Annotated in this window: 56 protein-coding genes and 1 pseudogene (2 of these 57 only partly in view); 38 read left to right on the top strand and 19 right to left on the bottom strand. The window is 32.3% G+C overall.

Features of this window, described 5'->3' with window-relative positions; all coding sequences use genetic code 11:
- The 26 genes from V7719_RS05485 to V7719_RS05360 form a co-directional block, all read left to right on the top strand.
- Window positions 1-319: the 3' end of a glycosyltransferase gene (locus tag V7719_RS05485; protein WP_335728870.1), read on the top strand. The gene continues 662 nt to the left of window position 1, outside the view; the window shows 319 of its 981 coding nt (coding positions 663-981); the start codon falls outside the window, past its left edge; it ends in the stop codon at window positions 317-319.
- 88 nt (window positions 320-407) lie between these two features.
- Window positions 408-1,274: an ABC transporter permease gene (locus V7719_RS05480; RefSeq protein WP_335728869.1), complete on the top strand. Its 867-nt coding sequence runs from the start codon at window positions 408-410 to the stop codon at window positions 1,272-1,274.
- A gap of 1 nt (window position 1,275) precedes the next feature.
- Window positions 1,276-2,544 carry an ABC transporter ATP-binding protein gene (locus V7719_RS05475; RefSeq protein WP_335728868.1) on the top strand — a complete coding sequence of 423 codons (1,269 nt, stop codon included), beginning with the start codon at window positions 1,276-1,278 and terminating at the stop codon, window positions 2,542-2,544.
- Window positions 2,537-3,610, top strand: a complete 1,074-nt coding sequence (locus V7719_RS05470; RefSeq protein ID WP_335728867.1) for a DegT/DnrJ/EryC1/StrS family aminotransferase — start codon at window positions 2,537-2,539, stop codon at window positions 3,608-3,610. Before V7719_RS05475 ends, V7719_RS05470 begins: the two co-directional genes overlap by 8 nt.
- On the top strand, window positions 3,607-4,479 hold the full coding sequence (locus V7719_RS05465) for a sulfotransferase family protein (RefSeq protein WP_335728866.1): 873 nt from the start codon (window positions 3,607-3,609) through the stop codon (window positions 4,477-4,479). Before V7719_RS05470 ends, V7719_RS05465 begins: the two co-directional genes overlap by 4 nt.
- Window positions 4,469-6,037, top strand: a complete 1,569-nt coding sequence (locus V7719_RS05460) for a glycosyltransferase (RefSeq protein ID WP_335728865.1) — start codon at window positions 4,469-4,471, stop codon at window positions 6,035-6,037. Before V7719_RS05465 ends, V7719_RS05460 begins: the two co-directional genes overlap by 11 nt.
- Window positions 6,038-6,073: 36 nt before the next feature.
- Window positions 6,074-7,315 (top strand): glycosyltransferase family 4 protein, encoded by a 1,242-nt coding sequence (locus V7719_RS05455; RefSeq protein ID WP_335728864.1) that lies wholly within the window; start codon window positions 6,074-6,076, stop codon window positions 7,313-7,315.
- Window positions 7,316-7,410: 95 nt separating this feature from the next.
- Window positions 7,411-8,379 (top strand): glycosyltransferase family 2 protein, encoded by a 969-nt coding sequence (locus V7719_RS05450; RefSeq protein WP_335728863.1) that lies wholly within the window; start codon window positions 7,411-7,413, stop codon window positions 8,377-8,379.
- Window positions 8,380-8,394: 15 nt separating this feature from the next.
- A complete protein-coding gene (locus tag V7719_RS05445) occupies window positions 8,395-9,180 on the top strand; it encodes a class I SAM-dependent methyltransferase (protein ID WP_335728862.1) in 786 nt (261 codons plus the stop codon).
- Window positions 9,181-9,198: 18 nt separating this feature from the next.
- Entirely contained in the window at window positions 9,199-10,158 is a 960-nt protein-coding gene (locus tag V7719_RS05440; RefSeq protein WP_335728861.1) for a class I SAM-dependent methyltransferase, read from the top strand.
- 17 nt (window positions 10,159-10,175) lie between these two features.
- A complete protein-coding gene (locus V7719_RS05435; protein ID WP_335728860.1) occupies window positions 10,176-11,369 on the top strand; it encodes a glycosyltransferase family 4 protein in 1,194 nt (397 codons plus the stop codon).
- A gap of 49 nt (window positions 11,370-11,418) precedes the next feature.
- Complete coding sequence (locus V7719_RS05430) at window positions 11,419-12,363, top strand: glycosyltransferase family 2 protein (RefSeq protein ID WP_335728859.1); 945 nt, start codon at window positions 11,419-11,421, stop codon at window positions 12,361-12,363.
- A gap of 85 nt (window positions 12,364-12,448) precedes the next feature.
- Window positions 12,449-13,834 (top strand): asparagine synthase-related protein, encoded by a 1,386-nt coding sequence (locus tag V7719_RS05425; protein WP_335728858.1) that lies wholly within the window; start codon window positions 12,449-12,451, stop codon window positions 13,832-13,834.
- Window positions 13,827-14,933: a glycosyltransferase gene (locus V7719_RS05420; RefSeq protein ID WP_335728857.1), complete on the top strand. Its 1,107-nt coding sequence runs from the start codon at window positions 13,827-13,829 to the stop codon at window positions 14,931-14,933. The genes V7719_RS05425 and V7719_RS05420 overlap by 8 nt, the downstream gene beginning before the upstream one ends.
- A 4-nt stretch (window positions 14,934-14,937) precedes the next feature.
- A complete protein-coding gene (locus V7719_RS05415) occupies window positions 14,938-15,927 on the top strand; it encodes a hypothetical protein (RefSeq protein ID WP_335728856.1) in 990 nt (329 codons plus the stop codon).
- 31 nt (window positions 15,928-15,958) lie between these two features.
- Window positions 15,959-17,395, top strand: coding sequence for an MBOAT family O-acyltransferase (locus tag V7719_RS05410; protein ID WP_335728855.1), 1,437 nt, complete (start codon window positions 15,959-15,961; stop codon window positions 17,393-17,395).
- Window positions 17,396-18,322, top strand: coding sequence for a hypothetical protein (locus V7719_RS05405; RefSeq protein WP_335728854.1), 927 nt, complete (start codon window positions 17,396-17,398; stop codon window positions 18,320-18,322).
- The gene (locus V7719_RS05400) at window positions 18,319-19,494 is read left to right on the top strand and encodes a glycosyltransferase family 4 protein (RefSeq protein WP_335728853.1); all 1,176 of its coding nucleotides are present in this window, start codon (window positions 18,319-18,321) and stop codon (window positions 19,492-19,494) included. Before V7719_RS05405 ends, V7719_RS05400 begins: the two co-directional genes overlap by 4 nt.
- Before the next feature lie 179 nt (window positions 19,495-19,673).
- The gene (locus V7719_RS05395) at window positions 19,674-20,237 is read left to right on the top strand and encodes a class I SAM-dependent methyltransferase (protein ID WP_335728852.1); all 564 of its coding nucleotides are present in this window, start codon (window positions 19,674-19,676) and stop codon (window positions 20,235-20,237) included.
- Window positions 20,238-20,339: 102 nt separating this feature from the next.
- On the top strand, window positions 20,340-21,059 hold the full coding sequence (locus tag V7719_RS05390) for a methyltransferase domain-containing protein (protein ID WP_335728851.1): 720 nt from the start codon (window positions 20,340-20,342) through the stop codon (window positions 21,057-21,059).
- Between the two features lie 4 nt (window positions 21,060-21,063).
- A complete protein-coding gene (locus V7719_RS05385; protein ID WP_335728850.1) occupies window positions 21,064-22,404 on the top strand; it encodes a glycosyltransferase family 2 protein in 1,341 nt (446 codons plus the stop codon).
- Between the two features lie 5 nt (window positions 22,405-22,409).
- Window positions 22,410-23,510 (top strand): glycosyltransferase family 4 protein, encoded by a 1,101-nt coding sequence (locus V7719_RS05380; RefSeq protein WP_335728849.1) that lies wholly within the window; start codon window positions 22,410-22,412, stop codon window positions 23,508-23,510.
- Window positions 23,507-24,634: a glycosyltransferase gene (locus V7719_RS05375; protein ID WP_335728848.1), complete on the top strand. Its 1,128-nt coding sequence runs from the start codon at window positions 23,507-23,509 to the stop codon at window positions 24,632-24,634. The genes V7719_RS05380 and V7719_RS05375 overlap by 4 nt, the downstream gene beginning before the upstream one ends.
- Before the next feature lie 10 nt (window positions 24,635-24,644).
- Window positions 24,645-26,018, top strand: coding sequence for an O-antigen ligase family protein (locus V7719_RS05370; protein ID WP_335728847.1), 1,374 nt, complete (start codon window positions 24,645-24,647; stop codon window positions 26,016-26,018).
- The gene (locus V7719_RS05365) at window positions 25,978-27,000 is read left to right on the top strand and encodes a glycosyltransferase family 4 protein (protein WP_335728846.1); all 1,023 of its coding nucleotides are present in this window, start codon (window positions 25,978-25,980) and stop codon (window positions 26,998-27,000) included. Before V7719_RS05370 ends, V7719_RS05365 begins: the two co-directional genes overlap by 41 nt.
- 46 nt (window positions 27,001-27,046) lie before the next feature.
- Window positions 27,047-28,441 carry a sugar transferase gene (locus tag V7719_RS05360; RefSeq protein ID WP_335728845.1) on the top strand — a complete coding sequence of 465 codons (1,395 nt, stop codon included), beginning with the start codon at window positions 27,047-27,049 and terminating at the stop codon, window positions 28,439-28,441.
- 61 nt (window positions 28,442-28,502) lie between these two features.
- On the opposite strand, the gene lnt is transcribed toward V7719_RS05360, so the two are convergent.
- Both lnt and V7719_RS05350 read right to left on the bottom strand, forming a co-directional pair.
- Window positions 28,503-30,116, bottom strand: a complete 1,614-nt coding sequence (gene lnt / locus V7719_RS05355) for an apolipoprotein N-acyltransferase (RefSeq protein WP_335728844.1) — start codon at window positions 30,114-30,116, stop codon at window positions 28,503-28,505.
- 148 nt (window positions 30,117-30,264) lie between these two features.
- Window positions 30,265-31,329, bottom strand: a complete 1,065-nt coding sequence (locus tag V7719_RS05350) for a PorV/PorQ family protein (protein ID WP_335728843.1) — start codon at window positions 31,327-31,329, stop codon at window positions 30,265-30,267.
- 200 nt (window positions 31,330-31,529) lie between these two features.
- On the opposite strand from V7719_RS05350, the gene V7719_RS05345 reads away from it, so the two are divergent.
- Genes V7719_RS05345 through V7719_RS05335 form a run of 3 tightly spaced genes read left to right on the top strand, consistent with a single transcriptional unit; the run spans window position 31,530 to window position 33,722 of the window.
- Window positions 31,530-32,273, top strand: coding sequence for a CDP-alcohol phosphatidyltransferase family protein (locus V7719_RS05345; protein WP_335728842.1), 744 nt, complete (start codon window positions 31,530-31,532; stop codon window positions 32,271-32,273).
- A 9-nt stretch (window positions 32,274-32,282) separates the two neighbouring features.
- The gene (locus V7719_RS05340) at window positions 32,283-33,116 is read left to right on the top strand and encodes a TerC family protein (protein ID WP_335728841.1); all 834 of its coding nucleotides are present in this window, start codon (window positions 32,283-32,285) and stop codon (window positions 33,114-33,116) included.
- A 9-nt stretch (window positions 33,117-33,125) separates the two neighbouring features.
- Complete coding sequence (locus tag V7719_RS05335) at window positions 33,126-33,722, top strand: hypothetical protein (RefSeq protein ID WP_335728840.1); 597 nt, start codon at window positions 33,126-33,128, stop codon at window positions 33,720-33,722.
- A 13-nt stretch (window positions 33,723-33,735) separates the two neighbouring features.
- Here the strand turns inward: V7719_RS05335 and lptB are convergent, their stop codons facing one another.
- From lptB to V7719_RS05315, 4 genes are all read right to left on the bottom strand, one after another.
- Complete coding sequence (gene lptB, locus V7719_RS05330) at window positions 33,736-34,479, bottom strand: LPS export ABC transporter ATP-binding protein (protein WP_335728839.1); 744 nt, start codon at window positions 34,477-34,479, stop codon at window positions 33,736-33,738.
- A 79-nt stretch (window positions 34,480-34,558) separates the two neighbouring features.
- Window positions 34,559-34,909 (bottom strand): carboxymuconolactone decarboxylase family protein, encoded by a 351-nt coding sequence (locus V7719_RS05325; protein WP_335728838.1) that lies wholly within the window; start codon window positions 34,907-34,909, stop codon window positions 34,559-34,561.
- A complete protein-coding gene (gene tatC, locus V7719_RS05320) occupies window positions 34,902-35,729 on the bottom strand; it encodes a twin-arginine translocase subunit TatC (RefSeq protein WP_335728837.1) in 828 nt (275 codons plus the stop codon). The genes V7719_RS05325 and tatC overlap by 8 nt, the downstream gene beginning before the upstream one ends.
- Window positions 35,729-36,694, bottom strand: coding sequence for a KpsF/GutQ family sugar-phosphate isomerase (locus V7719_RS05315; protein WP_335728836.1), 966 nt, complete (start codon window positions 36,692-36,694; stop codon window positions 35,729-35,731). The genes tatC and V7719_RS05315 overlap by 1 nt, the downstream gene beginning before the upstream one ends.
- Window positions 36,695-36,780: 86 nt before the next feature.
- Here V7719_RS05315 and V7719_RS05310 point away from each other — a divergent pair, with 86 nt between their 5' ends.
- Window positions 36,781-38,982: a RecQ family ATP-dependent DNA helicase gene (locus tag V7719_RS05310; RefSeq protein WP_335728835.1), complete on the top strand. Its 2,202-nt coding sequence runs from the start codon at window positions 36,781-36,783 to the stop codon at window positions 38,980-38,982.
- A 123-nt stretch (window positions 38,983-39,105) separates the two neighbouring features.
- Here V7719_RS05310 and V7719_RS05305 read toward each other — a convergent pair whose 3' ends face one another.
- The gene (locus V7719_RS05305; RefSeq protein ID WP_335728834.1) at window positions 39,106-39,567 is read right to left on the bottom strand and encodes a hypothetical protein; all 462 of its coding nucleotides are present in this window, start codon (window positions 39,565-39,567) and stop codon (window positions 39,106-39,108) included.
- A 147-nt stretch (window positions 39,568-39,714) separates the two neighbouring features.
- Between V7719_RS05305 and V7719_RS05300 the strand changes: the two genes are divergently transcribed.
- Window positions 39,715-40,647 carry a peptidylprolyl isomerase gene (locus V7719_RS05300; protein WP_335728833.1) on the top strand — a complete coding sequence of 311 codons (933 nt, stop codon included), beginning with the start codon at window positions 39,715-39,717 and terminating at the stop codon, window positions 40,645-40,647.
- A 131-nt stretch (window positions 40,648-40,778) separates the two neighbouring features.
- On the opposite strand, the gene V7719_RS05295 is transcribed toward V7719_RS05300, so the two are convergent.
- Both V7719_RS05295 and V7719_RS05290 read right to left on the bottom strand, forming a co-directional pair.
- Window positions 40,779-41,159, bottom strand: coding sequence for a hypothetical protein (locus tag V7719_RS05295; protein ID WP_335728832.1), 381 nt, complete (start codon window positions 41,157-41,159; stop codon window positions 40,779-40,781).
- 63 nt (window positions 41,160-41,222) lie between these two features.
- Window positions 41,223-43,016 (bottom strand): serine hydrolase, encoded by a 1,794-nt coding sequence (locus tag V7719_RS05290; RefSeq protein WP_335728831.1) that lies wholly within the window; start codon window positions 43,014-43,016, stop codon window positions 41,223-41,225.
- 320 nt (window positions 43,017-43,336) lie between these two features.
- On the opposite strand from V7719_RS05290, the gene V7719_RS05285 reads away from it, so the two are divergent.
- From V7719_RS05285 to V7719_RS05265, 5 genes are read left to right on the top strand one after another with little or no spacing between them, the layout of a single operon-like run.
- A complete protein-coding gene (locus tag V7719_RS05285; RefSeq protein WP_335728830.1) occupies window positions 43,337-43,960 on the top strand; it encodes a tetratricopeptide repeat protein in 624 nt (207 codons plus the stop codon).
- 6 nt (window positions 43,961-43,966) lie between these two features.
- On the top strand, window positions 43,967-45,319 hold the full coding sequence (locus V7719_RS05280; protein ID WP_335728829.1) for a histidine kinase: 1,353 nt from the start codon (window positions 43,967-43,969) through the stop codon (window positions 45,317-45,319).
- A gap of 11 nt (window positions 45,320-45,330) precedes the next feature.
- Window positions 45,331-45,675: a 2TM domain-containing protein gene (locus V7719_RS05275; protein ID WP_335728828.1), complete on the top strand. Its 345-nt coding sequence runs from the start codon at window positions 45,331-45,333 to the stop codon at window positions 45,673-45,675.
- Between the two features lie 21 nt (window positions 45,676-45,696).
- Window positions 45,697-46,020, top strand: coding sequence for a 2TM domain-containing protein (locus tag V7719_RS05270; protein ID WP_335728827.1), 324 nt, complete (start codon window positions 45,697-45,699; stop codon window positions 46,018-46,020).
- 49 nt (window positions 46,021-46,069) lie between these two features.
- A complete protein-coding gene (locus V7719_RS05265) occupies window positions 46,070-46,825 on the top strand; it encodes a LytR/AlgR family response regulator transcription factor (protein ID WP_335728826.1) in 756 nt (251 codons plus the stop codon).
- Between the two features lie 40 nt (window positions 46,826-46,865).
- Here V7719_RS05265 and V7719_RS05260 read toward each other — a convergent pair whose 3' ends face one another.
- Both V7719_RS05260 and V7719_RS05255 read right to left on the bottom strand, forming a co-directional pair.
- Window positions 46,866-47,048, bottom strand: coding sequence for a hypothetical protein (locus tag V7719_RS05260; protein ID WP_335728825.1), 183 nt, complete (start codon window positions 47,046-47,048; stop codon window positions 46,866-46,868).
- Between the two features lie 6 nt (window positions 47,049-47,054).
- Complete coding sequence (locus V7719_RS05255; protein ID WP_335728824.1) at window positions 47,055-47,276, bottom strand: hypothetical protein; 222 nt, start codon at window positions 47,274-47,276, stop codon at window positions 47,055-47,057.
- A gap of 172 nt (window positions 47,277-47,448) precedes the next feature.
- On the opposite strand from V7719_RS05255, the gene V7719_RS05250 reads away from it, so the two are divergent.
- Entirely contained in the window at window positions 47,449-49,053 is a 1,605-nt protein-coding gene (locus V7719_RS05250; protein ID WP_335728823.1) for a lipocalin-like domain-containing protein, read from the top strand.
- A gap of 1 nt (window position 49,054) precedes the next feature.
- Here V7719_RS05250 and V7719_RS05245 read toward each other — a convergent pair whose 3' ends face one another.
- The 8 genes and pseudogenes from V7719_RS05245 to V7719_RS05210 all read right to left on the bottom strand — a co-directional run bounded on the left by V7719_RS05245 (window position 49,055) and on the right by V7719_RS05210 (window position 57,451).
- Window positions 49,055-50,242 carry an LETM1-related biofilm-associated protein gene (locus V7719_RS05245; RefSeq protein WP_335728822.1) on the bottom strand — a complete coding sequence of 396 codons (1,188 nt, stop codon included), beginning with the start codon at window positions 50,240-50,242 and terminating at the stop codon, window positions 49,055-49,057.
- A gap of 53 nt (window positions 50,243-50,295) precedes the next feature.
- Window positions 50,296-50,736 carry a nucleoside deaminase gene (locus V7719_RS05240; protein WP_335728821.1) on the bottom strand — a complete coding sequence of 147 codons (441 nt, stop codon included), beginning with the start codon at window positions 50,734-50,736 and terminating at the stop codon, window positions 50,296-50,298.
- Window positions 50,737-50,886: 150 nt separating this feature from the next.
- Window positions 50,887-51,241: pseudogene (locus V7719_RS05235) on the bottom strand (DUF2200 domain-containing protein).
- 182 nt (window positions 51,242-51,423) lie between these two features.
- Window positions 51,424-51,966: a DinB family protein gene (locus V7719_RS05230; protein ID WP_335728819.1), complete on the bottom strand. Its 543-nt coding sequence runs from the start codon at window positions 51,964-51,966 to the stop codon at window positions 51,424-51,426.
- Window positions 51,967-52,698: 732 nt separating this feature from the next.
- Complete coding sequence (locus V7719_RS05225) at window positions 52,699-54,081, bottom strand: amidohydrolase family protein (protein ID WP_335728818.1); 1,383 nt, start codon at window positions 54,079-54,081, stop codon at window positions 52,699-52,701.
- A 228-nt stretch (window positions 54,082-54,309) separates the two neighbouring features.
- Complete coding sequence (locus V7719_RS05220) at window positions 54,310-54,813, bottom strand: hypothetical protein (protein WP_335728817.1); 504 nt, start codon at window positions 54,811-54,813, stop codon at window positions 54,310-54,312.
- A gap of 152 nt (window positions 54,814-54,965) precedes the next feature.
- On the bottom strand, window positions 54,966-56,576 hold the full coding sequence (locus tag V7719_RS05215; protein WP_335728816.1) for an alkaline phosphatase family protein: 1,611 nt from the start codon (window positions 56,574-56,576) through the stop codon (window positions 54,966-54,968).
- 245 nt (window positions 56,577-56,821) lie between these two features.
- Window positions 56,822-57,451: a superoxide dismutase family protein gene (locus V7719_RS05210; RefSeq protein WP_335728815.1), complete on the bottom strand. Its 630-nt coding sequence runs from the start codon at window positions 57,449-57,451 to the stop codon at window positions 56,822-56,824.
- A 144-nt stretch (window positions 57,452-57,595) separates the two neighbouring features.
- Here V7719_RS05210 and hemN point away from each other — a divergent pair, with 144 nt between their 5' ends.
- A protein-coding gene (hemN, locus tag V7719_RS05205) for an oxygen-independent coproporphyrinogen III oxidase (protein ID WP_335728814.1) crosses the window boundary here: on the top strand, window positions 57,596-57,671 show its 5' portion. It continues 1,289 nt past the right edge of the window; the window shows 76 of its 1,365 coding nt (coding positions 1-76); it begins with the start codon at window positions 57,596-57,598; its stop codon lies beyond the right edge, outside the window.

Below are 57,671 nucleotides of genomic sequence, written 5' to 3'. Positions count from 1 at the left end.
TTTAGATAAAATTGGTAATTCTGCAATTGTATTTAATACGCCTGCTGTAAAAGAATGTCACGGTTGGAAACTTGCGGAATATTTGTGCTTGGGGAAAGCGATAATATCTACACCTCTATCTCGTCAATTACCCGAAAAATTAATGAATAAAGAACACGTACTTTACTCAAATGGTAGTCAGGAAGATATTTCATTAAAACTGGATGAAATTATAAGTAATATAGATTTAAGAAAACGGTTGGAGTCTAATGCTAAAAACTACTTTGATACGTATTTGTCTCCAGAACAAGTTATAAAAAGGGTTTTAAATTTAAGTTAGCTATATTTTAATTATTATTCTTAAGTGTTAATACGCATTTATTTCTTATCGAATTCTTATATTAGCTCCAATCATAAATAAGTATACTTTGAATACCTTAAGGGAAGATAAATGGTTATATACAATATCTTCAAAACAAAAATTAATTAATTTAAATTTTAAGGAAATATGGCGTTATCGAGACCTGATAGTGCTATTCGTAAAGCGAGATGTTGTTACTGTTTATAAGCAGACTATATTAGGACCATTATGGTATTTTATTCAACCCTTATTTACATCTATAATATTTACAGTAATTTTTAATGATTTAGCTTCAATTCCAACAGGTCTAGCACCGGCATTTCTATTTAATTTAGCAGGTATTACTTCTTGGAATTATTTTAAAGAATGCTTGACTAAAACATCTACAACGTTTACTTCTAATCAAAATATTTTTGGAAAAGTTTATTTTCCGAGAGTTATTATTCCAATTGCAACGATATTGTCTAACCTGATAAAATTTGGCATTCAACTCATAGTTTTCATACTATTTTATTTGTATTATTTTTATTTTCTAGATGCCCAGATTTATCCAAATTCATCATTATTTCTGTTTCCTGTTTTAGTAGTAATAATGGCGCTATTAGGCCTTGGTTTTGGAATGATTATTTCATCGTTAACCACGAAGTACAGAGACATGACTTTTTTGGTCCAGTTTGGCGTGCAATTACTAATGTATGCCTCGGCAGTAATGTATCCGATTTCATTTTTTAAGGCTAAGCTTCCTAGGATGTCTTGGTTAGTTGAATATAATCCATTAACAACAGTAATAGAAGCATTCAGATATATGACATTAGGCGTTGGAGATTATTCAATTGACAAACTTTTATATACGTTTGTTTTTGGAATAGTTATTTTTCTTTTAGGACTAATAGTATTTAACAGAACAGAACGAAGTTTTATTGACACGGTTTAGGATGGATGTAATATTAAAAATAGAAAACCTTTCTAAGCAATATCGCTTGGGTCTTGTTGGAACTGGCACATTGAGTGATGATTTAAAACGTTGGTGGTATAAAATTAGAGGTAAGGAAGATCCATTTCTGAAAATCGGTGATATTAATGATAGAAGTCTTAGCCAAGATTCTGATTATGTATGGGCCTTGCAAGATATAAATTTTGATGTAAGAGAAGGAGAAGTAATCGGAATTATAGGAAAAAATGGTGCGGGAAAATCAACACTTTTAAAAATTTTGTCGCGTGTAACTTCACCAACAACAGGTGAAATAAAAACAAAAGGACGTATAGCTTCATTACTAGAGGTCGGAACGGGTTTTCATCCTGAGCTTACTGGGAAAGAAAACATCTACTTAAATGGTGCTATTCTTGGGATGACTAAAGCAGAAATCAAATCTAAAGAAAGTGAAATCATTCATTTTAGTGGTTGTAATCGTTATATCGATACGCCTGTGAAGCGTTATTCTTCAGGTATGCGTGTTCGGTTGGCTTTTGCAGTTGCTGCCTTTTTGGAGCCAGATATTTTGGTTATAGATGAAGTTTTAGCTGTTGGAGATGCAGATTTTCAGAAGAAGGCCATTGGAAAAATGCAAGACATATCTAAGGGAGAAGGACGAACAGTTTTATTTGTAAGTCATAATATGGCTGCTGTGAAGAGTTTATGTACGCGAGCAGTCGTCTTAGAGCACGGAAAAATTGTATTTTCCGGGAATACTGATGAGGCCGTGAGTTACTACTTAAAAGGCGACTCAAAAACAAATAATATTAAGACATTTAATCGTAATGAAATTGAAACCCCTCTCTTTAGTCTAAACAAATTGGTTATCAAAAATAAAGGACGAGGGTTAGAAGAGACAATTTCTGAAAATCTGAATATTGATTTGATGACGTGTATTGATATAAAAAGTGATACACCTGAAAGATATCATGTCACATATCATTTGTATAATGAAATAGGAGATGCTTTGTTTTCTTTCTCCAGTGCTCGTGGAGGGCTAAAATTGAGACAAGGCGAGAATAATATCTGTTGTACATTTCCAAAGGACTTTTTCCAATCAGGAGAATATTATCTTACTTTTTTTCTAATTGAAGATAGAAAACGAGCGCATTATATTGAAAAAGATATTATGAATTTCACTGTCATTGATGCCGAAAGAGAACTTGGCGTTTATTTTGGGAGAGAGCCAGGATATATAAGACCTAATTTTAAATGGGAATTGCATGATTAATGTTACCAAGACATTTTTGCCACCACAGGAAGAATACCAAGACATCTTGAAAAAAGCTTGGGACAAAGCTTGGATGACCAATCGAGGAATTCTAGTTCAGGAACTTGAATTTGAGTTAATGACCTATTTAGATGTCCCAAATATTATTGCCATGACCAATGGAACGTTACCATTGCAAATTGCTATAAAAGCATTACAGTTAACCGGTGAGATAATAACAACTCCTTTTAGCTATGTCGCTACAACATCTAGTATTGTTTGGGAAGGTTGTGAGCCTGTTTTTGTGGACATTCATCCCGAGTATTTGACTATTGATGAGTCTAAAATAGAGTCTGCGATAACCGCGAAAACTTCAGCCATATTAGCAACACATGTATACGGCAACTCTTGTCATGTGGAAGCCATTGAAACTATTGCCAAAAAACATCATTTAAAAGTAATTTATGATGCTGCGCATTGCTTTGGTGTCACTTATAAAGGGCAATCAATTTTTAATTATGGCGATGTAAGTACCTGTAGTTTTCATGCAACTAAGCTTTTTCATACTGGTGAAGGAGGTGCGTTATTTTGCAAACCTCAACTTTTCCCATCGTTATATTCTCATCATAATTTTGGACATAATGGGCCTGAAGCTTTTCACGGACTTGGAGCTAATGCTAAAATGAGCGAATTACAAGCGGCTATGGGATTGGCGGTTTTACCTTACTTAAAATCAATTGTTGAACAAAGAAAAGAAATTGTAGAAATGTATAATTCTGCTTTTGAATCTACATGTTTACAATTATTAAAGCTACGAAAGAATACCATATGGAATTATAGTTATTATCCAGTTATTTTCGAAACAGAAAATCAAATGCTTAAGGTAAAACAAGTTTTAGAGGACAATGCTGTTTTTCCAAGACGCTATTTTTATCCATCTTTAAATCATTTACCCTATATCGCAAATACAACAGAGGTTCCAGTTTCAGATAAAATTGCGCCGTGTGTTCTATGTATGCCTTTATATGTAGGACTTAAAGAGGAAGAAGTTAAGTTTATTATTCAACTTGTTTTAGATAATTTATGAATATAGGTCAATTCTTTATTTTAGGAAATCCTAGATCAGGGACAAGTCTATTGCGCTTAATACTCAATTGCCATTCTAAATTAACGGTTCCACCAGAATGCGGATTTTTACTTTGGCTCGAATCAAAATATAGAGATTGGTCAGAAAAGGACCTGACCTCAAACAGGCTCAATACATTTATACAAGATCTTCAGTTATCAAAAAAATTTGAAACTTGGCATTTAGATAATAACGCAATACTAAAAGAGATTAAAAAACAAAACCCAAAAACGTATCAAAAACTTGCTCAATGTGTGTATTTAAGTTACGCTGTTCAAAATGAAAAGCAACCAGCGTTTTTAGGTGATAAAAACAACTATTACGTAAACCATTTGGATGAATTAGATCAGTTATTTAGCGAAAAATTTATAATACATATCGTCAGAGATGGAAGAGATGTTGCTGTATCTTATAAAAAGTTAAAAAATATTGCCGACACTATTAAGTACAAGCCAAAGCTGCCAACTTCTATCGAAGATATTGCTGAAGAATGGCAAAGAAATACATTGAAAATACACGAGCATTATAAAAATTCTCAATTTTATACGTTGATACGATATGAGGATTTATTGTTACGACCAATCGAAGTCCTTTCTAATGTGCTTTTGAAGTTTAACTTACAGTTTGAACCAGAAATGTTAGAGTATTATGCGCAAAACAGTGATTATATGAAAGAGCCTGCGGAAACTTTAGCCTGGAAGAAAAAAACGATGGAACCCTTAGACATAAATTTAATAGGAAGCTTTAAATCACAATTAACTAACGCTGAGATTTCTAGTTTTAATACGAGAGCAGAAGTTGCTTTAAAAACATTTGAATATGCTTCTTAGTATACGTTTAATGTCTTATAATCATGGTGAGTTTATTGATGAAGCTTTAGAAGGTGTCAATAATCAAAATACCAATTTTAAATTTGAAGTTGTTATCGGTGATGATTTTTCAACAGATGATACTTTACGAAAAATTCAAGCATTTCAGTTTACAAATCCAAACTTGACTGTCCATATTTTGGAGAGAAAAAAGGGAGATGACTATGATCTAATGCGGCAAAAAACAGGGCGCCTGTACAATTTTTATGATATTATAAATCATTGCCAGGGAAAATACATTGCACTATTAGATGGGGATGATTATTGGACAGATCCATTAAAGCTTCAAAAGCAGGTTGATTTTTTAGAATTGAACTTAGAATATACCTTCTCCTTTACACGATTTGAGGTTAAAGATGATAATAAATTAACTTTAATTGACGATAAAAATGGTCATTATTTTAATGATGAAGCAAATATAGAATTTACTTTTGAAAAGTTTGCTGCCGGCTGGTATGGTGGTGTTCCTACTTTAGTTTTTAAGGCCGCAGTATTTGATACAAATCTTATTTTAAAATATACATATTTTCGAGACATTTATCTTTTTACCGAGCTGCTTAAATCTGGGAAAGGTGTTTGTCTTAATGTGTTTAGTGCAGTTTATAGAATTCATGAAGGAGGCGTTTACTCATCAGCAACCATATTAGAGAGAGCCCAAACAGGAAGTTTGTGTTATAAAGAACTTTACGAGGCCAATAAAGATATTTTACATTTGAAACTTAAATATTATAATTTTCATAGGTATTATATTCACGAATTAATAAAGCATAAAAAATATGCTAAAACAATATATCAAGTTTTAGTGTTTGGTTTTAAAATGAAAGACTTAGGTTTTATGAATAAGGAATTTAAAAAGTTTGTCAGAGTGTTATTGTCAAAAGTTCGAATTAAAGCAAAAACAAGCAATGGAGATGTTGCTTTTCCTGGATCTCAAGCGTATTGGGAGCAACGCTATTCTAATGATATGAATTCAGGTTCAGGAAGCTATGGTCGTTTGGCTCAATTTAAGGCAGAAGTTTTAAATGATTTTGTCTTGAATAACGTTGTACAGACTGTGATTGAATTTGGTTGTGGAGATGGAAATCAGCTAAGTCTTGCAAGCTATCCTTCTTATAAAGGCCTTGATGTGTCTTTAAAAGCAATAGAAATATGTAAATCAAGATTTAAGAATGATCTCACAAAAGATTTTTATCACTTAGGTAATGAGTTTTTAAAAACTGCTAAAGCTGACCTCGTTCTATCTTTGGATGTTTTATACCATTTAGTCGAGGATGAAGTATTTGAGAACTATATGGATCAGTTATTTAAATCGTCAAATAAATATGTCATTATTTATTCAAGTAATTATGATGAAGTTTTGACTGATCATGTAAAATGTCGAAAGTTTACGGATTGGATAAATAAGAATGTTTCAAAACATTGGAGCTTAATTGATCGTTTAAATAACAAATATGCTTTTCATGAAAAAGATCCTGAAAACACGTCAATGTCAGATTTTTATATCTATAAAAAAGTATGATTATATTTGGTGTTCTTGTAAAGGAAATCATTGCATATGAAACCTAAGAAAATAGCGATTGTTGTTGAAATTTTCCCTACGATTTCACAAACATTTATTGTGAATCAGGTTAATTCATTAATTGATGCTGGTTTTCAGGTGGAGTTGTTTTCGTATAACAAAACAAAGGAATCGGTATTCCATCCAAATCTAGATAAACACGATTTATTAGAAAAAGTAACCTATCTTAGAGTGTTTCCTTTTCCAAAAGTGAAACGCGTTGTAACTTTTTTAGCTTGGGTGTTTTCACATTATAATCGCATTAATTGGAACTCTTTTTTTGATGCTATAAACGGTTTTAAATATGGAGAAGTAGCCTATACATTAAAGATGTTTTTTGAGGCCCAATGGTTTTTGTTAGGCGACGAATTTGATGTTATTCATGCGCATTTTGGTCATAATGCAAAACGGATTGCTTTTCTAAAAGAAACTGGACTTTTATCAAAGTCTAAGTTGATTACAACGTTTCATGGGTATGATCTCGTTCCTAATCATGTTGACTTTTACCAGAAAGAGTATCATGATCTTCTAAAGTATAGTGATGCATTTACAGTAAATTCAATCTATTTAAAAGGATTGTTGGAAGAATTAAAACCAGACAAACCTGTTCATATTCTTCCAGTTGGCTTAGATACTTCATATTTTGAAAGAACGGAGCCAAAATCAGAATCTAATTATTTTGATATACTATTTTGTGGACGGTTTATAGCACTAAAAGGTCCTGATGTTGCTATTAAAATCATAAAAGAATTGCATAATAGAGGGTATGATGAAGTCCGTTTACATCTTATTGGCGATGGTGAGTTAAAGCATCACTTACAGGAGCTAATAAGTGATTTTAATTTTAATAATGTTATTAAAATGTACGGTGTGTTAACTCAAGATATTGTAAAAGAAAAGATGCAAAATTCTGATATTTTTTTACTGCCCGGTATTTATGATCCAAATAACGGAACAGCCGAAACGCAGGGCTTGGTGATTCAAGAAGCACAAGCCATGGGTCTCCCTGTAGTTGTTTCAGATGTTGGAGGAATGAAATATGGATTAATTGATGGAGAGACCGGATTTGTGTTGGAAGCTAATAATATTAGTGCCTTTGCTGATTCAATTGAAAGATTAATTCTAGATGACGATTTAAAAACTAAGATGAGTGCTAATGCGGTTAAATATGTTCAAAAACACTTTGATACAGGTGTTTTGGTTCGTGAATTGGAAAATATTTATAAAGGAGCTATGTAGAATTAGTAATTGATGATTAGGGATTTAATAATTAAAAATCCAATATTAAGTCTTTTCGATTTGTTTATATTAGCGCGAACTTTAAAGTGAATCTAATGATGCCTCTGGTTTCAATTATTATCCCAACGTATAATCGTGATGGTGTCGTACAAAAGGCTATAGAATCTATAATTACACAAAGTTATAGTAATTGGGAATGTATAGTGATTGATGATGGTTCAGATGATCAAACCGATATTTCATTGGACGCCTATTGTAAAAAGGATAAACGTATTCTATTTTTTAATCGTAATCGATTACCAAAAGGAGCGCCAACATGCAGGAATATAGGTTTGAAGCATGTCAAAGGAGACTATGTTATTTTTTTAGATTCTGATGACTATTTATTGCCATTTTGTTTAGAGCAACGTGTTAAAAATATCAACAAGTATCACGAGTTTGATTTTCTTGTATTCCCCATGGGAATAAAAAAAAATAACACTATTTGGAAACAAGAGATTCCTCAATATGAGGACTACTTAATTCCGTTTCTGTCGGCGAATTTACTTTGGCAAACAATGTGTCCCATATGGAAAGTAGAATTTATAAAGCAATTGGAAGGTTTTACAGAAGGATATCCCAGGTTTAATGATCCTGAATTAATGATAAGAGCTTTTCTTAATGTGAAGTCTGGGAATTATCTGGTGTGTGGTGAAATGGATTATGATTCTGTTCATATTCGTGAAGAAAAGCATGAAAAAATTTTCAAAAATAAAGTTTTTGAAAGTTTAAAATTGTTTATTCCGGATATATCTAAAGCATTGAATGAGAACAATAAAATTGAACATAAAAAGCATTTGTCTAATTATTTACATTTATGGTTTAAGTATTTTTATATACCTCTGAGTGATAGAAGGAACCTAAGTCAATCACTATATTTAATTATGTTATTTTTTAAGCATGGTATCCTTTCTTTAAAAAAAACAACTAGTTTAGCTGTACGATTTTTATTGTATGTGTTTAGTTATTATTGTTTTAAAAAACCTATTGATAAACTAACATCGAAAGCATTTTATATTTATTAAGCGGTACAAAAAACTATGAAATATATAAAAGCACTAATCCCTAGTTCTTTAAAAAGAGCTTATGCAAATTATAAGAAAAGACAATATGTAAATAGCATAATTGGGAAAGACGTGCATTGTCCAATTTGTAAGTCAGAATTCAAATTTTTCGCAGATTATGGGATTCAAATAAGAGCCAATGCATTGTGTCACAACTGTAATTCTGTGGAAAGACATAGATTGTTATATCTTTTTATTGAATCAAAATTTAATTTTTTTAAAGCAGATACCGAACGCCATATATTACATTTTGCGCCAGAACGCTTTTTTTATAATATTTTTAAGGACATTGATAATGTTAAGTATTCTCCTTGCGATTTGCATCCTGAATTGTACAATTTTGATAAAAATGTTTTAGTGGAGAAAGCTGACCTGACTAAAATACCCTTTGAAGATTGTACATTTGATTTCATTATATGTAATCATGTTTTGGAGCATGTTCCTGATGATAAATTGGCAATGAACGAATTATTTAGAGTTATGAAAAAAGGAGGAGCAGGAATATTTCAGGTTCCAATTGATTATAGTAGGGAACGGACATATGAAGACTCTACTATAACTGCTCCCGAAGAACGTTTGGAGGCATTTGGACAACATGATCATGTACGTTGGTATGGTCAAGATTATAAGAGTAGGTTAGAACAAGCTGGATTTAACGTTATTGAAAATGATTTTGTGAATAGTTTCACTCCTTCTGACCAATACAAGTATGGATTAATGAATTCGGAATTGATTTATTATTGTGAGAAAACTGATAAATAGAATTTAAAACACTTAGGATTGGAGTATATTAAATGTATTTTCTGTCATTCAGAAGCAAATGATGTTGTAATTGAAGAAAACGGCTACACTGGAGTACAATGCCGTACTTGTAATTTAATATATATAAATCCAAGGCCAAAGTTTGATGATATTGTCGATCTGTATGGTCATGATAATGCACATGCTTCTGCTGAATCACATATTGATTTTTTATATGCTAAAACATTATACACCAAACACACACTTCAAATAATTAAGAAATATGCTGAAGGTGCTTTACTAGAAATTGGAGCTGGCGCAGGTTATTTTTTGAAAGAAGCACAACGACAAAAATTTGAGGTATATGCTATTGAATTTAATAAAATTCAAGCTGATTTTATTCTAGAAAAACATAGGATTCCGTGTGAATTAACTGCATTGAATGAAAATACCTTTGGAACGAAAAAATTTGATGTCATCTATCATTGTGATGTTTTAAGTCATTTTTATAGTCCAATAATGGAATTTGGAAGGATGTATAACAAATTAAATCCAGAGGGCTATGTAGTTTTTGAAACTGGAAATTTAGGTGATGTGAACAAGTCCTATTTTAAATATTATCCAAAATTTCAATATCCTGATCATTTATTCTTTTTTAATGAATCAAATATCAAAGCATTGCTAAATGAATCAGGTTTTGAACTAATTAAGATGTATAGATATTCCATTCTTCCTCAGTTATTCTTGAAAAAAGTATTACTTAAGTTAACTAATATAATAAAGCCCAGGAAAATTAAAAGTATAGATATTAAAAAGAAAGATTTAGTTCAATACATAATTTATTTTTATTCAAAACTATTTTTTGCTATTCGAAATAAATTGAAAAACGTCTATGCCTATTTGTTTTACTTAATTAGATATAAGTTAGGTTCTATAATGCTTAAAAAGGGGGTGCCACAAACAATGATAATTGTGGCAAGAAAAAAGAGCGAACGTTAATGAATTCTTTTAATCAAATGAAACCCATCAAGATTTGTTTTGTTACAAGAGAGTATGCTCATGAACTAATGGGTAAAACCGGAGGTATTGGTGTGTTTTTAAAACAGTTTACAGAACAATTAAAACAGCACCAATTTGAAATTGTTGTGTTTTCTTTTGGAGCTGCCCCAACTCGATTTGATGATGATGGTATTAGAATAGTAAAAATTAAGGATTTAAGCCATACCATTGAGAGAATTAGAGCGCCTTTTAGACGCTATAAAATACCTGGGTATTTGCATATAAAAATGGGGTTAGAGTATGTAAATAGATTTTATATTTCTATGTATTTGTCTTTATTTGTCTTGAAAAATAAATTTGACCTTATTGAGTTTCATGATTACGGAGGTGACGCGTGTTATTTTCTTGGATCGCTTCCAAAAATTGTTCGTTGTCATGGATCTGCTGTTACGTTACATGAATTTATGGGCTATTATAAAAGAACAACAGATACTGTTTTTGAATATAAATTTTTTAGACGCTTTTATAAACATATAATTGCTGTTTCAAAATTTTCTAGAGAAATGACTGAGGAAGCATTTCATCTTAAAACGCCTCCTCAAATTATATACAATGGTGTGTGTATTAAAAAAAATGAGCTTGCTAAAGCGTATCTAGATGCGCCCACAGAAGCTTTTTCAATTTTTTATTTTGGCTCTATAAGAGAGCGTAAGGGAATAAATATAGCCTGTGAGACTTTTAATAAGGTAGTATTGAAGTTTCCCGATGCAACATTCCATGTTATGGGCAATAATAATAATGATCATTGGAATAAAGTAGCTGTCAATTTATTGTCAGAAGTTGCTTTAAAACAAACACTATATTATGGGATGGTACCTAATACCGACATTGAAAACTATTTAAATCGTGCACATGTTGTACTATTTCCGTCTTTCGGAGAGAATTTTTCAGTTGCATTGTTGGAAGTTATGGCTTTAGGCAAGCTAGTTGTTACTTCAAATATACCTTCTTTTCAGGAAGTAATTAAGCATAAGGAGAATGGTTTTATAGCTGAAGAATTTGCAGATTATTATAATTGGATTGAAACTATATTTGAGCAAAGAATCAATTTGGAAAAAATTTCGAATAAAGCTGTTGAAACTATAAAGAATAACTTTGAAATACAAAACATGATACAGCAGAATATAAACTATTATAAATCACTATTATAAATTGGCTTCTCAGAATATACAACATAAAGATCCTTTAGTTTCTGTAATTATGGCAACCTACAACGGTGAGCGATATATTAGGGAAGCCATAGATAGTATATTAAATCAAACATTTTCGGATTTTGAATTCATTATAGTTGATGATGGTTCTACTGATGATACGGTTCAAATAATTCAATCATATAGTGATGAAAGAATCATTTATATAAAAAAGGAGCTAAACTCTGGAATTGCGGATAGTTTAAATTTAGGAATCAAAGCCTCAAATGGTGCATATATTGCACGTATGGATGATGATGATGTTTCAATAACAACTCGGTTTATTGAACAGCTTAAAGTATTTCAACAGAATGAAGAAGTAATTTTTTGTGGTAGCAATGTGTCTGATAATAATTCTAAACCTCTAAGAACACCGGAGGGTCATGATGATATTTTTCTAGAATTACTTTTTAGAAACCCTATTTTTCATCCTACAGTGATGATAAAAAAGAAGATTTTAATAGACAATCCTTATAAAATTGATACTGTGCCATCCGAAGATTATGATCTTTGGAGTCGACTGATTTTCAAGGGTAAATTTTATCAAATTCAAAAACCATTATTATATTGTCGAGTTCATCAAGCAAGTGTCACTGTCAATCGAAGACATGAACAATTGCAGCAAAATATTCGTATTGCTAAATTTATGTTTAAAAAACTAGGCTTTAACAATTTAAAAAATCACGAGGAGAATCTCAGTATATTCGCTTCTAAAGATTATAGTATATCTGGCATAAAATTAAAAAATCTAATAGCCTGGTTTAAGGAACTAAAGGCAATAAACCATTCTAAATTAGTGTTCCCAATTGAAGGTTTCAATATGGAATGTGATGAGCATTTAAAACAGTATTTAATTTCTTTTTTCACGAATCGGAAAGTTTCAAAAAAAATCAAACCTTTTTTATGGTTAGAATTCCCATATAAAAAACTAATTCTGCAGTATTATTTGAAATAATAATTTCTATACATAGAATTAGAGGAATTTTAAATTTCTTAATTACAACGTCAAAGGAATTACTATATTAGTCCTATTCTAACTAATGGACATTAAAACTGATATTATCCCAATAAGGCAGACCTTTGCCAAGACAAAGGCTTCTCATCAATTAAATTTGGAAGCCATATGTGTGTTTGCTGCCATAGGTTTTTTTTTAGATAAGGATACCTATTGGAAAGATAAGGTTGTATTACCTCCAGCATCCATTAATACACTTAATGATTTTGGTGAACTTATTGAATCAAAACCATGGTTTCATTGGTACTATTCTCCTAGACCTATTTCATTTAATGATGCTTTAAACGAGTTTACCGACCTTTTTGAAACCATTATTATGGAACAAAATCAAGATAAAAAGGTCATCTTACCACTATCTGGGGGGCTCGATAGTCGAACTCAAGCAACTGCTTTGAAGCATATTAATGCTAAAGTGTTTTCTTATAGTTATGATTTTAAAAATGGATTTAAAGAGACGGATATCGCAAGACACATTGCTGAAACTTGTAAGTTTGAATTTAATTCTTCAACAATTAAGGAAGGGTATTTATGGGATGTTTTAGATGAGTTATCTGAATTGAACATGTGTTATTCAGATTTTACAAGTCCACGTCAAATGAGCGTTTTTAATAAGTACAAGTCCAATGGAGATATATTGTCTCTTGGGCATTGGGGAGATGTGTTATTTGACTCTATGAATTTGCCCCAATTAACTAAGGCAAAACAAATAGAAATTATATCTAAGAAAATTATAAAAAAAGGAGGACTGGATTTTGCAAATAATTTGTGGCTTTCTTGGAATTTGGAAGGTGATTTTGAAAATTATTTCAACACAAGAATAGCACTACTACTGGATACAATTAGCATAGATGACACCAATGCTAAACTCCGTGCTTTTAAATCAAAATATTGGGCACCACGATGGACATCTATAAATTTATCAATCTTTGAAGCTCAGAACCCCATTAGTTTACCATATTATGATAATCGTATGTGTGAATTTATTTGTAGTATTCCAGAGGAATTTTTAAAAAACCGCAAACTACAAATAGCATATATTAAGAAGAGAACGCCAGAATTAGCATCAATTGTCTGGCAAGATCAACGCCCTTTTAATTTAAACAATTTCAACTATAATAAAATACCATTTAATCTCCCTTATAGACTATTTCAAAAAGGTAAGAGATTACTTTCTAATGCTGCTGGCCAAACTACTATTCAGCGAAATTGGGAGTTGCAATTTCTCGGAACAGTTAACGAACAAAAATTAAAAGAACAATTAATTGATAGTAATTTAGAACAGTGGATTCCTAAACACCTAATAAATCATTATGTTGATGCATTTTATAATGAAGATGCATTGCAAAATGCTCATACGATTAATATGTTATTGACATTTTCAAAATTTCATCAAAATTCGAAGCATGAGTAAGCGCATCAAGATTTTATTTACGATTCCAAATTTTGATACTGCTGGTAGTGGAAAGGTGGTTTATGATTTAGTAAAAGGCTTAGATAAAACACGTTTTGAACCTGAAATTTGTTGTCATCATGATAGGGGAGCTTATTTCGAGACTATAAAAACTTTAGGCGTTAAAATCCATATATTCCAATTTACCGCTGCCTATAGACCGTTACTAAGCTTACCTTTTAGAGTTATTAAAATTGCTAGGTTTTTGAAAAGGGGAAAATTTGATTTAATACATTCATGGCATTGGAGTTCAGATTTTACTGAGCCCTTAGCGGCAAAACTTGTAGGTATTCCATTTGTATATACTAAAAAAGCAATGGGCTGGGGAAATAAGGCATGGAAATGGCGGTCTCAGTTAAGCACTAAAATTATCGTCATAAATCGAGATATGCTTGATTATTATCACGGAATGGAACACAAAGTAGAGAGTATGCCCTTGGGAGTGGATACTAATTATTATCATCCATTACCAAAATCGTATGACCTACCTAATGCTATTAAGTTTGACGTTGATGATTTTATTATCGTCTCTATTGCGAATTTGGTTGCAGTTAAAGGTATTGAAGTCTTATTAGAAGCTGTTGAACGGTTAAATGATGACAACATTAAGGTACTCATTGTAGGAAGTGATCACAGTCATTATGCGATAACTTTAAAACAAAAATATAAAAGTAAAAAACATATTCAATTTTTAGGAAAACAACTTGATATTAAACCATATCTTGCTGTTGCTAATGTTTTTGTGATTCCTACAAAAAATGAAGGTCGCAAAGAAGGTATGCCTATTGCGCCATTAGAAGCGATGGCTTCAAGTAGAATTGTGATAGGCTCTAATATTTCAGGAATTAAAGATATTTTAGAATCGAAAAAAGAATTCTTGTTTGAACCAAGTAATATTGATGATTTGGCCGAGAAAATCAAATTTGTAATGAATTTAACTCCAGCTGACATGAGTGCTAAACAACAAGAGTTTAGAAATTTAGCTGTCAAGATATTTTCAATACAAAGTTTTATTACCAATCATCAATTTTTTTATAAACAATTGCTTAATGTACAGTAACTAAATGCGATTATTCTTTAAAAAAATACTTATATTCCTTCTTGCAGTTTTATTGGTGTCCTTTGTGACAGATTATTTAATATCTGAAGGACTAAGAACATCAGATCGTTATGCTCAGGGTGAAACATACATTTGGAATCAGATTTTAGAAGGAGATATCTCAGAAGATATCTATATTTATGGGTCTTCGCGAGCGTGGGTGCATTTCGATCCTGCTTTAATTGAAGATAGTTTAGGAATGACAGCTTATAATTTTGGCATTGATGGGCATTTTTTTTGGTTTCAACATTTAAGACATAAATTGCTTTTAAAAAATAACCCAAAACCTAAATTTATACTTTTATCCCTTGATGTATTTACGCTAACTAAATATGAAGATATTTACGCGTTGAATATTAATGATGATTTTTATAATTCTAAACAATTCTCCCCATTTATTCTAAATGCAGAAATCCGTCAATATACTTCCAAATATAAAGGTTTTAGTTGGTTAGATTATAATTTACCTTTGTATAGGTATTATGGAAAAACTGAAGATTTACGGGAAGCGATAAGAGATAAAAGTCGTCCGTTTGGGGATTCTAATTTTAGACGAAAAGGGTATCGAGCCGTAGGAAGGACTTGGACAGTAGATTTTGAAAAGGCTAAGTCTAAAATGGTGCACTATGAAGTAATTAAACATCAACCTTATGTAGATTTAATGAATCAATTTCTAAAGGAGTGCAGAGAACTAGATATCAAAGTAATCATGATTTATAGTCCTGAATATATAGAAGGGCAAGAATTTGTTAAAAATAGAGTTGAGTTAATGAATACCTATACCAAGATCTCGAAGACACATCAAATTCCATTTTTAGATTACTCTCGGGATTCATTGTGTTATGATCAAAGTTTGTTTTATAATAGTCAGCATTTAAATGCTAAAGGGTCGAAATTGTTTAGTGAAAAACTAGGCAATGATTTAAAAGAATATATTTTTGATAAATCCAACTAGTGGGTATATCGTATAATTTAATCAATAACGTATGTTATTTAACTCCTTAGATTTTGCCGTTTTTTTACCAATAGTATTCGTATTGTATTGGTTTGTGACGCAAAGAAACCTGAAAATTCAGAATATATTAATTCTAGTTTCGAGTTACGTTTTCTATGGTTGGTGGGATTATCGATTTCTTGCGTTGATTACATTTAGCACAGTTATTGATTATTTAATTGGTTTGCAATTGGCGAAATCTGAAGATCAGTCTAAGCGAAAACTGTTGCTGTGGACTAGTATACTTGTGAATATTGGATTCTTAGGGTTTTTTAAATATTACAACTTTTTCGTTGATAATTTTGTCGAAGCGTTTTCGTTTTTCGGAAATGAAATTCAACCCAATACATTATATATAATATTACCCGTTGGGATTAGTTTTTATACGTTTCAGACCTTAAGTTATACTATTGATATTTATAAGCGAAAATTAAAACCTACTAGCGATTTTGTTGCTTTTGGTGCTTTTGTGAGCTTCTTTCCACAATTGGTTGCAGGACCAATAGAGCGTGCTACGAATTTATTACCTCAGTTTTATAAAAAACGTGAGTTTAAATATAACAATGCTGTTGACGGCCTAAGACAAATTTTGTGGGGTTTGTTTAAAAAAATAGTAATAGCAGATAATTGTGCCTACTTCGTGAACACCATATTTGACAACTATACGGATTATGGGGCGAGTACTTTGTTTTTAGGAGCTGTCTTTTTTGCCTTTCAAATTTATGGAGACTTTTCTGGCTATAGTGATATCGCAATAGGTACGTCACGGTTATTCGGTTTTAATTTGAAGCAAAATTTTGCGTTCCCGTATTTTTCAAGAGATATAGCTGAGTTTTGGAGGCGTTGGCATATATCCTTATCTACTTGGTTTAGAGATTATGTTTATATACCCTTAGGAGGCTCACGAGGGTCAATCTGGAATCAAATTAGAAATGTATTCATCATCTTTTTAGTAAGCGGATTTTGGCATGGTGCTAATTGGACATTTATAGTTTGGGGAGGATTAAATGCCTTATATTTTTTACCCTTATTAATTATTAAAAGGAATAGAGTGCATACCAATGTTGTTGCTGAGTTTAAGGTTTTTCCGAATTTAAAAGAGTGTTTTGGAATGTTATTTACATTTATAATAACTGTAATCGCTTGGGTTTTCTTTAGAGCAGACTCCGTAAGTCATGCTACCCAATACCTATCGCGTATAGTAGATGTTTCTTTTTTCAATATTCCAGAAATTAGACCAACATTTCTATTTGTATTAATTTTCATATTTATTTTGATTGAATGGGCTGGTAGACGACAATTGTATGCGATCCAGACTTTATGGTTTAGATTTCCCCGTATTATTAGATTGTTTATTTATTATTTAATTGCGATGACTATATTTTTATATGGAGGAAAAGAACAAGAATTTATTTATTTTCAATTTTAAATGAAACGTTTCTTATTACATATTGTTTTGTTTTTAATCATATTAATAGTTAGTGGATTCATTATTCTCTGCCAAGCAGATGGTCATACGGATGCTTTTTATACTAAGTTTACAACAAAAAAACAAAATGCTCTTATTATAGGGTCATCAAGAGCTGCTCAAGGTATTCAGCCCAAAGTAATTAATAATTTGATTTCTAATTTGTCCATTTATAATTATGCGTTTTCACGAGTTCATACGCCCTATGGAAAACCATACCTAAGTAGTATTCAAAAAAAATTAGATCCCAATACTTCAAATAGTATATTTCTCGTAGAAGTTAATCCATGGAGCATTAGCAAACAGAAAGGAGAGGAGTTGGATTCAACATATTTTGAGGAGCAGGATTCTTTTTTAGGCAAAGTTAAAAACCCGAACTCTAATCCTAATCTAACGTATTTGTTAAATTATTACAATGGTAGGAATGTTGAAATCTTGACTAAAAAAGGAAAAAATTATCACGGCGAAACATTATTTGTACATAGCGATGGCTGGTTTGAAGTGAAATTAAAAGATAGTCTAGAAAGAACAACTAGCAGAATTAAAAGTACTGTTAAAAGTTATAAGAATATCAGGAATGAATATGAAGGAAAATCAAATGTAAGAATGGCTTTTTTAATAAAAACTATTCAATTCTTGCATGAGCATGGATCAGTATATTTGATAAGATTGCCTGTAAATGATGACATGTTGCAGATAGAGAATAGTTTGATGCCCAGATTTGATTCAGATATAATGGAATTAAGTCGAATGTTAAATACGCCTTATATTAACCTAATGCCATCACGTAATAATTATGAATATACTGATGGACATCACCTCAATTATGAGTCTGGTCAAGAGGTTTCAAAAATTATTGCCGAACTCATTAAAAAGGAAAAGCTTTGAAAGTAGGAATTGTTCTTTCTGTGGCACCGAGTTATTCAGAAACTTTTTTCATATCGAAGATAAAAGGTTTAATGAATAGTGGTTTTGAAGTAATATTGTTTGTTCAAAAAAATGAATCTAAGTTTTCTGTTTGCCAGGTTGTTGAGGCGCCCAAAGTATCAGCAAATAATTTTGTTTGGCAGTTTTTAAAAGTATGCTATATTTTGATTGTTTTTTTAATCCGTTTCCCAAAACGGTTTTTGAAATTCGTAAAACTTGAACGTGAGATAAACAGACCTTGGGTCCAAATAGTGAAAAACCTTTATAATAATCATCATCTATTAAAGTCACACTTAGATTGGGTGCATTTTGGATTCACAACATTAGCCATTCAAACCGAACATGTTCCTAAGACTATTGGTGCTAAAATGGCAGTAAGTTTTAGAGGATATGATTTAGTACTAAGTCCGAGAGAAGACGAAGATTATTATTTGAATGTATGGAAAAATGTTGATCAGGTACATTCAATATCTAACTATTTATTGCAATTAGCTTATAAGTTAAAGCTACCTCAAAATACTCCACACAAAATAATTAGACCGGCTATTGATCACTTCAGGTTTAAAAATGAAACTGTAAAATCATTTGAAAAGATTCAATTTTTAACGGTTGCAAGACTTCATTGGATAAAAGGGCTTAAGGATACTCTCGAAGCTTTACACATAATAAAAAACAATGGAATTAAATTTAAATATACTATTATTGGAGATGGACCAGAACGAAATGAATTAGAAGCTTTAATTAAAAAATTAGAATTATCTAAATATATTAAACTAGTAGGTAAAAAATCCCATTCTGATGTTATTAAATATTTTAATGACTCCAATTATTATTTGCAATATAGCGAGTCTGAGGGATTCTGTAATGCTGTTCTAGAGGCACAAGCTATGGGGTTATTATGTATTGTGTCTAATGGCGGTGCACTACCAGAAAATGTATTGAATGAAAGCACTGGATGGATAGTGCCACGAAAACAACCTGAGACATTAGCAAAGACTATTTCAAAAGTTTTAAATTTACCAAAAGAGACAAAAGAGGTTGTAAGTTTAAATGCTCAATTAAGAGTTTGTAATGAATTCAATTTATTGGCTCAGCAAGAACAATTTAAATTTTTTTATAATCAAAATTTCTAAAATTATATATGAATTTCAGAAAACTTATAAGGCACCCAAAGAGATTTTTTTTAAAAGGAAAAAACAAGATTATTGGGCAGTATAATTCAATTAAATATAAAGGAATTAATGTTTTGTGTGAAATTTGTGGTTGGAAAGGGCAATTATTCTTAAATCAAAAATGTCCAAAATGTAATTCAGTGTCGAGAATTCGTTTACTCTTATTTTCATTAAATTATTTTGATTTGGAAAGTCAAGATCGTAAAATACTTCATATTGCTCCTAATATTAATGAGTTTAACTATTTTAGAAAACATGTTACTAAAATGTCAAATTATGATCGATTAAATATTAAAAAATTCGATCACATCAATTTAAATCAAGATTTAACAAAAACAAATATTAAAAGCGACACTTATGATTTGGTTATTGCTTGGCATGTTTTTGAGCATATACCAAATGATACCAAAGCAATTAATGAAGTCTATAGGTTGTTAAAGCCTAATGGTAATGCTTTGGTGAGTGTACCAATCTTCCCTGAAAATAATATTAAGACCTTGGAAGATGAATCGATAGACTACAAAGATTATGAAAAGATACATGGACATTATGATCATTGTCGAAGTTGTGGGTTTGATTATTATGAGCGCTTTGAGAGCTCTGGTTTCTCGACGAAAACTCTTTTAGCAAATAAATTAAAAACAACTGACCTTGATAAATTTGGACTTAAGAAGGATCATGTAGTTTGGAATTTTACTAAATAATGTAAATGAATTCTATTTTTTTTTAGTTACTTATGATTCAAATTTTATTATATTTCAATCCAAACTTATAATTCGAAAAGAGTAATGACAAAATACGAGTTTATGCGCTGGTTTACTTTACCTATTATGCCAGTATTATTGGTTACTGCTCAAAAAGATATTGTAAGATTAGTAAAAAAAACCAAGCAAAATAATAATGATTTTTCTATTCTAGATGTGGGAGGTCGAAAGTCGCCATATACGGTAAATGTCCCTGCAGAGATTACACTCCTTGATGTACCGCAAGAAAACAATGTACAAGAGAAACTAAATCTTGGTTTCACAACTGATTTACTTGACAAGGTTAAAAAAGTGCGTAGCAATATAAATAATATAATTATTGAGGATATGACTAAATCTACACTATCAGATGCTTCATTTAATGCTGTAGTGTGCGTAGAAGTTATAGAACATGTTGAAGAAGATGATATCTTTATTAAGAATGTTTCAAATGTTATTAATAAAAACGGGTGGGCTTATTTTACAACTCCTAATGGAGACTATATTAAGAATGTACCACCAAATTATAATCCCGATCATAAAAGACACTATACAAGACAACAACTTCAGGAGTTACTAGAAAGACATTTCGATAGGGTTTCAGTTAAATATGCGGTTAAGACTGGCAAGCATAGAGTTTGGGGATTAAAAAGTTTTAAAATAAAGAAACCATGGAGGTTGGTAAAGTCAATATTTGGAAATATTGTAAATAGATTTGAATCAAAAGGTATCGAGGAAACAGCAAATGGGACTGCACATTTAATAGCTATTGCTTATAAATAAACATATGGTTTTTAAATTTTTAAAGTATATTAGACCAATATGGTACTTTAATCTTGAGCCTAAAAAAGATTTCTACTACTTTCCTACATTTGAGGATATTTGTTATAAAGGATTTAAACTTGAAGAAGATTCTAATTACTTATCTCAAGAATCAAAAACCTACGATTTAGCATGGCGCGCATTTCAAATGGGATATATTAATTCTAATAATGGAACTGGTGTATTTGTATGGAAGAATACGAATTTACCTTTGTCAGATGAATATCATTTTATTAGAAAAAACTTTAATAAGGCTTGGGTTTATTATGTGTTTTTAGTTCGTATTCTAACGTTTAAAAATCCAATAAATGAAATCAAAGCTTTAATAAAAACGAATAAAACCACTCAGGAAAATTTTGCAAATAGTCATTTTAAATATTCAGATTATGAAAGTTTTCAAAGCGATTTAATTAATTCTGACCCAATGGTTTCTGTAATTATTCCCACACTTAATCGCTACCAATATTTAAAAGACGTTCTTGGAAATTTAGAGCAGCAGAACTATAAAAATTTTGAGGTAATAGTTGTAGATCAAACTGAAGCGTTTAATAAAGATTTTTATAAAGGTTGGAATTTAGATTTACATTTTTGGTATCAAGAAGAAAAAGCGCTATGGAAAGCTAGGAATGAAGCTATAAAATCTTCAAAAGGTAATTACCTTTTGCTCTTCGATGATGATTCCTTAATTGATTCTGATTGGATAACTAATCATTTGAAGTGTCTCGATTTTTTTAATGCCGATTTATCTTCAGGAGTTTCTATTTCTAAAGTCGGAGGCAAAATTCCGGCTCATTATTCTTTTTTTAGAGTTAGTGATCAATTGGATACGGGCAATGTATTAATTAAAAAAGAAGTTTTTGAACATATAGGCTTATTTGATAGGCAATTTGAGAAGCAACGAATGGGTGATAGTGAGTTTGGATTAAGAGCTTATTTAAATGGTTTTTTAAATATTTCAAATCCTTATGCCAAGCGTTTACATTTAAAAGTCGGAACGGGAGGACTCCGTGAAATGGGAAGTTGGGATGCTTTTAGAAATAGAAAATGGTTGGACCCAAGACCTATACCAAGCGTTTTGTATCTTTTTAGAAAATATTTCGGTAATAATAATGCTAAAAGAGCCCTTTTTAAAACAATTCCGTTTTCGATAATGCCATATCAATTTAAGAAAAATAAGTTTTTGCAAGTATTGGGTTTGTTCCTGTCTTTTTTTTTAATCCCAATAATTTTATTTCAAGTCTATAAATCATGGCGATTGTCAAGTATAAAATTAAAACAAGGTGCTTTAATTGATAATTTAAATTGAAAGCTGTGAATAGACGCGTACTAATAGTAACTTCTGAATTTCCGCCATTACCTGGCGGTATTGGAGATCATGCCTATAACCTTTCTAAATATTTACAGCTCAATGATTTTCAGGTTGATGTTATTACAGATCAACGTGACAAAGACCCAGAAATAGAACATTCTTTTGATTCAATTTTAAGTTTTAATGTACATCGTGTAAACATAAATCAAATGAGATGGATTATGTATTTAAAACGCATCGAATTACTTTTTAAAAATATAAAAAGTACAGATATTATTATTGCATCAGGTAAATATTCTTTATGGATAGTTGCATTTGGTAGTTTGTTCTATACTAGAAAGTATGTCGCAGTGCTTCATGGCACAGAAGTGAATTTCTCTAATAGGGTTTTAAGGCTATTAGTGAATGCCTCTTTAAAACGTTATTCTCATCTTATTGCTGTTTCTAATCATACGAAATCATTACTAAAAAAGCGATTTCTTAAAAACAGTGTAGTGATTCCTAATGGCTTTGATATGGAGAAATTCGACTCAAATTTATCTAAAACAATCGAATTAATAGGACGTCCAAAATTGATAACCGTTGGTAACGTAACTGAGCGTAAAGGTCAGTTAAATGTGATTAAACATTTACCGGCTTTGATTAATAAATACCCGGATATTCATTATCATTGTGTTGGACTGCCTACGATGGCCAAAGCGTTTATTAAAGTAGCGAGAGAATTGAAAGTTGATCAACATATAACATTTCATGGTCGGCTAAAACAAGAAGAGTTACAAGTTCATCTGAATTCATGTAATATATTCGTGATGTTAAGCGCTGTTACAAAAGAGGGAGACGTGGAAGGCTTTGGGATTGCTATTTTAGAAGCCAATTATTTGAATATTCCAGCAATTGGAGCTATTAATTGTGGGATTGAAGATGCCATTGATAATTATAAGTCTGGAATTTTAATAGACCCTACGAATACGGAAGCCTTTTTAAATGGTATCGATGAAATATTACGAAATGAAAGTATGTATTCTACTGCGGCAAATCATTGGGCCTGTAAACATACTTGGCAAATTATAATCCAGCGCTATATAAATATTATCATGTCATGAAATTAGCTATCATTTCACATACCGAACATTATAGAGCTTCAGATGGCAGTATAGTAGGTTGGGGCCCCACTGTTACAGAGATTAATCATCTGTTAAATGTATTTGATGAAATTTATCATATTGCAATGTTATATGATAAAGTTGCACCCCCCAGCGCTTTGCCTTATGCCTCTGATAGAATAACATTTGTGCCAATTCCAGCAGTTGGAGGAAAATCTATTTCGAGTAAATTAAATAGTATTAGAAATGCACCAAAAATTATAAGTATTGTCGCAAGTACATTAAAAAAAATTGATGTGTTTCAATTACGTGCTCCAACAGGAATTGGGGTATTTCTTATTCCTTATCTAACTTTTTTCGTTAAAAAGAAAGGTTGGTTTAAATATGCAGGTAACTGGAATCAAAGTCAACCTCCATTAGGTTATGCCATACAACGATTTATGCTTAAAAAACAGCGTCGAAAAGTAACAATAAATGGGCAGTGGGAAAATCAACCTAAACATTGTATTACTTTTGAGAATCCTTGCTTAAGTGCTAAAGATTTGATTGAAGGTGATTTAGCTATAAAGTATAAAAGCTTTGAGAATAAGTTGATATTTTGTTTTGTTGGAAGACTGGAACGTCAAAAAGGAGTTGAACGAATAATAAAAGCGTTTATAAATTTAGAAGAAAATGACAAGAATAAAATTAAAGAAGTCCATTTTGTTGGTGATGGGGAAGAAAAACAATACTTTATAAAATTAACTGAGAATTCTGGTGTAAAATTTCATTTTAATGGATTCTTACCAAGGAATCAGGTGTTCGATGTGTATAAAAAGTCTAATGTATTTTTGTTACCTTCTTCAGCTTCAGAAGGTTTTCCTAAAGTCATTGCAGAGGCTATAAATTTTGGTTGTATTCCTTTAGTGTCGAATGTGTCTTCAATTGCTCAATATGTAGAACATGGAAAGAATGGAATCGTTTTAGATTCACTTACAATTAATAATTTAAATAAAGAATTGAAAATAGTATTGAATTTATCAAAAAAAGAGTTTTACAAATTGTTGAGAGCTAGAAAGGAACTTATTTATAAGTTTACATTTGAATATTACAACAATCGAATTAAAAATCACATCTTAAAATAAAGCTACGAACTTGGCAATTAAATCAAAAATATATTCTACCGATAACTATGTGTTATTTGTACTATTTCATATTGTTCTCGGTATACTGTTATATGAATTTGATTTTTTGAATAAAATTTATTTTGTTTTTATATTAGTTTTTTTTCTATTCAGAATTCTCTTTTCTTCTAAGGAGGATAAAACGATAGAGATACTTTTGGCTTGCGCCTATTTTACTGGAATTGAGGTTTTGTTCAGGATGACAAAAAGCGGATTGTCTTATGAAGCCTCTAAATATCTGGTAATAATTTTTACAACAATAGGGATATTCTATAAAGGTATATCCGGTAAAAGTTATCCTTATTTTGTTTTTTTAATTCTATTGGTTCCAGCAATTATAGTTGCCTCGATAACCTTAACATATGGAGCTCGATTTAGAACTAATGTAGCATTTGTTTTAAGTGGACCTGTGTGTTTAGGCATAGCTAGTTTGTTTTGTTTCGATCGAAAAATTACTCAAAAACAAGTGCTTGATATTTTGTTTTATATATTATTGCCCTGTATAACCACTACAACATATTTATTTTTGTACACGCCAAGTCTTAAGGGGCTTTTGTCGGGTACGGCTTCTAATAGTGCTGCATCTGGTGGGTTTGGCCCAAATCAAGTTGCTACTATTTTGGGCTTAGGTATTTTTGTGATAATTGTTCGACTATTTTTGCAGTCATATTCAATACGCATTAAAATTTTGAATTTGATCATTTTAGGTGCGATGAGTTTTAGGGCTTTAGTTACATTTAGTCGTGGAGGTGTAGTTGCTGCGGTCATAACAGTGCTGATATTTTTAAGTGCGGTTTTTTATAGATCTTCTAAAAAGCAGGCGAGTCAATTAGTACAAGTATCACTTTTATTAGGATTTGCTTTGATTATAGTTTGGGGTATAAGTTCAAATCAAACAGATGGATTGATAGAAATGCGTTATGTAAATAAAGATCATTTAGGTAGAGAAAAGAAAGATATTACTACAGGACGATGGCATTTATTTGTGGAAGAAATTGATGGCTTTTTAGAAAGCCCATTTTTAGGAATTGGAGCCAGTCGAGTTAAAAATAAACGTGTTGAAAAATATGGACGTCATTTACCTTCGCATAATGAAATTGGTCGTCTATTATCAGAGCATGGGGTTTTGGGAATCATAATTCTTATGATACTTGTTTTTACACCTATTTCATATCGATCAAGAAATAAAAAGAACATTTTCTTTTATGCATTTTTAGGATTCTGGTTTGCTACTATAAATCACTCAGGTATGAGAATAGCAGCGCCATCGTTTATTTATGCATTATGTTTACTAAATGTTACCAATGAAAAGAATCCTGTACATAGGAAACAAATTACAAAATAAAACAAGTAATCTTTCTTCAATACATATCCTTGGTAGGTTATTAGAAGGAGAAGGTTATCAGTTGTATTATGCATCAACCAAGACTAATAAGGTGTTGCGTTTATTAGATATGATATTTACCTTTTTTAAATATTCTAGAACGGTAGATGTTGTGATTATTGATACCTATAGTACTCACAATTTTTATTATGCATTTATTATAAGTCAATTATGTAGGTTATTTAAAGTGGATTATATCTGCAGTCTTAATGGTGGGAATCTTCCAGCAAGATTAAAAGCGCATCCTAAGATGAGTGCCTTGGTATTTAAAAATTCAATTTCTAATGTGTCTCCGTCTAAATATTTAAAACATAATTTTGAACAATATGGCTATAATAATATTGTTCACGTTCCTAATACCTTGGAGATTGAAAATTATGTGCTTATTGAAAAAGAGTTTTCATCTCCAAAACTTTTGTGGGTACGTTCGTTTTCAAAAATATACAATCCGCAACTAGCAGTTAAAGTTTTAAAGTCTTTAAAAACGTCATATCCAGATGCAGAGTTGTGCATGGTTGGCCCAGATAGTGATGGCAGTCTAAAACAGGTGGAAACATTAGCAAAAAAATATAATCTCAATGTGAAATTTACGGGAAAACTAACCAAAAAAGAATGGATTAGTCTTTCAAAAGATTATAATATCTTTATTAATACCACTAATTTTGATAATACACCAGTAAGTGTTATTGAAGGAATGGCTTTAGGTTTACCTATAGTCTCAACTAATGTAGGTGGAATGCCATTTTTAATAAATAACGGTAAGGACGGTATTCTGGTTGAGCCAAAGGATGTGGATAAGATGGTTAAGGCAATCATTTATGTGTTAAATAACAAATCAAAACGTCAAGAGATTATAAAAAATGCAAGATTGAGAGCAGAGCAATTTGATTGGAAAAATATCAAAAAGCTTTGGTTTAAAATCTTGGACAAAGAACATGGTTGAAATTTAACTTAACTTGTTATATTTACACGAGACCCTAACCAAGCCAATGAGTCGTAAAAAAGATATACATTTTGAAATATCAGAACGAAAGATACTCTTACGTATTCTGGATATATGCGTTGTCTTATTAGGGCTTTATTTTTTAGAGAATTTTCTGGGTTATGATTACCTCAAGATAAATCAAGAGAATATAAGTTACATTATAGTTTTAGTAGTTTACATTACTATTTTCGGAACTGTTTTTGAAATATATAATCTTCAGAAATCTAGTAAACTTGATACAACGTTTAGAAATATAGTATTTACAGCATCCACTACAGTGTTGTTTTATATGTTAACGCCAGTATTAACGCCTTTTTTACCAGCCCAGAGACTTGAAATTGTATATTTCTACTTGATGATAATCGTAATGATTTTTCTATGGAGATGGGCTTATATTGCTTTTGTTTCTACGCCAAGATTTTATAAAAGAGTACTATTGGTTGGAGAGATTTCAAATATTGAAAACATTGTTAAGCCGCTAAATCAGTCTGATCCTAATTATAAAATAGTTGGATTTATAAATTCAGAGTCTGAAGTAGAGTCACCTATTAAGTTTAAAGGTTTGAAAGAATTTGAATCTGCCGATTTAATGAAAGTTATTAAAGAAGAGAAAATTTCTGAAATATTGGTTGCTAGCTATAGTTCTGAAACTATTACTACCGATATTTATCATGATCTTATCACGCTATTAGATCAAGGTTTTACCATTCGAGAGTACACACAGGTTTTTGAAGAAATTACGTATCGTGTGCCAATTCAGTTTATTGGTAAAGATTTTTATAAATATTTTCCATTCAGTCGAAGTAATCAAAATACATTATATCTCTTTTTTCAAAGAGCTTTTGATATAATATTTTCAGTTATAGGCTTACTTTTTGGTCTATGTATATTGCCTATTATCGCTCTAGGAAACACAATTGCCAATAAGGGACCTCTATTCTATTTTCAAGAACGCGTTGGTCAAAACGGAAACTTATTTCAAATTGTCAAGCTCAGAAGTATGATTGTAAATGCTGAGACAGGTGTTGCCAAGTGGGCTCAAAAAGATGATGTTAGAATCACAAAGTTCGGAAAGTTTCTTAGGCGTTCTAGATTGGATGAAATTCCTCAATTTCTCAATGTTCTTATTGGAGACATGAGTATTATTGGTCCACGTCCCGAACGACCGTTTTTTGTTAACGAACTGTCTCGTGTCATTCCGTTTTATGAAACACGACACATTGTTAAACCCGGACTTACTGGTTGGGCTCAAGTAAATACGCGATATGGTTCGTCTGTAGATGATAGCTTAACAAAACTGCAGTATGACTTGTATTATATCAAACACAGAAGTGTGTTTCTAGATATCAATATCGTTGTAAAAACCTTTAGTACAGTTTTATATTATAGAGGACAGTAGTTACTTAGTTTTCAGTCTAGGAGATTGCTTATCACTTCAATAAGTGAATAGAAAGGTGCTACTAAAATGTCTCTTTTTTTCTTCGGAAGAATCCTATCAAGAAAACAAAAAGCATAACAAAAATACTTATTCTCGCTATATAGTCGCCAGCCTTTACGTAAAAAGTGATACGATCATTAGTCGTCAATTGTCCTGATAACGCACCTTTTTCACCATAAGCTATACTATTAGTTATTTCACCTTTGGCATTTATAATCGCCGAAATACCTGTATTGGCACTTCTGGCAATATCACGACGTGTTTCTATAGCTCTCAATCTAGCGTAGCTTAAATGTTGCTTGTGGCCTTGAGTTTCATTCCACCAAGCATCATTGGTGATTATAGTTAAGAAATTAGCACCATTTCTCACATAACCAGCAACAAATTCACCATAAACAGATTCGTAGCAAATAATAGGAGCTGCCTTGAATTTTGAATTTGAGGAGGTAAGTACTGCTCTGTCTTTTTGAGTGGTTTTCATAGCAACAGTACCTCCAAGATCGATAAGTGCGTCACCAATAATTGGTTTTAAAATATCTTGGTACGGAAAATTTTCAATGCCAACAACCAATTTAGATTTGTTGTATTGCTGTATTGAATCTGACGTGTTTATGAGAATAGCAGAATTATAATCATCATACCAGGTATCTGGTCTTAATTTATAGGTATTGGTTTCTTTTTTAATTTTTGACTTGTCATGAAACCAATCAATGAATGATATTCCTGTCAATAGGTTCACATTGGGATGCTCATTGACATATTGTTTTAAGGTATGTCTTAGAAGCGAATTCTCGAATTTTGGGAGACGTGTGCTTTCAGCAAAAAAAGTTTCGGGAGCAATTATGAAATCTGTAGAATCTGTGATTTTTGAGTTCGATAATTCAAAAAACAACTCTGCAAACTTCATATTGGTCATATTGTATTTGTCAGAATACGGATCAATATTAGGTTGCAACGCAATCACATTTACCTTTTCGCCTTCATGCGAATAGGTATTATAAATCACTAATGAAATGAGAATAGGAATAATAATCAATCCGGTACATTTCAGTACTAAAGATTTTAAAATCCCTTTAGATTTTTCTTTTTGATAAGAGAGGACACCTTTAAATATCAAAACATTTAAAATCCAAACCCATAATGTACCTCCAAAAGTCCCTGTGTATTCATACCATTGAATCCATGTTATATATTCTGAAAAGCCATTGCCTAGATTAAGCCAAGGCCAAGAAAATTCCCAGCCAAGATGTAGCTTTTCAAAACTTATCCAAAGTGTGACCAAAAACAACAATGCTCTGTTTTGAGATTTTCGTTTCGCGTATTTATGGTAGACTAAAATTAGTGTTGCCATTAAAGCTGAGTTCACAAAAATGGCAAAGCCAGCCCCAAATAAATCAGCAAATTGTAACCAATTGGTGGTTGTAATATTCCAAATGAAAAAGGTGAGGTAGGAGAGGCCAAATATCTTGAGACCTTTGCGTTTAATTTCAGGTAATCGCAATTGTTGTTCGGCTAAAAGTAAAGGCACAAAGGCGATAAACAATAAGGCTGGAAATCCATAAGTTGGCCATCCTAAAGCGAGTAATATTCCTGAAATTAATGAGAGTAATGCCAATTTAAATTTAGAGGAACGCATAGAAAATTTGTATTATTTTTAGTTGGAACTAGGCATAAAATTTAAAGCATAGCCGAAGTTAAGGTTTTAGTTTTTAACAAAGTTACAGCTAATAAGAATCGATTTTTAGGTGTTATTTTATGTATAAATTAGTATATAATTCTATTCACTATCTAAAGATACTAAAATCGAGTTTTAATGAAAATACATTGGAGTATAAAGCTACACTTTGGTCTCCAATATCTGTAAAAGCATAGTCTATTTGAATACCTCTGTATTTAAAACCAAGTCCTAAACTAGGCTGAAATGATAAGTCATCAGAATTGTCAAGCTGTAATTCATTTTGAAAATTACCAACACCAGCTCTTAAAAACACGAGATCGGTATAACCAAATTCGAATCCTAAAGCAGGATTTACACTTGCAAAAGATGTAGAGATAACATCATTGTTTTCTTCAAATCTCACATTAAGATCTACTGATGCTAATAGTGAATAATCGTAATGAAAAATAAACTTTTTAGACATTCCTATTTGCAACTTAGGAATGGTAAGTTCAGTTTGCTCTGGTACTGTTTGATTTTGACCTTCAATAGCATTTTGAATATCAGCTAGTTTGTCTTCATCAAAAGACCAGGCATTAAACGTTGTGGTAATGTCTCTTGCCATGATACCAAACTTCCAGTCGTTTTTAGATTCAAACTGAATACCTGCATCCAGACCAAATCCCCAAGAATTTGCAAAATCTCCAATGATACGACGTACGACTTTGGCGTTCACACCATAACTAAGTCCGTCGAGAGGTAGCTTTCTAGCGTAAGAAAACGTAAATGCATAATCTGCTGTAGAGAAAAGGCTCACACGATCATAGTTGATATTACCTTGGTCATCAATTAATTGTGTAGTATCCAATATATCATCAACACCAAACCTAATTAATGATAAGGCAATGGCACTTCTGTCATCAAGAGGTTTTGCAAAAGCGATGTAATTGTAACTCGCAATATTGGCGAAATAATTAGAATGTAGTAGTGCTAATTGGTTGTCTTCAAGATTGACTAATCCAGCAGGATTCCAATATCCAGAATTCACATCTGCAGTATGAGAAACCACACTATTACTCATGCCAAGAGCTGCCGCATCTACGCCAATATTCAAAAATTCGTTAGAATATTTAGTTTGGGCAGTGCATAAAAATGTAATCAAAGTCGTAGCAACGAATAGGTACTTTTTCAACAGCAAAATTTTTTTTACAAAGATGCACATTATTTTCATCTATAAACTTCAAAAAGCAGTAGATATTGTCTTTGTTTTGTGTGAAACCATTTATTAATCAAATCTTCAGCAATAAAACGTCCATATTTTCTTCTTCTGTAAATTCAATCAATAAATGGTTTAGTCGAAAATAGTTTGCTATTTTTACATAAATCTTATGCATGTCAATAAACAAGTACATCCCAAATTTTATAACCTTACTTAATTTACTCTGCGGAAGTATTGCCGTTATTTTTGCAGTTCATAACAATTTTATTGCTGCTTCGGTTTTTGTGTTTCTAGGAATTTTCTTTGATTTCTTCGACGGATTATTAGCAAGAAAACTCAATGTCCAAAGTCCGTTAGGTGTTCAATTAGATTCTCTAGCAGATATGGTGACTAGTGGCTTGGTGCCAGGAATTGTCATGTACAAATTGATTTCAATGAGTGTTAATGCTCCAGAAATCGTCACTCAGAATGAATGGAATGCGAATTTCAGTTTTGATGAATTAAATATTGCGCCAATAGCACTTATCGGATTGTTTATCACATTAGCATCTGCATATCGCTTAGCGAAATTTAATATTGATGAAGACCAGCAAACCTACTTTAAAGGATTGCCAACACCGGCTAATACCTTATTAGTATTGTCCTTGCCTTTAATTATTGAATTTCAGAATAGCAGTTTTGCAACCAATCTCATATTAAATCAATGGTTTTTAATTGCGTTCACACTACTGAGTTGCTATTTATTGAATTCTAATATTAAATTATTCGCTTTAAAATTTAAAGATTATAGTGTTACCAATAACAAGTTTAGATACTTGCTCATTATTCTAACTATTGTATTGTTGGCTGTTTTCCATTTTATGGCAATCCCATTAATCATTTTATTATACATCATTCTTTCCCTAATTAAAAAATAAAATAACATTATGTTAGAAGTCATTTTCACACTATTAATGCTTGTGCTATTGCAAGCTGTTTTAGGATTTGATAATCTGCTTTATATTTCTTTAGAATCTAAGAAAGCACCTATAGATGATCAAAAACGGGTTCGAAAAGTTGGAATTTTGATAGCTATTGTCCTAAGAATAGTATTGCTATTTGTATTGGTTTCTATTATTGACTTTTTTCAAGAGCCATTTTCTTTTTTAACTGGACATATTGATAATGTTTTAGGTTTTGCCTTTAATGGTCATAGTTTAATCGTGTTGGCTGGTGGAGCTTTTATTATCTATACAGCGATTAAGGAAATTTGGCATATGATTGGAAAACATGATTTGAATGATGGGGTAGATGGAGACCAAAAAAGCAGGAAATCTGCTAATGCAGTGATTACTAGTATTGTGATAATGAATTTGGTGTTTTCATTCGATTCTATATTGGCAGCAATTGGTTTAACAAGTGATATAGAAAATTCTACCACAGCCTTTATTGTGATGGCTATTGCTATTGTTGCGAGTGGTTTGTTCATGCTTTTATTGGCTGATAAAATTTCAACATTTTTAGCAAAAAACCGCATGTATGAAGTATTAGGGCTATTTATTTTATTTATTGTAGGTATTATGTTGGTTACTGAAGGTGGGCATTTGGCGCATTTAAAAATCTTCGGAAATGAAATTGTTCCTATGAGTAAAACAACCTTCTATTTTGTGATTTCGATTTTAGTAATCACTGATATTGTTCAAGGTCGCTACCAAAAGCGATTAATTGCCCAACAAGAAAGTGCCAAATCAGATACAGAAATTAAAGACGAAAACGCTTAAACGACATCTATGAAAGACCTAAATTTCCCAATAAGCTTCACATTTAATGTGACTACTATGTCTAATGATTTTTCTGCAAAAGATGCTACAGGTAGGACTGTTGCTTATGTGAGACAAAAAATGTTTAAGCTCAAAGAAGATATCAGCATTTACGATAACGAGTCTAAAAGTAATCTAACACATAGTATTAAAGCCGATAAGTGGATTGATTTTTCAGCAGCATACAGTTTTAAAGATGCTCAAGGAAAAGAGATTGGTAAAATTGCTAGAAAAGGTTGGGCTTCTATATGGAAAGCACATTACGAACTGATAGATCAGCATCAAAAAACGCAATATCATATTAGAGAAGATAATGCTTGGGTGAAGGTATTGGATGGTGTTTTAGGAAATATTCCTATTCTTGGCGGATTTACAGGATACTTGTTTAATCCGAGTTATTCCGTCACCAATTTAAAGGGAGAAGATATTTGCCAGCTTAAAAAAGAACCGTCTTTCTTTGGAAGAAAATTTAAACTTTCAAAATTGAAGCCTATAGATAATGATGATGACGAACGTATCATCTTAGGGTTCATGATGATGGTGTTATTGGAGAGACGAAGAGGATAATTCAAATTAGTATCTAAAACTCTAGCTTCTTTTTACGCAACTCGAAGTTCTGACCTAAATAGACTTTACGAACCATCTCATCATTGGCAAGTTCTTCTGGTTTACCAGCTTTAAGAATACTACCTTCAAACATTAAATAGGTTCTATCTGTAATAGCTAAGGTTTCTTGTACGTTGTGATCTGTAATTAGAATTCCGATATTCTTTTTGGTCAATTGTGCGATAATCCGTTGGATATCTTCAACAGCCACGGGATCTACACCAGCAAAAGGTTCATCTAGTAATATAAAATCAGGATCTGTAGCAAGAGCACGCGCAATTTCAGTACGTCGACGCTCACCACCCGATAATAAATCACCTCTACTTTTACGAATATGTCCTAAGCTAAACTCCTCAATCAAAGATTCCATTTTAAGGTGTTGTTCTTTTTTGCTGAGTTTAGTCATTTGAAGTACACTCAAGATATTATCTTCAATACTCAATTTCCTAAATACTGAGGCTTCTTGTGCTAGATAGCCAATTCCGTTTTGAGCACGCTTATACATTGGATAATTGGTAATGTTTGTGCCTTCAAGAAAAATGTTTCCGCCATTAGGTTTAATGAGACCAACAATCATGTAGAATGATGTGGTTTTACCTGCGCCATTTGGACCAAGTAATCCAACGATTTCCCCTTGCTTTACTTCAAGAGAAACGTCTTTAACCACTTTTCGTCCGCTGTAGGACTTCATTAAATTTTCGGCTCTTAGTGTTTTCATGGTTGCTAAAATAGCAAATTCAAAAAGACTTGCTTTTAGTTTATTATAAGTTTAACGGTCATCTCAATTATATTGAGACTTAATTGGTGTTATTTTCTAAAGCATCCCAGTATTCGTAGGCTTTACGTAAATGCGGTATCACAATTGTACCACCAACAAGTGTTGCTATGCTTAAGGCTTCTAAAACTTCTTCCTTGTTTAAACCTGCTTTATGGCTGGATTCCAAATGATATTTCACACAATCATCACAGCGTAATACTGTGGAAGCTACCAAACCTAAAAGTTCTTTGGTTTTTTTATCAAGTGCTCCCTCTTTAAACGCATTAGTATCAAGATTAAATATACGCTTGATAACTTTGTTATTATCAGCTAGAATAGCATCGTTCATTTTAGAACGATAGGTATTAAATTCAGAAACGATATCAGACATGGGCTTTTTGTTTTTTATTTTGGTTTTTTACAACCACTTTAGAGATATAAATACTCACTTGATATAAAATTAAAATTGGGATTGCAACGATAACTTGACTCGCCAAATCTGGAGGTGTTATAATTGCAGAAAGTATTAATACGATCACCAAAGCAAATTTTCGGTACTTTCTCATAATTTGAGGAGTCACCAATCCTATTTTAGTTAAAAAATAAATGATGATAGGAAGCTCAAATACAAATCCTGAAGCTAGAGCAGAAGACCTAATTAATGAAATATAAGAGCTAATATCAAATTCGTTTGAAATTTCTGGACTCACACTATAGTTAGCCAAAAAGTTGATAGACAACGGGGTGACAATATAGTATCCAAAAAGAACACCTATAAAAAACAAAAGTGAAGTGATAATGATAAATCCTCTAGAATGTTTTCGTTCTTTGGAATGCATTCCTGGGCTTATGAAACTCCAAAATTGATAGATTACATATGGAAATGCTATTATAAAACCTGCGAAAATTGAGGTCCAGATATCAGCTGAAAATTGAGCCGACATTTCTCTACTTTGGATAATGAATGGGAATTCCGTAGCACAAAAAGTGGTATCATTTATTCCAATAAATTCTGAAGCTTTACACAACCATTTATAGGTTGGAAAATCCATTTGTTTGGGTGCGAAAATGATATACTTAAAAATAGCTCTACTGAATACAAATGCAACTGTAGCACATATAAGTACAGAAAGTGTGATTCTTATTAAATGCCATCTTAAGTCTTCGAGATGATCTAGAAATGACATCTCATCGGTATTGTTTTTTGTCATTATATAATACCTTCTTTAATTAAGTCATGTAGGTGAATAACACCTGCATATATGCCGTTTTTTTCTACAAGTAATTGTGAAATACCATTCGTTTCCATAAGTTCCATAGCATCTATTGCCATAGCATCTTCATCGATACGTTTTGGGTTGCTACTCATTATATCTTTCGCTGTTAGATGAAGAAACTCATCACTTTTTGTCAACATACGCCTCAAATCACCATCGGTAATAATACCTTCAATTTTATCGTTGTGAACTACAGCAGTAACACCAAGCATTTTTTCTGTTATTTCAACAATAACATTTTTAGCGCTTGTTGTTAATTCTACTTTCGGCTTTTCGTTTACAGAAGACAAATCACTAACACGCAAATAGAGTCGTTTTCCTAGAGCACCACCTGGATGGTATTTTGCAAAGTCCTTACTAGAAAATCCACGGAGTTCTAATAGGCAAACCGCTAAAGCATCTCCCATCACCAATTGTGCTGTTGTACTTGTTGTTGGTGCCAAATTATTAGGACAAGCCTCTTGTTCGACATAAGCATTCAGAATAAAATCGGCTTGTTGCGCTAAAAATGATTTTTCATTTCCAGTAATCGCTATCATTTTATTCTTTGCATTTTTAATCAAAGGGACCAGAACTTTAATTTCTGGCGTATTTCCGCTTTTAGAAATACAAATGACAACGTCGTCTTCTAAAATTAAGCCTAAATCGCCATGAATGGCATCTGCAGCATGCATAAATACAGAAGGTGTTCCAGTAGAATTTAAAGTTGCTACAATTTTATTCGCTATAATTGCACTTTTACCTATACCAGTAATGATTACGCGACCTTTAGAATTATAGATTAAAGTCACTGCATTTGCAAAGTCATCGGTTAATAAATGACTTAAATTTGCAATGGCATCACGCTCTAAATCAATAGTTTTTCTAGCGGTTTTTAAGATAGATTGATTACTATTCAAAATTAATTTTTTTTGAGTTTGATGGGTCTAAAGAAATTGTTATCTTTAGGTTAATGCAAATGTATCAAAAATACTAATAGGGATTAATGAGTATAAAAGAAATTGATATACATTCTGCACTAAAACAATACTTTGGTTTTTCACAATTCAAAGGACTTCAGGAAAGTGTTATTAAAAGCGTTGTTGCAGGTGAGGATGTATTTGTTATTATGCCAACAGGAGGCGGAAAGTCTTTATGTTATCAACTTCCGGCATTAATTGAAGAGGGCACAGCAATTATTGTGTCACCATTAATTGCCTTAATGAAAAATCAAGTAGATGCTATTAGAGGCGTCTCAGATGAGGAAGGTGTTGCACATGTTTTGAATTCTTCACTTAATAAGACAGAAGTCAAACGTGTTAAAGAAGATATCGTTAATGGCGTGACGAAGTTACTTTATGTAGCTCCAGAATCCTTAACCAAAGAAGAACATGTTGAGTTTTTAAGGTCGGTAACCATTTCATTTATGGCAGTAGATGAAGCACATTGTATTAGTGAATGGGGACATGATTTTAGACCAGAGTATAGAAATTTACGTCATATTATAAAACGTATTGGAGACAATATTCCAATTATTGGTTTGACAGCTACTGCTACACCCAAGGTGCAAGAAGATATTTTAAAGAGTTTAGATATTCAAAATGCTACTACCTTTAAAGCGTCATTTAATAGACCAAACTTATATTACGAAATACGCCCAAAAACCAAAAATGTAGATGCCGATATTATTCGTTTTGTTAAAAAGAACGAAGGCAAATCAGGAATTGTCTATTGTTTAAGTAGAAAACGTGTTGAAGAGTTAGCACAAGTGTTACAAGTTAATGGTGTGAAAGCTGTTCCGTATCACGCAGGTTTAGATCCTAAAACCAGAGTCAGGCATCAAGATATGTTCTTGATGGAAGATTGCGATGTTGTAGTTGCGACGATTGCCTTCGGAATGGGAATTGACAAACCTGATGTACGGTTTGTGGTTCATCATGATATTCCGAAAAGTATTGAAAGTTATTATCAAGAAACCGGACGTGCAGGACGAGATGGAGGCGAAGGACATTGTTTAGCCTATTACGCTTATAAAGACATTGAAAAATTAGAAAAATTCATGTCTGGAAAACCAGTTGCTGAACAAGAGATTGGTCATGCCTTATTGCAAGAAGTAGTTGCCTTTGCTGAGACATCAATTTCAAGACGAAAATTTATTTTACATTATTTTGGTGAAGAGTTTGACAATGCTACTGGAGAAGGAGGTGATATGGATGATAATGTTCGTTACCCTAAAAAGCAAAATGAAGCCAAAGATGATGTGGTTACTTTACTAGAGACTGTTGATAAAACAAATGAAAAATATAAGTCTAAAGACTTGGTACAAGTGATAATAGGTCAAATAAATGCACTTATTTCTTCTCATAAAACAGATATGCAACCATTCTTCGGAATAGGAGAACATCAAGACAGACGCTACTGGATGGCATTAATACGTCAGGTATTGGTTGCAGGATATCTTAAAAAAGATATTGAAACTTATGGTGTTTTAAGATTATCTGAGGAAGGACGAGCATATATGAAATCGCCAAAATCATTTATGATGACCGAAGATCATGTCTTTGATCGAGAGAGTGATGATGGTATTGTCACCGCAGCTAAAGGTGGAGGAGGTGTCGCTGACGAAATCTTAATGAAAATGCTGAAAGACCAACGAAAGCGAAATGCTAAGAGTTTAGGTGTGCCACCATTTGTGATTTTTCAAGATCCTTCATTAGAAGATATGGCACTTAAATATCCTATCACGATTGAAGAAATGAGTAATGTTCATGGTGTTGGTGACGGGAAAGCTAAAAAATACGGTAAAGATTTTATTGCTTTAATTTCTCAATATGTCGAAGATAATGACATTGTAAGACCTGATGATTTCGTTGTAAAAAGTACGGGCTCTAATTCTGCAATAAAGTTGTACATCATTCAAAACGTCGATCGAAAATTACCACTAACAGATATCTCATCTTCTAAAGGGATGACTATGTCCGATTTTATCAAGGAAATGGAAGCTATTGTGTTTTCTGGTACTAAATTGAATATCAATTATTGGCTAGACGACATTTTAGATGAAGACCAACAGGAAGAAATCTATGAGTATTTTATGGAAGCAGAAACTGATAAAATAGATGTGGCTATCGAAGAATTTGATGGTGACTACGATGACGAGGAACTCCGCTTATATCGTATTAAGTTTATTAGTGAGGTGGCGAATTAATTTACAATAGACAGTCACCTCTATTAGCAGTTGCTTTTTTGATAAATCTCTTTGTGAGGCTTTGTACTTTTCTGTGGGGCTTTGTGTGATTTTTTTTTATACTAAGTTGGTATAAAAGGGAAGCTATTCTTCTTCATCTTCTTCATTGCCTTCAGCTATAGCAAAAGAAATTTCATGTGATTTACAGGATAATACCAATTCGCCAATTTGTGATTTAGTGATTTTTGCGACGTCTTCACCTTCTATTTGAAAATCAATTTTTGTGATACTTCGACCTTTTATATCAGTGGAATCAGATTCAAATTCAATAGAGTCGGATTCTAATATTAGTTCGAAATTTTCACCAGCCATAGTTAACTGTCCACCTTTTTTGGTTTTCACTTTAAACATTCCAACGATAACCGTTTGAAAAAAGAAATAGCCACCAAGTTCATTTAATCCAGCATACAGTACATTTTCATCAGAAATAGCGAATGGTTCATGTTCTATATCATTTATGATAGCTTCAATGGTATCTGAAGTAGTTATCGTTTCAGTTGATTTAGAATTTCCGAGAGCAGATTTTAATTTGGTAATAAAACTCATGTGATTATTATTTTTGACAAATCTAAAGTAATTACAAGCAATTCCAAAATTTGTGCTCTGAGAGAAGTCTAAGTGTCAAATTCCAAATCAAACTTCACTCTTCTGTTAGAGTTTCATATCTTTGCACCTCAATAAAAATCAAACACAATGCAAGACGGTTTATACGCAAAATTTAAAACGACAAAAGGCGAGATTTTAGTCGCTTTAGAATTTCAAAAAACACCAGGAACAGTAGGTAACTTTGTAGCTTTAGCTGAAGGAAATTTAGAAAATGAAGTGAAGCCACAAGGAACTCCTTATTATGATGGTTTAAAATTTCATAGAGTAATTCCAGATTTCATGGTTCAAGGTGGTTGTCCACAAGGAACAGGAACTGGAAATCCAGGGTATAAGTTTGATGATGAATTTCATCCAGATTTAAAACACGATGGACCAGGTGTATTGTCTATGGCAAATGCAGGACCAGGAACTAACGGAAGTCAGTTTTTTATCACTCATATTGAAACGTCATGGTTAGACAATAAACATACAGTTTTCGGAAAAGTGATTGAAGGACAAGATATTGTTGATGCTATTGCTCAAGATGATGCCATCGAAACTTTAGAAATTGTAAAAGTTGGAGCAGAAGCTGAGAAATTTAATGCAGTAGAAGCATTTAGAACATTTGAAGGCTCAAGAGAAAAACGCGCTGAAGCAGAACGAGAAGCTGCAAGTGTTGAACTTGATAAATTGGCTGCTGGTTTTGAAGTAACAAAAAGTGGTTTACGCTACCAGATTATTCAAAAAGGAAATGGTAAAGCTGCAGAAGCTGGTAAAATGGTATCTGTACATTATAAAGGTCAGTTAGCTGACGGAACTGTTTTTGATTCATCATACAAAAGAAATGCACCATTGGATTTTCAAGTAGGTGTTGGTCAGGTGATTCCAGGTTGGGATGAAGGGATTTGTTTATTAAGCGTAGGCGATAAAGCACGTTTGGTCATTCCTAGTGACTTAGGTTACGGTTCAGCTGGCGCTGGAGGTACAATTCCACCAGATGCTACTTTAGTATTTGATGTAGAATTGATGGATGTAAAGTAAGCGGAGAACCAACTTTTTTTTCTGAAAAACTTTTGTGAATCGCTTATCCTGAACTTGTTTCAGGATCTCATATAAATAAAAAAGCACCAATTTTATTGGTGCTTTTTTTATGCGATTATGTTTCTGAAATTCTAATTATGCTTATAAGTCAAATTTACAATCAACTCGGCAGTTTTCTTATTAAAAACTACTTTATAGGTTGAGTTTTTGTTGTCGTTCTCTTTAATATACAAATCATCAACTAACGTAAAGTCATTCTTCGAAATATAATCGTCTACATCTACTTTATCAGTATCAATTACAAATTTTGAGATTTTTTTATTGTCTTTACATTCACAATCTGTTGTTGTGACTTCTGGAATATTCACACCAGTTCTTAATTCAATATTGTCAATATTAAAGCGTTGGCAAGACTGAGTATTGTAGATATGCCATCCAAAGAGATGCAAACCTCCATAAAGTATTCCAAATAATACAACAACTAATGTAATGCCAATAAGTGCTTTTTTCATCGTGTTGCTTTTAGATACAAATGGAACGCTATTTATTGTGTTTTAGTATCTAATTAACATAAATCACTTACGTTTAGCGACAAAAGTACCATTGGGCTGAATCATTTTTATTTCGGTTATCGAACCATCTTCAGATTCTAAAAATTCAAGTTTAAACCCTTCCATAGTCTTAAATGAAAATTTATGTTTAGACGTTGGGATTTGTTCATATTCTGGTTGGCCTTTTACAAATAAATAGAGCGCATCTTTTTTGATATAAATTTTTATTTCTGTACCAGAAACATCATACGATCCAGCATACATTTCTAATGTTTTGGTGTCTACATCAATAGTGTTAGGAGTGCGCTTAAATACGATTGCATCCACTGTAGGTTCAATCTTAGTTTTGGCTCCGGAAATATCACCTGTATCATTGGTGATAAATGTGGTTTTAAGTGAATTGCCATATTGGGTTGTATCTACTTTATTATCAATAATATCGACTAGTTCAAACACATCATAATGATAATGGTGTAAATAGAGTTTATCAGTATTAATTGTGGTAAACAACGAATCATTTTTTGAAGTGACTTCAAATGTTCCGTAACCTCCATTAGAATAACTGCCAGTATAATCCAAACCGATATGTGAAGGTTTTGTGTTTTTTACATAAGATGTTTCAGAATCTTCTTTTACTTCTTCTTTAGCTTTTTTACTTTTTTCTAGATTTTTCTCATAACGTGCAACCCAATCAGATCGTTCTTCACCAATCATTCGGTCTGCAATGGTGTTTCTAACTAAAGATGGCACAGCTGAACCGTTTTGATTTGCGAGTACTACAATACCAATACTGTCACTAGGAAAGAAAGCGACGTTAGCAGAAAACCCATTAATGTTTCCACCATGATCAACACGATAATGACCTTTGTAAGATTGCATAAACCAACCATAACCATAATTAGCAAAGTGTATATCTGGAAATTCATCATCTGGAGTATTTGCACCAACAACCATCTGTGAACTTATGGCTTCATTGATGTAGTTTTCAGGAATAATTTCTTCATCTTTATATTTTCCATTATTAATCCAAGTGATTAGCCATTTAGACATATCATTTACACTACTATTTATACTTCCTGCGGGAGACATACCAGCAATATCATAATAATCCATTTTTTTGATAGCATCGTCTTTTACTTCATAGCCAAGTGAAGCATTTGCGCTAGATTTCATTTCTGCGATTGTCGCATTAGTCCTAGACATTTCTAATGGTTTAAAGAAGTAATCAGTTAAATTGTCTTCCCAGCTTTTACCAGTAATACGTTCGGCAATAACACCTTGTGCTAAAAACCCGAAGTTATTATAATACCATTGTTGTCTAATTCCTGTAAATGGCTCGTGATGCTTCATTCTCATTAAAAGACTATCCTTGCTATGCGTTGGAAAATAATACCAAGAGCCATCATGACGTGGCAATCCAGTACTGTGTCTCATTAAATCTTTAATAATAATATTGTTATTCATATTATCATTATAGAACTCCAGTTCTGGCACATATTGTCTTGGGCTATCATCAAAAGATAACTTATCATCTGCTCTTAATAATCCTAGAATAGATGCAGTAAATGCTTTAGTAGATGATCCAATAGCAAAAAGGGTATTCGCATCTACAGGCGTTTTGTTTTCATAATCTCTATAACCGAAGCCTTTTGCATAAATAACTTTGTCTCCATCAACAACAGCTACAGCAAAACCTGCTGCTTTCGTTAGTTCAAGGATTTTGTTTAATTCTTTTTCGACACCTTTAAGTCGTTTGTCTTGAGCATTAATTGAGAAGGTGATACATAAACTGAATACGAGTAAAGCTAATTTTTTCATTGTATTGATTTTTGTTTTAGAATTGATACCTCATTAGTAGCTATATTCTTTTATAAGTTACTCAATTCTTCAGTTATTTTACAATTCATCTTAAAAAAATTACAGTTCGGTCATTCACTTTTTAAAAAAGCGGATTTCTGTTGGATATTTGTCTCATCAATCAAACCTGAGAATATTTCAGCATAAAAAGATAAAATCATGAGCACCTTAGTTAAAATTTTTATTTTCTTTTTGTTTAGTCAATTGCCAAATACGCAAGTTGTATCTGATCAGGATAATACAGTTAAAATCAATAACATTAACTATAACACTATTACATTATGCAAAAATTAATAATTATCGCACTTATATTGGTTTCAGGTATCGTATCTGCACAAGCCAATTACGAAAAGGGAATGCAAAAGGCCATTAAACTTTGGCAAGAGAATAAAACTGATGAAGCCGAAAATATGTTTGAACGTATATCTAATGCAAAAACCGATGAATGGTTACCTCATTATTATATCGCTCAAATTAATAGCTTAAAAAGCTGGGGAGAAAAGGATGAAAATATTCTAAAGGCACAACTAGATAAAGCGCAAGTACATATTATCAGTGCTATGGCAATTAGTAAGGATAATCCTGAAATTCTAGTGATGCAAGCGCAGGTCTTTACCAATTGGGTTGCTTATGATGGCGCAACATACGGAATGAAATATGCTGGAAAGGTAACTGAGCTTTACAATAAGGCGTATAAATTAGATCCTAAAAATCCAAGAGTAACATTTAATAAAGCAGATTGGGCTATGGGAAGCGCACGTTATTTTGGTCAAGATACCAAACCGTTTTGTGCTGAGATAGAAAAGGCCATTGAACTTTTTGCTACCTTTAAACCAGAAAGTGATTTGCATCCAAATTGGGGAATAGAGCGTGCAGAACAGGTTGCTAAATCTTGTAAAGAGTAAAATATCATGATAAAATCAGTTAAAAGTATCTTTCTTATGTTTATTGTTGGATGCGTCGTTTTCGTCATTGGAAATGCAATATCAAATGATTTTAATTTTGAAACTGTTAATGACTTTTTAATTAATTTTGGGTTTTACCAATTATACTCTTTTGTCTTAGGGTATTCTAATATGGCGTTCTTCGATTATATGGAGCGTCGCCAATGGAAAAAAGGAGATACTTTAAAACGTATTGTTGCTGGGATAATTGGATCTACAGTAATTACATTAATTGGCCTATTTGCTATAAGAACATTTATAATCGTATTAGTATATGGTCGTACTTTTGAAGAATTCATTAGTAGAGAATCATGGCAAGGTTATAGTTTCGGACTCTGGATTACCTTGAGTATTGTATCTGTGTTTCATGTTGTATTTTTCTATAACAGATTTCAAAAAAATAAAATTAAAGAACAAAAGGTAATTGCAGGAACTGCAAGTGCTAAGTTCGATGCTTTAAAAAATCAATTAGACCCACATTTTTTATTCAACAGTTTAAATGTGTTGACGAGTTTAATTGAGGAGAATCCTAAAAATGCACAAAAATTCACGACCTCTTTGTCTAAAGTGTATCGTTATGTGTTGGAACAAAAAAATAAGGATATCGTCACTGTAGATGAAGAGCTAAGTTTTGCCAAAACCTACATGTCGCTTTTAAAAATGCGATTTGAAGATAGTATTATTTTTGAGATTCCAGATCAAGCGACAAATCCAGATAGTAAGGTTGTTCCATTGTCCTTGCAATTATTGTTAGAAAATGCAGTAAAGCACAACATGGTTACCAGCAGCAAACCATTACATATTAAAATTTATGAAAAGGCAGGAAACTTAATTGTTGAAAATAATCTTCAGCCAAAACAAATAGTGAAAAAGAGTAGTGGCGTAGGATTAGAAAATATCAAACAACGCTATGAATTATTAAGTAATAAAAGAGTACAAATCAATCAAAAAGCAAAAAGTTTTGCAGTATCAATACCAATGCTTACTAAACAAGTATCAATCATGAGAACAAAAGAACAACAATCACAATCGCAATACAATGACAATTACGTTAGAGCACGTAACCATGTCGATGAACTTAAAGGGTTTTATTATAGCTTAATCTCGTATGTTCTAGTCATACCATTTTTAATTTTTATTTGGTACACATTTACACCACAAACTATACAATGGTTCTGGTTTCCAATGTTTGGCTGGGGAATAGGATTAGCTATTCAGGCATTTAGAGTGTTTGTTAACGAAGGCGCTTTTGGGCGTGATTGGGAGCAACGCAAAATAGAAAAATATATGAAAGACGAAGAAAATAACCGTTGGAACTAAAAATTAATATCATGGAAAATAAACATTTTAAATCATACAACGATGATGACGCTCAACAAAGGTATTTAAGGGAAGAATCCTATAGGAGAGCAAATAAGAAACTAGATAAACTAAAAGGGTTTTATTGGCACCTTGCATCTTATGTCGTTGTTAATATATTTTTAATTATTGTAATCACTGTTAACTCATCTAGAAGTGTATGGAATTTTGGCACATTTGCTACAGCCTTTTTCTGGGGAATAGGATTGTTTTTTCACTTTTTAGGCGTTTTTGGAGCGGACTTTTTCTTCGGAAAAAACTGGGAAGAGCGTAAGATTAAAGAGATTATGGATAAAGATGAACAAGGTTGGGAGTAATTAATTTAAGATTTTAGAGTTATGAAATTAAACAAAGATGAAGACATACGATTTGTAAATGCAAAGAATAAAGTAAAGCGAATAAAAAGTTTCTATTTGCATTTAGCATTATATATTATTGTAACAGCACTTCTTTTATATAATTTTTACATTATTAAAGGGCCATATACCGATGTTATTACAGGATTAAATATTACTATTATGGTATTCTGGACTATTATTATTATCATTCATGCTTTGAGTGCTTTTAAAGGAAGACTTTTTTTTAAGAAAAGCTGGGAAGATAGAAAGACAGAAGAGTTTATAAAAGACAAAGAAGAAGAAGAGACTACTTTGTGGGAATAAAGCCTTTCAATAAAATTGTAAAATTAGATAATAAAAAAAAATCAAAGCAATGAGTGTAATCATTATAGAAGACGAAAAACCATCAGCAAGACGACTGAAACGTATGTTGTCAGAATTAGAAATGGAAGCTCAAGTCATGCTGCATTCGGTGGAAGAATCTATAGATTGGTTTCAAAATAATGAGCATCCTGATCTTATTTTTTTAGACATTCAACTCAGTGATGGCTTGTCGTTTGAAATCTTTGAAACTATCGATATTAATTCGGCAGTCATATTTACCACAGCGTATGATGAGTATGCTTTGCAAGCGTTTAAGTTGAATAGTATTGACTATTTGTTAAAACCTATTGATGAAGATGATTTAGCAATAGCGGTTTCAAAATATAAAGAGCGTGCACCTAAACAACAAGCAGTTACTTTAGATTTTAACGATATTAAAAAATTATTGGTCAACCCCATTGAACGCGAATATAAAAAGCGGTTTTCTGTTAAAGTTGGCCAGCATCTCAAATTGGTTAATATAGATGATATCGAATGTTTTTATAGTGAAAACAAAGGCACATATGCCTATACTTCCGAAGGAAGAAATTATCTGCTCGATACGACTTTAGAACAGCTCGAAGAGGAGTTAGAACCTCATAAGTTTTTTAGAATAAGCCGAAAGTTTTATGTCAATGTCAATGCCATTAAGGATATGATAAGCTATACCAATTCCAGACTTCAAATTAAACTCAATACGTTTAAAGAACAGGATGTAATTGTCGCAAGAGAACGCGTTAAAGATTTTAAAGAGTGGCTAAGTTAAAAGACTTCAAAAATATCACCTATCGAATCACCTAAACCATCTAATAAATCTTCTGCACCTGAAATAATCCACTAAATCCAGCTTCTAAAAATATATCGAGGACTAATAATTCGGCAAGTGAATAGTCTCTGTAGGTTTGATATTTTTTCTTGGATTCTTGTTTCCATTCTTTGTAGTGCTCATCAATTTCAGGTTCAATAACCATAGGTTTATTGGTTTCCAAAGTGCCTTATATTACAACACAAGCAATAAGAAATGGTGCTATGGTAAAGCTTGAAATATTACGTTTTCTAATGAGTAAGAAATAGATGATTGGAATCGTGAGAATGAAATCAATAGTAATAAAAGTGGATAGCGAATTCTGATTGGCTAAAAACACGCTGGAATTTAATAGGAAAACTAAGGTTAATACATGCGCTAAAGGAATTAAAAAGGCTATTGTGTTTTGCATGACAGTAGAAGTTTTCGTCATAACTATCTCGCTTTTATAGAATCATCTATCGGACGCTATTTTACCCGAAAAGTCACGTTTTTACACACTTAAAACTTTAAAAGTAACGTCTTGGCAGAAATAGTTGCGCATGGCTATTGAAAGCTTTAGATTTCCGACACAAAATTTAGCTATGAATCTTAAAATTAATCTATTCTGCCTTTTATGTGTTATAAGTACTCTGACTTTTGCTCAAGATTGGAAAACGTACCCATATAATCCTAGTGGTCAAGTCGCATTTCCAATAGATGAAGGTCGTCATACTGCTGAACCCATAGAATGGTGGTATTCTGCAGGTCATGTTGTTGGACAAACCACAGGGAAAAGTTATAGCTTTATGTATACGTTTTTTCATTATCCGCTATCTGGATTTGACGGATTTAGAATTTTGAATATTACAGATGATGATACGGGCACGTTTCTTCAAGATGTAAAACCGGTGAACTATACAACACTATCGACAACTAGTTTTGATATCGAAGCAGATGTATTTTTAGCCGCTACAGAATCTTGGCGAAATAAAGAAGATATCAATAATATCCCTATTCCTTTTGAATATGAACTCTATGCTTTAACAGCAAATGCAGGATTGGATTTAGAATTTGAAACGCTTAAGCGACCTCTTATGGTAGGAGATGATGGGTATTTAAATCAAGGCGAAAATAATTACACCTATTATTTTTCTCAGACCATGAACGAAGTCACAGGCTCAATTACCTTTAATGGCACAACAGAACCTGTAATAGGAACAGGGTGGATAGATAGACAATATGGGACTTTTAATCCGTTAACTGGTGAGAAATATGAATGGTTTAGTGTGCAACTCTCTAATGGAATGGATCTCAACCTGTGGAATATATTTACTCCTGATCGTTTAATTCCGAATAATGAAGCGTATAAAATATTATCAGCTTATGTTGATGAAAGCACACAATACACGACAGACGATTTTCAAATTGAACGCTTAGCTTTTAATTGTATGCCAGATGGAGAACGTTGCTATTCGAAACAATGGCGATTAACATCTACCAGCAATGCTATAGACTTAACAATTACTACATTACATGATAATACTGAAGTACAATTGCCTTTTCGATTTTTTGAAGGCGCGACTTCAATAACTGGTACTGTAAATGGAATGGCAGTCACAGGAATTGGTTTTGCCGAATTATTGCATGATTATGAGCATCCGGATGTTACAATTACCTCACCAATTTCGGGTATTTATGATGCGAGTATGCCGATCACATGGCAACTCAATAATCCTGATGATGGCCGACCGATTTTTTATGATTTGGAATACAGTATCGATAACCAAAACAGTTTTAATACCATAGCAACGTCGCTTACAAATCCATCCTATTTATGGACTAATCCAAGCATTTCTGAAGCCGACGAAGTGTGGTTTAAAATCACGGCGTATTCTATAGATGGTGTTTTAAATAGTATTGTAATTAGTGATTCAGCATCATCGGCTACGCTTTCGACAGATGATCAATTTTTGAATACGATTAAAAGCTATCCTAATCCAGTAAAAGATGTATTTAATATAGAATTTAGTTCGGTTTTAAAAGGAAATTATACCCTTGTAGATGTTAGCGGTCGCCTTATCAATACTTCGGAACTATTCAATAATCAAACCGTTTCATTTTCTACAGAACACTTGAAATCTGGTATGTATTTTGTGCTAATTAAAACGGATAAAGGCAATGCTAACGTAAGATTTGTGAAGCAGTAAACTAGTCCTCAATACGATTGTCATCAAAAGCCGATGGCAATAAATTTGGAATCAATTTAGCGAAGAGTGGTAACAAAATGGCGCCTCCAGGAAGCATGAAAATAGCTAAGCTTGGGATGGTTTTTAACATGTCGAGCAGTTGGGCTTGCATTTGTTTTTGCTCTTCTTTGCTCAAATCAGAATGTGTAGACTTGGATATTAATACCATTAATTCCTTGCTCTGACGCATTTCTTTAACCAAACGCTTACTATTTCGTCGAATGAGCTTATTCACCAACTGCGATGAGTTTTCGTAGAAAGCACCCATTGGATTGGTTTGTAAAAACAACATCACTTCTTTTTTATGTTCATCATGAAATTTTGATACGCATAAAATGGAATCGTGAATTTCGGAATTGTCTATGTCTAATCGTTTTTCTAACTGTTTTAGAAATTGATATTCTGAGCGTTCTAAAATTTCATCATCCCAAACCGCCAGACACATTAAATCTAAAAGGTATTTCTTTTCTTTAAAATTGATATCGTAATCAATATCATAAATGAGATCTTCAATTTCGGTGTTGTCATCATCAAGGAAAGAGGCAGAAGACTCAAAAATATGAATAATCTCCTTGTCGTAGTCGGTGATTTTACTTTTAGAATTTAGAGATTGATAGAGGGTCCCAATAATAATACTTTCCAGTTTTGCTGCATAGGACTTTGGCTCAATAGCCTTAGTTAAATAGGCGTCAAAGGTTAAAACATCAGAAAACAATAAAGAGTTGGTAATTGATTTATTAAAATTCCGAGTGAGTAGATTGTCATCAATCTTTGTACGATCATGAATTAAGCGTTCTAGCATTGAGGCTTCACTTTTACCGATAAAAAGTTTATCCCAAAGCGATAAATCTGAAACTTCTAAAGCTTTATAGAATCGTAATAAATCGGATATAAATTCTTTTTTGGTACAAGCGCCTTTATGAAAATGGTAGACATGATATAAGCCTGTGATCAGATTTATTTTAGCTAACTCATCTTCAGAATACTTAAGCGTTCCGCCAATGTTATCAATAATTCCAACATTAACACCATAGATAAACCCATTGTCTTTTAGACCATCATATAGCTTAGTATAGTTCTCAAAAGGAATTCCCTTTTTAGAGAGCTGTGAACAGAATTTTTCAATCCAACCACTAGTAGATGGGTTCATGCATTCAAATTTAAAGACGATGCAAAGTTAATTTTTTATTTGAATTCAGCGATTTATACGCCAATATCTTCATTCCATAATTCGGGCTTATTATTGATAAATGTTGTCATCATGTCGATGCATTCTTCATCATTTAAAACAATAACTTCAACACCTCTAGATTTCAATAAATCTTCTTCACCCATAAATGTTTGATGCTCACCAATAACGACTTTCGGAATTCCATATAAGAGAATAGTTCCAGTACACATTGGGCATGGTGAAAGTGTTGTGTATAAAACACTGTCTTTGTAAATAGAAGCTTTCTGTCGTCCTGCATTTTCTAGGGCATCCATCTCACCATGTAAAATAACACTCCCTTCTTGCACGCGTCGATTATGGCCTTTCCCTAAAATTTTATTGTCGTGTACAATTACTGAACCTATTGGGATGCCGCCTTCTTGTAGCCCTAATTTGGCTTCCTTGATTGCTGCTGCTAAAAACGGATCTCTCATAGTATAATAGGTTTATTAGGTAAAGTTAAGTCTTTATCTGAATAAATGTGGTTGAAAGCACTTGCTTTTGGAGTCGATGTTTTGGTTTAGGATTTTCTGAGTACGCACAGACTTAGCAATTAATTATACGCGGTGTTAGCACCAGTTTTTTTATCCAATTCGTAATATTTTTTCTATTTTACGACCTTTAGCTAATTCATCTACTAATTTGTCTAAATATCTTACTTGTTGCGTTAATGGATTTTCAATTTCCTCTATTCGATAGCCGCATATTACTCCTTTAATTAGGTGGGCATTTGGATTCAATTCTGCGTTTTGAAAGAATGTATTAAATGTTGCCTTTTCATCCATAAATACTTGCAGTCTCAATTGATCATAACCTGTTAACCATTCTATCACTTGATGTAGTTCTTCCTTTCTTCTCCACCTTTGCCACGTAATGAGGATAAACTGATACAAATGTCATTTGTGCTATCCGTTCATTATGTTCAGGTGTAACTTTCATTTCTTATTTTTTTCAATTGGTGCTAACGGCTTCGTGTATGGTTTCGTTACGTGTTTAAGTAACTAAATTAGAAAATAAAATGAACCAGAGGCAAATCTGTAGGGTTTTCCGAGTACACACTTGCCAAAGCAATTAAAGATACACGTTGGTGCTATTTCGTTAGATTTTCGATTCCGTTTGAGTTATTGATATAAAACATATCTAGGTGGCTTTAGTCCATTCAGTCGCATATAGACAAGCATTTGTCCTCTGTGATGTGTTATGTGGTCAGCAAGTAATAGGAAAATTTGTCTTTTCGTTCTATTTAATCCTAAATAGTCTAATGTATCATTAAATTTAGTTGTATCGAATTCAGTTATTAATTTTATCGTTTCATTAAATGTTTTGTCAATTGTAGCAATCATCTCCTTTTTAGATTTATTCTCAACTTTAAGTTCTGTGTCTGTATTCCAATCTCTTGCTTTACGTCCACCCAATAAAGTTTGACTATGCCAATCCATTGCCCAAGCAATATGCATTAAATTTTCCGCAAAGCTCATTGACTCTGGCGATGCTTTAAATTCATATTTATCTTCAGGCGTTTCCTCTGCAACAAGAATCAAGTATTTCCGAGAATTTTCTAATCGTTCTAAATAGTCTTTTATAAAATCATTTTGTTGTGCAAGTGTGGGCGTAGCAAATGAAGAAAAAACTATTGTCAAAGTCAGAATTAATATGTGTTTCATAGTATTATATTTCATTTTCCATTGAGTTTCTCGCAATGAATGGTATCGTAATTATACACGTTGTTACAAACCGTTTTTTATATTATTCTTTTCCGTTTTCACGTTCCAATTGATAATTCCGTTGCATTCTCCTTGCCTAAAAACTGCGTTCCGTTAATAAATTGCGATATTTTCACTTCAATTTTTCGAAAGTACTCTTGTCTTAATTAATGCTAATATAAACCATAAATAGGTTAATATACATGTTTGTAGAATCTCATAAATATGTCAACTTTGTAACATATTAATTTACTATAAGACCAATGAAAAAAATTCATGTATTACTAGTCCTTACAAGCCCTGTATTATTAGTTTTATTTATAATGGTAAGTCCTTTCTATTATACATACAGATTGATAGATTCAAATAAATCTGAAATGGAATTAACTTAAGACTTTATATAAATTGTTTTGCGTGATTAGAAAATCTTTGAAGGATCTTTTTATTTCAATTTTTCTAAAAGTATTCTTTTCTTAAATTCCAAAAAAAATCGAATGCTTCGCTTGATTGAAGTAGAGAAGAGGGTGGCATGGTTTGCGCTTCAGCAAATGGTTTGTAACGGATTTGTGTATTGTTAGTTGCGGGAATTTTGTTTAGAATATTCCGATTAGTTAAAGATAGTAATTTGTAGGATAAGTTCCTCGTCTTAACCAACTAAGCAATTAATTATACACGGTGTTGTAGATAGTTTTATTATTGCATGTTATACTTTCGAATTTTTTTAAATCTCTTATGAATTTCGTCTTTAGTAATTAATTTTCCAGATTTTATTACTGAATTAGTTGTTTTGATATTCTCAATATTTTCTATTGGATTTTTGTCTAAAATAACTAAATCGGCAATGAATCCTTCTTTCACCAATCCAATATCTTGTATATTGAAATATTTCGCAGGGTTTATAGTAGCAGTTTGTAGGATGCTCAAATTATCCATTTGGAATTCTGTTTCATAAAGTTTTAATTCTTCAAATAAGCTTAACCCAGGGAGAACTAAGGCATTTGCCCCATCTGTACCAGCCAAAATAGAAATATTACTTTCTACAATTTTCTTTCCGAATTTGAGAGAATTCGATTCCATTTTTTTCCAAGGGACTTGAGATTCTTCTGCCCAACCAATAGCTTGCTTAGACTTGTCAAGTAAACTCTTTGAAGCATATGCTCTTTTACGATAAGTTGTAAATGTAGAGTCACTTAAAAAAGCTTTAATAGTGTCTTTATTATATATTCTGTGTTGTTTGAAATATGTGAGCGTAGGGCAATAGTATGTGTTCAGAGTTTTCATCAGTAATACTATAGAATCCATTTTAGATTCCGTCATTCCGGTTAACTGAAAGATATCAACATGCTCTAATGAGCTAATACCTGAATTTACAGCATCGTATAAATCCACTTTAGCGTCGACATGTCCGCAAAATTTCACTCCGTTTTTTTTACATTGTTTGGCAATTTCAAAGAATGTATCAGGTGATGCTGCGGTTCTAACTTTAATAAAGTCTACTCCGAGTTTTAGCACTGAATCTAATAAAAATGGCACCTCTTCTGGTGTAGAAATACCGATACGTTGTTGTCCAAATTCCACATCATTATCTTGCTTCACAACCCAGTCTACAAATGCCTTGTTCTCAAATATTGGCCCTGCAGTGAAAATTGTTGGCAAGTAATACAACTGCATTGATTTCTCCTTTAACTTTTTTATTTTAGACCAGTTTCCTCCCATTTCTCTAATTGAAGTTATTCCATTTAAAGTATAGAGACTAAGCATTCTACTTGAGTGCTCTATGTCATTTGATAGTTTATCTATATGTACATGAGCATCCCACATCCCTGGAATTATATATTTATTCTCAATATTGATATGGTTATTTTCTAAAGCTAAATTTTTCATTGAAGCATGAGTTCCGATTGACTGAATGATACCATTGTCTATTAAAATAGATTGGCCACTTAATATGCTTCCATCAATAACATTTATGATGTTTGCATTGTAAATAAGGAGAGCTGACTCGCTTACCTTTTTTGAATCGGAACAACCATAGAGAAAAATAAGAAGAGCTAAAATTGAGAGTGAGTTTTTCATCATTTAAATTTAAATAAAAGTTAAATTAATAATTATAATGACTTCAAATTATTTCAAATGTTGCAAGATAATAGCTATTTAATTACCCACAACGTGATTGTGTAATGTTAGTTGCGGGAATTTCGTTTAGAATATTCCGATTAGTTAAAGATAATAATTTGTAGGAGATTATCCTTGTCTTAACCAACTAAGCAATTAATTATACACGTTGTTGTAAACTGGCTTTTTTTATTTTATAATTCCGTTAAATGTTTTCGATTCGTTATAAATAGTTATTCCGAAAAGATTCCATTTCAAAACACCATTAGCAGTAAATTCCGCTTTTTCAGATTGTTTGTAATTATTAGTTTCAATCGATGTAAACTCCCATTCGTAACCGCTAACAAAACCAGTCAGCAAACTATTACTTTCTATAGGAATCAATTCGTTTTGTTCAATCGAATATTTTACGTGCATATTTATATCAAAAGTCAAATTATCTTCGAGCTTTACTTTTTCTACTTTAGAATTATTCTTTTTATTATAGTTGTTTGTTATGGTGATTCGGTTCGTTTTTCCCTCCGAATTAACAGCAGAAACTACTTGAACAATTCCAATTACCATTACAAATATTGAAACAACTTTAAATTTAGGATTAAAAATTCGTTTACCTTTTCTAATAAACCCGACAATCAGATATAGAAAGTAGAAAACAATAATTAAATTAATAATTGACCAAAGTAAATGTATCATAGGTTTTCGTTTTTCAGCTTGTTTACAACTCGTTATATCCCAACAAAATCTTGGCTTTACCAATTAATTTAATGAATATCAATAGTATGGTTGTTTGTATTGACATGTTAAACAAATCCCAATCCAATCCATACGTAGAAACTACGTATCTTTCAACGATTCCTTATCGTATTTACAGCGGCTTTCAATAATGTGGAGAGATGTAAAGCGTTTTCGGCGTCTACTAGTTTAGGTAAATCTAGTTTGTCAATATCGTCTTTGCTTAAGCCTTCTTTTTTTATAAATCGGTATAATATATTATGTGCCACCTGTAAATGAATATCGTTAGGAGGTGTTTTGGTTGCGATATCCTCTATAGTTTTAGGGTGTTTATTTACTTCTACAACTGGGATGTCTTGACGTACTGGGTTGCCTTCAAATATGTTTTCAAAGGTTGGAGCATTGGCTGTTCTAGAGCCTAATTGCCAAGCCGTTTTTGGGATCTCAAACATTTTTAAAATTGTCGCTATCACAGAGGTGTGGTCGTATGGTATATCGCCTTCAGCACGAAAGACCGTAGATTCTTGGATACGAGGAGAGACTAATAGTAACGGGACACGAACACCAAAACGCTTAAAATCAAAACCTAGTTCTCTATTCGTCTCTGTTGGTGTTGGTGTGCCATCACTGGCATTCGCCCAAGGAGCTGTAGCACATGGTGTTGGTCCTACATGATCGTAAGTGCCACCATGTTCATCAAAATTGATGATAAGCAAGGTATTTGCCCAGGCGTCTTTATTGGAGGTTAAACTATCATAAACCTTTTTCACAAAGGTTTCTCCAGGAATCAAATTGGTTGGTGGATGATAATCTGTACCTTGAGCACCTACGTCGATTCCCAATACGGGAATTTCCAAACCCCATTCAGGCTCTAGAAAGCTAAACCTTGGTAACTTACCTGCTTTGGCATTTTCAAAAAAAACAGCCATGCCGTCAAAATGTTTGTTGAATTTTTTTGGATGCAATTGTGTCATTAAATCTCGCGTGTAGGTATAACCTTCAAGTCCTAACCATCTTTCCCAATCGCGTCCAGTGCTATAATAGTGCATCCAATCTGATGGTTCGCGAAATCCATGTTCCCATAAGACATTCCACATGGTATTTTGACTGAACAAATTCCCAAAGGGCTGACTTAGATGCCCTAGCTTATGACTAAATTTTCTATTATTGACAAAGGCTTCAGGTTCATTCTGTTTATTTATGTTCACGGAGTTCCCTGCAGCAGCAAAAGCACGATTGCAATTGGTTTGTGTGGGTACAGAACAAAAGTAGCGGTCAGACACTGCAAATGCTTTTGCTAAACCATTAAGTACTGGTAAATCTTCTGGTGTATAGGTTTGCATAATTTGATCAACGTGATCATCATTATCATGATAGGTTGCAAAGTCTTTGTAAAACCCTCTCATAGTCGCTTTTGTGTCACAGGATTGGTTGTCTTCAGTGTCAAATAATTGTTTGTTGACATGACTATATTTTTCATGTGGATCATGAATAGGCACATTCATATTGTCTACACCTTTAATTACATAATGCTTATTGCAATCCTCATCTAAGTTATAATAAGTGTTTTCTTTAAGTCCGTTATAGGTTGGTTTTTTGTCCTTATCCTGTGGCGGAATATTTACCAATGGTGGGTTTTTCTCGTCATACAACCAACCCAAGAGTTGATCTAATGAACGGTTCTCTAACATTAAATAAACAATGTGCTTGATTTCAGTTTTCATTATATAGGTGATTAGTTGGTGTTTTGTCTTCTATAAATTTAGAGTAAAATTGAATTCTATATATAGGTAGTTCTACGTATTTTTAATAAAAGAAAAAGCACCAAACGAGAATTTGATGCTTTTCAGTATGAAAATTGAGTTATTTAAACACTGTGACACTAGACCTAAAGTATAATTTAGGGCTAAAGCTAAAAAGAATAAAGCTACCTAATGGTAGCTTTATTTCTATGATCTATTTTGGTTGTTTATTCTATAATTCCACCACAACTTACACGAGTTCCTGCGGCTCCAGATGGTTGTGATTTTAAATCATCAATACCTTGGTGAACAATAATAGCTTTACCAACGATATCTTTGGTCTCATCTCCACAACCTATACACCATTCGTCAGTAACCAAGGTAATTGTAGCATATCCATCAGCACTAGCAGTTAGGTTCCCAATGTCACCTTTATGAAAACCGGCAGCGTCTCCCCATTTTCCATGAGGCTGACCCATTGGGTTCCAGTGACCACCAGAAGATTTTCCGTCATCTGAACTACAATCTGCTTTTTCATGAATATGAATGGCATGTTGACCTTCGGTTAATCCGCTTAGTCTAGCTAACATGGTCACAGCACCTGAATCTTGACTAAACAGTACACTTCCAGTTACACCACTATTGCTTTTTGCATCTAGTGTTAGCGTTAATTTTTTCTTATCAGTATAATAGGCTGGTTCATCTTTTGCTGTTGGACGTTCGCTAGCGTCTTCTTTAATGTCAGTGTCAACATTTTCTGTATCAGTAGTCTCAGGCGTTGCTTCTTTTTTATCAGATTTACACGAGATACTTAAACACAATGCTAAAATAGGTATGTATAGAATTGAACGTTTCATTGATTTTGTTTTAAGTGTTAATTATGTTGAAAGATAACCAATATTTGAAACGATTGAAAGTTTTTCGATTTATTTTAAAGATATGATATATGTCATATTTTATGCTAGGTAATGCACGTAATTTTGATTTATAATTGTTTAGGTATGTGCAATTCATTAGTTCAAAAGTATAATGTGGCTGGACCGCGTTATACGAGTTATCCAACAGTTCCGTATTGGG

The sequence above is a fragment of the Psychroserpens sp. genome (assembly GCF_036960315.1).
GTDB lineage: Bacteria > Bacteroidota > Bacteroidia > Flavobacteriales > Flavobacteriaceae > Psychroserpens.
Note: the sequence above shows the minus strand (reverse complement) of the source record. Positions and strands in the feature narration are given on the sequence as shown.

Bases quoted from the DNA above. Each gene is read 5' to 3' on its own strand.
- lnt (WP_335728844.1), bottom strand. From the start codon at position 30,116: ATGCGTTCCTCTAAATTTAAATTGGCATTACTCTCATTAATTTCAGGA.
- V7719_RS05280 (WP_335728829.1), top strand. From the start codon at position 43,967: ATGATAAAATCAGTTAAAAGTATCTTTCTTATGTTTATTGTTGGATGC.
- V7719_RS05215 (WP_335728816.1), bottom strand. From the start codon at position 56,576: ATGAAAACTGAAATCAAGCACATTGTTTATTTAATGTTAGAGAACCGT.
- V7719_RS05385 (WP_335728850.1), top strand. From the start codon at position 21,064: ATGGTTTTTAAATTTTTAAAGTATATTAGACCAATATGGTACTTTAAT.
- V7719_RS05275 (WP_335728828.1), top strand. From the start codon at position 45,331: ATGGAAAATAAACATTTTAAATCATACAACGATGATGACGCTCAACAA.
- V7719_RS05250 (WP_335728823.1), top strand. From the start codon at position 47,449: ATGAATCTTAAAATTAATCTATTCTGCCTTTTATGTGTTATAAGTACT.
- V7719_RS05325 (WP_335728838.1), bottom strand. From the start codon at position 34,909: ATGTCTGATATCGTTTCTGAATTTAATACCTATCGTTCTAAAATGAAC.
- V7719_RS05415 (WP_335728856.1), top strand. From the start codon at position 14,938: ATGCGATTATTCTTTAAAAAAATACTTATATTCCTTCTTGCAGTTTTA.
- V7719_RS05465 (WP_335728866.1), top strand. From the start codon at position 3,607: ATGAATATAGGTCAATTCTTTATTTTAGGAAATCCTAGATCAGGGACA.
- V7719_RS05305 (WP_335728834.1), bottom strand. From the start codon at position 39,567: ATGAGTTTTATTACCAAATTAAAATCTGCTCTCGGAAATTCTAAATCA.
- V7719_RS05360 (WP_335728845.1), top strand. From the start codon at position 27,047: ATGAGTCGTAAAAAAGATATACATTTTGAAATATCAGAACGAAAGATA.
- V7719_RS05390 (WP_335728851.1), top strand. From the start codon at position 20,340: ATGCGCTGGTTTACTTTACCTATTATGCCAGTATTATTGGTTACTGCT.
- V7719_RS05290 (WP_335728831.1), bottom strand. From the start codon at position 43,016: ATGAAAAAATTAGCTTTACTCGTATTCAGTTTATGTATCACCTTCTCA.
- V7719_RS05300 (WP_335728833.1), top strand. From the start codon at position 39,715: ATGCAAGACGGTTTATACGCAAAATTTAAAACGACAAAAGGCGAGATT.
- V7719_RS05425 (WP_335728858.1), top strand. From the start codon at position 12,449: ATGGACATTAAAACTGATATTATCCCAATAAGGCAGACCTTTGCCAAG.
- V7719_RS05340 (WP_335728841.1), top strand. From the start codon at position 32,283: ATGTTAGAAGTCATTTTCACACTATTAATGCTTGTGCTATTGCAAGCT.
- tatC (WP_335728837.1), bottom strand. From the start codon at position 35,729: ATGACAAAAAACAATACCGATGAGATGTCATTTCTAGATCATCTCGAA.
- V7719_RS05460 (WP_335728865.1), top strand. From the start codon at position 4,469: ATGCTTCTTAGTATACGTTTAATGTCTTATAATCATGGTGAGTTTATT.
- V7719_RS05410 (WP_335728855.1), top strand. From the start codon at position 15,959: ATGTTATTTAACTCCTTAGATTTTGCCGTTTTTTTACCAATAGTATTC.
- V7719_RS05470 (WP_335728867.1), top strand. From the start codon at position 2,537: ATGATTAATGTTACCAAGACATTTTTGCCACCACAGGAAGAATACCAA.
- V7719_RS05375 (WP_335728848.1), top strand. From the start codon at position 23,507: ATGAAATTAGCTATCATTTCACATACCGAACATTATAGAGCTTCAGAT.
- V7719_RS05230 (WP_335728819.1), bottom strand. From the start codon at position 51,966: ATGAAACACATATTAATTCTGACTTTGACAATAGTTTTTTCTTCATTT.
- V7719_RS05285 (WP_335728830.1), top strand. From the start codon at position 43,337: ATGCAAAAATTAATAATTATCGCACTTATATTGGTTTCAGGTATCGTA.
- V7719_RS05255 (WP_335728824.1), bottom strand. From the start codon at position 47,276: ATGCAAAACACAATAGCCTTTTTAATTCCTTTAGCGCATGTATTAACC.
- lptB (WP_335728839.1), bottom strand. From the start codon at position 34,479: ATGAAAACACTAAGAGCCGAAAATTTAATGAAGTCCTACAGCGGACGA.
- V7719_RS05435 (WP_335728860.1), top strand. From the start codon at position 10,176: ATGAAACCCATCAAGATTTGTTTTGTTACAAGAGAGTATGCTCATGAA.
- V7719_RS05270 (WP_335728827.1), top strand. From the start codon at position 45,697: ATGAAATTAAACAAAGATGAAGACATACGATTTGTAAATGCAAAGAAT.
- V7719_RS05310 (WP_335728835.1), top strand. From the start codon at position 36,781: ATGAGTATAAAAGAAATTGATATACATTCTGCACTAAAACAATACTTT.
- V7719_RS05405 (WP_335728854.1), top strand. From the start codon at position 17,396: ATGAAACGTTTCTTATTACATATTGTTTTGTTTTTAATCATATTAATA.
- V7719_RS05335 (WP_335728840.1), top strand. From the start codon at position 33,126: ATGAAAGACCTAAATTTCCCAATAAGCTTCACATTTAATGTGACTACT.
- V7719_RS05365 (WP_335728846.1), top strand. From the start codon at position 25,978: ATGAAAAGAATCCTGTACATAGGAAACAAATTACAAAATAAAACAAGT.
- V7719_RS05225 (WP_335728818.1), bottom strand. From the start codon at position 54,081: ATGAAAAACTCACTCTCAATTTTAGCTCTTCTTATTTTTCTCTATGGT.
- V7719_RS05220 (WP_335728817.1), bottom strand. From the start codon at position 54,813: ATGATACATTTACTTTGGTCAATTATTAATTTAATTATTGTTTTCTAC.
- V7719_RS05450 (WP_335728863.1), top strand. From the start codon at position 7,411: ATGATGCCTCTGGTTTCAATTATTATCCCAACGTATAATCGTGATGGT.
- V7719_RS05265 (WP_335728826.1), top strand. From the start codon at position 46,070: ATGAGTGTAATCATTATAGAAGACGAAAAACCATCAGCAAGACGACTG.
- V7719_RS05295 (WP_335728832.1), bottom strand. From the start codon at position 41,159: ATGAAAAAAGCACTTATTGGCATTACATTAGTTGTTGTATTATTTGGA.
- V7719_RS05420 (WP_335728857.1), top strand. From the start codon at position 13,827: ATGAGTAAGCGCATCAAGATTTTATTTACGATTCCAAATTTTGATACT.
- V7719_RS05475 (WP_335728868.1), top strand. From the start codon at position 1,276: ATGGATGTAATATTAAAAATAGAAAACCTTTCTAAGCAATATCGCTTG.
- V7719_RS05240 (WP_335728821.1), bottom strand. From the start codon at position 50,736: ATGAGAGATCCGTTTTTAGCAGCAGCAATCAAGGAAGCCAAATTAGGG.
- V7719_RS05455 (WP_335728864.1), top strand. From the start codon at position 6,074: ATGAAACCTAAGAAAATAGCGATTGTTGTTGAAATTTTCCCTACGATT.
- V7719_RS05445 (WP_335728862.1), top strand. From the start codon at position 8,395: ATGAAATATATAAAAGCACTAATCCCTAGTTCTTTAAAAAGAGCTTAT.
- V7719_RS05245 (WP_335728822.1), bottom strand. From the start codon at position 50,242: ATGAACCCATCTACTAGTGGTTGGATTGAAAAATTCTGTTCACAGCTC.
- V7719_RS05210 (WP_335728815.1), bottom strand. From the start codon at position 57,451: ATGAAACGTTCAATTCTATACATACCTATTTTAGCATTGTGTTTAAGT.
- V7719_RS05430 (WP_335728859.1), top strand. From the start codon at position 11,419: ATGGCAACCTACAACGGTGAGCGATATATTAGGGAAGCCATAGATAGT.
- V7719_RS05345 (WP_335728842.1), top strand. From the start codon at position 31,530: ATGTCAATAAACAAGTACATCCCAAATTTTATAACCTTACTTAATTTA.